This window comes from Enterobacter cloacae complex sp. ECL411 (assembly GCF_021869665.1).
Lineage (GTDB): Bacteria > Pseudomonadota > Gammaproteobacteria > Enterobacterales > Enterobacteriaceae > Enterobacter > Enterobacter intestinihominis.
Genome location: NZ_CP091486.1, coordinates 4,584,885 through 4,642,555, shown reverse-complemented (window position 1 = coordinate 4,642,555; position 57,671 = coordinate 4,584,885). Strand labels below are relative to the sequence as shown.

Sequence of the window (57,671 nt, the reverse complement as noted above, 5' to 3'; positions counted from 1 at the left end):
GTGATGACGATGGACGACAGGTTAAAGCGCGTCACCAGAATGCCGTTGAACAGCCCGCACAGTAGCCCGACGCCTAATCCGACGCAGACCAGCAGCGGCGTATCGACGCCCGCTGCCGCGCAAAAGCCCATCACCGTGGAGCTTAGCGCGATGGTGGAGGCTACCGACAGGTCAATTTCCCTGGCGATAATCAGCATCGCCATCGGCAACACGATGATCGCTTTTTCGGTGAAGTTGAACGTCGCGTCGGAGAGGTTCCAGATATTGAGGAAGTAGGGTGAGGCGAGCGCGTTCACCACAAACACCGCCAGCGTCACCGCCAGCAGGAACCCCTCCCAGCACAGCAGACGCTGGAAGATGCCCGGCGCAGAAGTGGGTTTGATTGCTTCAGATGTCATCATTTTGCTCATGATTTCACCGCCAGTTTCTGACGTGCCAGCGCCGCATCGCGCAGTATCAATCGGCCTTTACGTTTATTGCCGCGCTCGTTCAGCAGCACCGCTATCACAATTACCGTGCCGGAAATCGCCATCTGCCAGAACGGGGAGACGCCGATCACCGGCAGGGCGTTGTTAATCACCCCGAGGAACAGTGCGCCAAACAGACAGCCGAGCACGCGCCCGGTGCCGCCCATGGTGCTGATCCCCCCAATCACACAGGCTGCCACCACCTGCAATTCAAAACCGTTAGCGACGTCAACATACGCAACGGCAAAGCGCGATATCCACAGGTAGCCGCAGAACCCGGCCAGCAGACCGGAAAGGCAGAAACTAATGAACTGCATTTTTCCGGCGTTGATCCCGGTGTAGTACGCTGCCGTGGCATTACCGCCTGCGGTGTAGAGCGCTCGTCCGGTGCGGCTGTAGCGCAGGAAGTAGCCCACCAGCAGCAGCGCGGCGATGGCGCACCAGCTCAGCACCGGCAAGCCCAGCACTGACGCACGTGGCAGGCCGAGGAAATCTGTACCCATCTGGTTTGAGTTCACCCAGCCGCCGCCGGAGAGCAAAAAGATCATTCCGCGGTAGATGCTCATGGTGCCGAGCGTTACCACAATCGCCGGAATGCCCAGCTTCCACACCAGCAGGCCGTTTATCGCGCCCATCAGCAGCCCAAGCACGCTGGCAAGGATCAGCAGCGCCCAGACGGGCACGTCCGGATAATGGAAATTAATCAGGGCGACAATCATCCCGGTCAGGGCCAGATTGGCCGCCATCGACAGGTCGATGCCTTTCGTGAGAAGCACCATCATCTGCCCGAGCGCGAGGACGATCAGAATGGCGGTGTCGTTAAACATCTCCACCAGGTTGCCCGGCGCGATAAACGATGGCACGCGGCTGCCAATGGCGACGATCATCAGGATAATCACCGCGCCCAGCAGGGCTTCGCGGTGTTTTAAGAGTGAGCTAAGCATTATGCCGCCTCCTGTTTTGCACCGCTGGCGGCGCTGACGATGGTTTCCGCCGTCGCGTCTCCCGCCTGGTACTCGGCCACCATCAGCCCCTCGTGCATGACGATAATGCGATCCGCCATGCCCATCACTTCCGGCAGTTCGGACGAGACCATAATTACCGCCAGCCCCTGACTGACCAGCTCGGACATAAACTGATGCACGGCTGCTTTTGAGCCGATATCGATGCCTTTTGTCGGCTCATCGAGGATAATCACGTCAGGGTGCGTCGCCAGCCATTTGCCGATCACAACCTTTTGCTGGTTGCCGCCAGAGAGGGTCTCCACCGCCTGCTTCCAGCTGAAGGCTTTCACTTGCAGGCGTTTGGCGTACTCGTCCGCCAGCTTCCATTCACGGTCGTCATGCAGCACACCGTTCGGATTGAGCTTGCTGAGCTGAGGCAGGCTGATGTTCTGGGCAATCGGCAGGGCGATAATCGCCCCCTGTTTCTGTCTTTCTTCCGGCACGCAGACGATACCGGCTTTGATCGCATCCGCAGGCTGGCAGAAGCGCCGGGGCTGTCCGTTGAGGATAATTTCCCCGGACGATGGCCGCGTGACGCCGGAAAGCGCCTGCATCAGCTCGGTACGCCCGGCCCCCACCAGCCCGTAAAAGCCGAGGATTTCCCCTTTACGCAGGGAGAACGAGATATGCGCAAACTCGGTCGGATGGCAGAGGTTTTTCACCTCCAGCACCGTCTCGCCTTTTTCGCAGTCTATTTTAGGGAAAGTTTGGGTAATGGCGCGCCCGACCATCATCGACACCATGCGCTCCTCGGTGATCTCATTTATTGCACCTGCGCCGACGAACGCGCCGTCGCGCAAAATAGTGTAGTGATCGGCCAGCTCAAAAATCTCGTCGAACTTGTGGGAAATAAACAGGATGGCTTTGCCCTCCTGCTTTAAGCGCTCCACAATCTGGTAAAACTCGAGGATTTCATGCTGCGACAGCGCCGCCGTCGGTTCATCGAGGATCACCACCTGCGCCTCAAACGACAGCGCGCGGGCAATCGCCACCATGTGACGCTGGGCGATGCTCAGGGTTTTCAGCGTCGCGCGCGGGTCGATTTGCACTTCCAGCCGCGTGAGGATCGCCTGCGCCCGGCGGTGCATTTCCGGCCAGTCGAGCTTTTTCAGGAAGCCTTTGTGAAGGTACTGACCGACAAAAATATTCTCGGTGACCGAGAGTTCATCAAACAGCACGGTTTCCTGGTGAATGGCGGTGATGCCCATTTTATGCGCCGACTCCGGCGTCGGGAGATGAACGGGGATCGCTTTATAGAGAATTTCGCCCTCGTCGGGCTGGTAAATGCCGGTCATCACTTTGACCAGCGTCGACTTGCCCGCGCCGTTTTCGCCGATAAGCGCCGTCACTTTGCCGGGCCACAGCGCAAGCTGCACGTTCTCAAGGGCACGCACGCCGGGGAACACCTTGGTGATGCCAGAAAGCTGTAGCAATGGGGTCATGATAGTTCTCCTGGACAGAGGAATTTGTAGGGCGGGTAAGCGGCAGCGCCACCCGCCTTTTGCCGGATGGCGCTACGCTTATCCGGCCTACAAATTGCATCAAAAGATTTTCGAGAACTTATCAATATTGCTGGCATCGTAGACGAACGGCTCGGCCATCGCGCCGTTGCCGTCAGCATCCAGCTTCACTTTGCCCAGTCTGCCCATGCTGGCCTCACCTTTCGTGGCCGTGCCTTTCACCAGGTCATCCGCCAGGTAGGTTGCCGCATAGCCGAGGTCGATCGGGTTCCAGATGGCAAAGCTCTTGCTCGCGCCGGACTTCACCGCGCCCGCCATCTCGGACGGCAGGCCTAAACCGGTGACGTACACTTTGCCAATCTTGCCCTGGTCCTTCACCGCCTGCGCAGCGGCCACGATGCCCACGGACGATGGCGAAACAATCACTTTCAGTTCGGGGTAGGTTTTCAGCAAGCCGACCGCTTCGCGGTAGCTTTTGTCAGAGAGATCGTCTCCGTAGGCCACGGTCACCAGATTGACGGACGGGTACTTCGGCAGCACCTTTTTCATCTCCGCAATCCAGGTATTCTGGTTGGTGGAGGTTGGCGTGGCACTCAGCACCGCCACGTCGCCTTTCTCGACATTCAGCGCTTTCAGCGCGTCGGCGGCGAGCTTCACGTTGGTTTCGCCAATCAGGGCATTATTGGACGGGTTGAGGTGGATCTGGCGTCCGGCTTTCGCCACCCCGGAGTCCCACGACACAACCTTAATGCCGCGCTGCATCGCTTTTTTCAGCACCGGCACGACGGCGTCCGGATCGTTCGCGGAAATCGCGATCGCATCCACGCCCTGGGCGATCAACCCGTTCAGCACCTCGATCTGCGCTTCCGCCGTGGTGGTGGTCGGGCCGGTATAAATCACTTTCACATCGCCTAACTCTTTGGCCGCCTCCTGCGCGCCGACGTTCGCTGCCTCGAAGAATCCATTTCCTAAGGACTTCGCCACCAGGGCGATTTTCACTTCTGCTAAAGCGGAACCGGACAACGCCAGAGCGGCAACGGTGAGGATCAAGCTTGCTTTTATTTTCATTGCTTTTACTCCACTGACTTGAGTTAGTTGTAGGGATTGCAGGTGGTTTTCGCCCCGTCTCAATGAGCGGGGCGCGATGTTGTTATTGGTACAGATCTAACGCCGACTGCATGGGGGTGACGCCAAAGCGTTTGCCCAGGGCGATCAGCTCTTCCCGGGTGATGGTCTGCTTCATGCCGCCCATGGAATAGACCTTCACCAGCACTTCCGCGGATTTCTCGGCGGTGTCGATCAGGCCGAAGGTTTCATCCAGCGTCGGGCCGCTGCCGAAGACGCCGTGGAACGGCCACAGCACCAGTGAGTGCTTCTGCATGTCCGTTGCGGTTGCCTGACCGATTTCGTCGGTGCCCGGCACCATCCACGGCAGAATGCCGACACCGTCCGGGAACACCACCAGACACTCGGTGCTGCCTTCCCACAGTTTGCGGGTGAAGAAATCAGAATTATTTTCCAGCACGTAGGTCAGGGCGATCAGGTTGGTGGCGTGGCAGTGCATGATCACGCGGTCTTTGCCATTGGTCGCCTTGATGCGTTCGCAGTGGGAGAGGAAGTGCGCCGGCAGTTCAGAGGTCGGCACCGCGTCGTCCGTCAGTCCCCAGAGAATGTGGTAGCCCGCGCCGTCGCTGTCCACCTTCACCACGCCAAGGTTGGCCTGCGGGTCGAGCTGGACGTTGCGGAAGAACTTCCCGGAACCGGTGACGATAAACGGCGTGTTGGCGAGCAGCGGCATCGGCTGGCTCAGGGCGATATAGCGCGGCTTCTGGTGGAAATCGGCGGCAAATGGCTCGATATCCGCGTCGTCCAGGCGTAGCGTCAGGTTGCCGCCGTTGCGCTCATCCCAGCCTTTGAGCCAGGCGTCAGAGGTGGCTTTGATCATGCCCTGGACGAACCAGGAAGTGGTGATGGTCTGCATAGTTTTCATTTCCAGTTATCGCGGTGAGGTTGAACCCCTCACCCTAACCCTCTCCCCAAAGGGGAGAGGGGATGGTTTGCTCCCTCTCCCCTTTGGGGAGAGGGCAGGGGTGAGGGGGCTGTTACCCGCGCTGACTCAACACGTCTTCCTCATATGCCCGCACGTTGTCCAGCCACTGACTGCCCGCAGGCGCATCGTGACGCTGGCAGTACATCTCCCACACCGCCTGCCACGGCAGGGATTTCTGCTCTTCCAGCAGCGCCAGGCGCGCGGTGTAGTCGCCGTTTTCTTCCAGCTGTTTCAGGGCGGCGACAGGCTCCAGCAGCGCGCGCAGCAGGGCTTTCTTCATGTTGCGGGTGCCGATAACCCACGCCGCGATGCGGTTGATGGAGGCGTCGAAGAAGTCGAGGCCAATGTGTACGCGGTCAAAGAGGTCGTGTCGGATGATTTCGCTGGCAATGGCCTGGGTTTCGTCATCCAGCAGCACCACGTGGTCGCTGTCCCAGCGCACCGGGCGGCTGACGTGCAGCAGCAGACGCGGCACGTAGAGCATGGCGGCGGAGATTTTGTCGGAGATCACCTCGGTTGGGTGGAAATGGCCGGCATCCAGGCACAGCGCGGTCTGGCGGCTGGTGGCGTAACCCATGTAGAACTCGTTTGAGCCCACGGTGTAGCTCTCTGCGCCAATGCCGAACAGCTTGCTCTCGACGGCGTCGATGTGGTGCGCCGGGTCCAGTTTTTCGCTGATAGCTTCATCCAGCGCGGCCAGCAGACGCTGACGCGGGGCCAGTCGGTCTACGGTGATGTCCTTCATGCCGTCCGGGATCCAGATATTCATTACCGATGGCGTGCCAAGCTGCTCGCCGAAATACGCCGAGACGCGGCGGCTGGCTTTGACATGGTCGATCCAGAACTGGCGGATTTCGTCGTTGGCGTGCGCAAGGGTAAACCCGTCCGCGCTCAGCGGGTGCGAGAAGCAGGACGGGTTAAAATCCAGACCCAGCCGGTTGGCCTTCGCCCACTCCACCCAGTTCTTAAAGTGTTCCGGTTTGATTTCGTTACGCGCGACCGGCTCGTCGGATTCGAGATAAATGGCGTGCAGGTTCAGGCGCTTTGGCCCGGGGATCAGGCTCAGCGCCAGCTCCAGATCCGCACGCAGTTCGGTGGCGTTGCGCGCTTTGCCCGGATAGTTACCCGTGGCCTGAATACCCCCCGTCAGGGAACCGCCCGGGTTCTCGAAACCGGCGACGTCATCACCCTGCCAGCAGTGCATGGAGACGGGCAGACGGTCGAGCTGGCGCAGCGCCTCTTCGACATCCACGCCGACGGCGGCGAAACGCTGTTTAGCCAGATCCCAGGCTTGTTCAAGTTGAGTGGTCATGCGCAAAGCTCCTTAGTCAGTCGTTTTTGCTGAAACTGCGCCCGGTAGCGGGCAATTTCATGGCAGGGATGGGGGGTGAAGGTGGTCAGGCTGTTATTCGCCGTCACCACCGAACGGAAATCGTCGACGTTTGAAAGTTCGTCCAGGGTCATCAGCTGAATGCCGATATTGCCGAGCGTGGAGGCTTCAATCGGACCTGCCACCACGGTAATGCCGCAGGCATCCGCGCAGAGCTGGTTCAGCAGCTGGTTCTGGCAGCCGCCGCCCACGATATGCAGCTGTGTGAACGGTTTGCCGCGAAGGTCAGCCAGCTCGCTCAGGATGTCGGCATACAGCAGGGCGAGGCTGTCAAAAATGCAGCGTGCCAGCTCGGCGGGGCGGGAAGGTACCGGCTGCCCCGCTTCAAAACAGGCGGCCTGGATTTCGGCGCTCATGTGCACCGGGTTGATAAAGCGATCGTCGTTCGGGTTGATCAGGAAGGTGCAGGCCTTCAGCGTTTCGGTTTCCGCGATAAGCGCGGGCAGGTCGGTGATGGCCTGCTCTTTCAGCACCCGCTGGAGCAGCCACAGCCCCATGATGTTCTTCAGCACCCGGTAGCGGCCTTCGGCACCGCCTTCGTTGGTGATGTTCGCCGCCATCGCGGCATCGCTGGTGTACGGGGTTTTGCTCTCGAAGCCCATCAGCGACCAGGTGCCGGAAGAGAGATAGGCCGCATCTTTGTCGGCGAGCGGCGAGGCAATGACCGCGCTCGCGGTGTCGTGACTGGCGACGGCGACAACAGGGATTTCATTCCCCTGCGGGCAAAGCCAGTGACCGATCACATTGCCCGGATGGGTTGGCGCGCCGAACCAGGACGGCGAGGCGCCCGTCCAGGCCAGCAGATGTTCATCCCAGTTATCGGTGTTGATGTTGACCAGCTGCGTGGTGGTGGCGTTGGTGTATTCCCAGTTCATATTGCCGGTCAGACGGTAGCTTAAGTAGTCCGGGATCAGCAGCGCATGCGCCACCTTTTCGACCAGCTCAGGCTGTTGCTCAACCAGCGCACGTAGCTGATAAAGCGTGTTAAACGGCAGGAACTGGATGCCACTGCGACCATAGATGTTCTCCTTGCCAAGCTGCGCGATGGCGTGCGCCATCAGCCCATCGGTGCGGCTGTCGCGGTAGGAGACCGGCAGGCCGACGCGTTCGCCGTGACTGTCCAGCAGCACGTAATCCACACCCCAGGTATCAATGCCGATACTGTCGATGCGAATACCGTCTTCGCAGACGTTGTGAAGTCCGGTGCGAATCTCTGCTTCCAGGGCGTCGATATCCCAGGTAACAAAACCGTCCTGTTTTTGCAGGCAATTGGCGAAACGGTGCATTTCGCGAAGCGTAAGGGTGTGCAGGTCGCAGTCCCAGGTGGCGAGCATTACACGGCCGCTGGATGCGCCTAAATCGACAGCCACACAATGGCGAAAAGTCATGGTCGGGTCCTTTCTTAAGTCATTACCGAGGAGTGTAAGAAAGGGAAGAAATAGCCACCTTCTCGCCACTGACAGCCCAAATCTCGCGCTGGCAAGAAAGCAAAGATGAACGTGAGGGAGTTCACAGTTTCCAGTAATCGCGGGGTTTGCAGGCAGTGTGACGCTGACCGCATTTCCCGATCTTTCCGCCTGTTTCTTGAAAAACCGGCAGCTTTTGCGCGGTTTGCTGTCAAAAATTTAAGGTGAGCGGGGAAGGCCTTAATTACTATTTTGAGAACTTTTCTCATTGGTAGAGGCCGTTATGACCGTACTGCACAGCGTCGATTTTTTTCCTTCGGGGGCTTCGCCGGTTGCGATTGAGCCACGGCTGCCTCAGGCTGCGTTCCCGGAACATCATCATGATTTTCATGAAATTGTGATTGTTGAGCACGGAACGGGCATCCACGTGTTTAATGGTCAGCCGTATACCATCAGCGGCGGTACGGTGTGCTTCGTGCGCGATCACGACAGGCACCTGTATGAACATACCGATAACCTGTGCCTGACCAATGTGCTCTATCGTTCTCCGGATGCGTTTCAGTTTCTCTCCGGGCTGAATCAGCTGTTGCCGCAGGAGAAGGACGGCCATTATCCGTCGCACTGGCGGGTGAATCAGTCCACGTTGCAGCAGGTGCGTCAGCTGGTGAGCCAGATGGAGCAGAGCGAGGATGGACAGGAGACGCACGCCATTGCTACCCGCGAGCTGCTGTTTATGCAGCTGCTGGTGCTGCTGCGGCGCAGCAGCCTGGTGGAAGGGCTGGAAAATAACGACGCGCGCCTGAATCAGCTGATGGCCTGGCTGGAAGATCATTTTGCCGAAGATGTCTGCTGGGAAACGCTGGCGGATGACTTTTCGCTCTCGCTGCGCACGCTGCATCGTCAGCTCAAGCAGCATACCGGGCTGACGCCGCAGCGCTACCTCAACCGTCTGCGCCTGATCAAAGCGCGTCACCTTTTAAGGCACACGGATGAAAGCGTCACCGATATCGCCTATCGCTGCGGTTTCGGCGACAGTAACCACTTTTCGACGCTGTTTCGCCGGGAGTTTAGCTGGTCGCCGCGCGATATCCGTCAGGGGAAAGACGCGTTGCTTCAGTAACGCGAGGGCAGTCACCGTTTTTTTACCGCAGAAAGGCTAATAATGTCCGGTTATTCGCCGTCGAGGTTGTGGTGTGGCTGCTCAGTTAATTCTTCGTAAAGATGATTTTTTTGCCTCCGCGAGTCAGGCCGTCGCGGTGGCGGATCGCTATCCGCAAAACGTCTTTGCCGAGCATACCCACGAGTTCTGCGAGCTGGTGCTGGTGTGGCGGGGCAACGGCCTGCACGTCCTCAACGACCGTCCCTACCGCATCACGCGCGGAGACCTGTTCTACATCCGCGCCGAAGATAAACACTCTTACGCCTCGGTTAACGATCTGGTGTTGCAGAACGTCATCTACTGCCCTGACAGGCTTAAACTGAATGTCGACTGGTCGGGCAATATCCCCGGTTTACATGATGCCAGAGGCGAACCGCACTGGCGCTTAAGCAGCAACGGCATGGCTCAGGTGCGCCAGACGATTTCCCAGCTGGAGCAGGAGAGCCAGAAGAGCGATCCGGTGGCAAACCAGATGTCGGAGCTGCTTTTTGCCCAGCTGGTGATGACCCTGAAGCGCCATCGTTACGCTACGGATAATCCCTCTGCCACCACGCAGGAAGCGTTGCTGGATAAACTCATCACCCGGCTTGCGGGCAGCCTGAATAAAAGCTTTGTGCTGGAAAAATTCTGCGAGCAGGAGCAGTGCAGCGAGCGCGCGCTGCGCCAGCAGTTCCGCACCCAGACGGGGATGACGGTAAACCACTATCTGCGCCAGCTGCGCATCTGCCACGCTCAGTATCTGTTACAGCATACGGAGCTGATGGTGAGTGAAGTGGCGATGCGCTGCGGCTTTGAGGACAGTAACTACTTTTCGGTGGTGTTTAACCGTGAGGTGGGGATGACGCCGGTTCAGTGGCGTCATCGCAGTCGAAAGGCAGCGTAATCAGTTCGCCATGCCGAGGCCGACGATATTGGCCGCAATAATAATCACCACGCAGCCCAGGCTCAGCACGCCAACCGGACGACGCCCGGCGTTGTTCCACTCCTTCAGTACCAGCCCAACCAGCCCGCCGCACAGCACGTAGAAGCTCATGTGCAGCATCCAGCTCATGTAGTCATACTGCGCCGGAATACTGGCGTGACCCCAGGCGTAGAAGAAGAATTGCAGATACCACATCAAACCGCCGAGGGCGGAAAGCAGGACGTTGGTGACGATCAGCGGTTTTGCCAGCGAGAAGTCGGCTTTTACCGACAGATTCTTCACTTTTGCCAGACGAATGAAGCAAAAGCCGAGGTTTACCAGCGCGCCGCCGCCCATGATCACCACGTAGCTTGGCAGGGCAACGTACAGCGGGTCGACGCCCAGCGCCGCAGCGGCGTCGTGCATCGGTTTGGCGGCGTTCATCGCGAACGACATGCCCGCCGAGAAGACGCCGCACATCACCGCCAGTAGCAGCCCTTTCTTCAGGTTGAACTCTTCGGCTTTGATGCCCATCTTGCGTTCTTTCAACTGGCCCGCGCGGGTGACAATTCCCACGCCGATCACCGCTACCAGCACGCCCAGCAGCGTCATTCGCCCACCCTGGGTGTTGATCAGCACATCGAAGTTGCCGTTGAGGATTGGCGTCATCAGGGTGCCAACAATCAGCGTAATGCCGATCGCGATGCCAATCCCCATCGACATGCCGAGGTAGCGCATGGTGAGGCCGTAGTTGATATTACCGATGCCCCACATCGCGCCGAACAGGAATACCGGCAGCAGGGTGGAGGCGTTGAAGGAGGAGAAGTAGCCCCAGAAATCGGGCAGCAGCATGGCGCTGATTGTCCATGGCAAAATCAGCCAGGACACGGTGCCGCCAACGGACCACATGGTTTCCCATGACCAGCCTTTCACCTTTTTAAACGGGGCATAGAAACAGGCTGCACTGGCCGCGCCTATCAAATGCCAGAAAATACCCATCGTAATCGCATGATTCATTTTTACATCCTCATCGTTTTTATAGCCGGAGGCTTCCCGCCGACTTGATGAGTGTAAAAATTAGGCGGTTTGGGAACCTTCAGAAGGTTGCCGCACTTTTGTTTTGAATGGCAATCAGCACGTTAACCGCGTGAGCAGACTCACAATTCCTTCATTTCTCAAAAACCGAATAACCTTATAAAAACTACGGCATTGATAATCATTTTCAATATCATTTAATTAACTATAATGAACCAACTGCTTACGCGGCATTAACAGCTGTGCCGCCCGACAATAATGGAGAGGATTATGAGTTATACACTGCCATCCCTGCCGTATGCCTACGACGCACTGGAACCGCATTTCGACAAGCAGACGATGGAAATCCATCACACTAAACATCACCAGACCTACGTGAATAACGCGAATGCTGCGCTGGAAAGCCTGCCAGAGTTCGCTAATCTGCCTGTTGAAGAGCTGATCACCAAACTGGACCAGCTGCCAGCAGACAAGAAAACCGTGCTGCGCAACAACGCGGGCGGTCACGCTAACCACAGCCTGTTCTGGAAAGGCCTGAAAACCGGCACCACCCTTCAGGGCGACCTGAAAGCGGCTATCGAGCGTGACTTCGGTTCCGTTGACAACTTCAAAGCGGAATTCGAAAAAGCCGCTGCAACCCGTTTCGGCTCTGGCTGGGCGTGGCTGGTCCTGAAAGGTGACAAACTGGCGGTCGTTTCAACCGCAAACCAGGACTCCCCGCTGATGGGTGAAGCTATCTCTGGCGCATCCGGCTTCCCAATTCTGGGTCTGGACGTGTGGGAACACGCTTACTACCTGAAGTTCCAGAACCGTCGCCCTGACTACATCAAAGCCTTCTGGGATGTAGTGAACTGGGACGAAGCAGCAGCGCGTTTCGCCGCTAAAAAATAAGGTTGCATTGACGCCTGTGAGAAGCGAGTCTGATGACTCGCTTTTTTTGTATCTGAAGGAGTGGAGATGCATTACCCGGTGAATGTGTTTACAGGCAAGGTAAGGGAGTACGAAGGCAGTCGCCCTAGCGCTATCGCCAAAGTGCAGGTCGACGGTGAGCTGACGCTTACCGAGCTTGGTCTGGCGGGCGACCAGCAGGCCGAAAAGAAAATCCACGGCGGGCCCGATCGCGCGCTGTGCCACTATCCGCGCGAGCACTATCAGCACTGGAAAACCGAATTTCCTGAACAGGCGGACCTTTTCGTCGCCCCCGCGTTTGGCGAAAATCTCTCAACGGAAGGGCTGACGGAGAAGAACGTCTTTATTGGCGATATTTATCGCTGGGGCGATGCTCTGATTCAGGTCACCCAGCCGCGCTCGCCGTGCTTCAAACTTAACTACCATTTTGGCATTCAGGATATGTCGGCCCAGCTGCAAAACGCGGGTAAAACCGGCTGGCTGTATCGCGTTGTGCAGGCGGGACAGGTTTCGGCGGATGCGCCGATTGAGCTGGCTTCGCGCCTGAGTGAGGTGTCGGTATTCGAGGCCTGTGCCATTGCCTGGCATATGCCCTTCGACGATGAACAGTTTCACCGCCTGCTGTCAGCGGCAGGATTATCCACCAGCTGGACCAGAACGATGCAGAAGCGGCGGATAAGCGGCAAGATCGAGAGCAGTTCGCGGAGATTATGGGGGAAATAATTGCCCCTCACCCCGGCCCTCTCCCCAAAGGGGCGAGGGTGAAAAGACCGCACCGAGCCGTCCCCTCTCCCCTATGGGGAGAGGGTTAGGGTGAGGGGATTACGAACGCTTATACAGCGGCAGCCACAGCGTTAACCGCAGACCGCCCAGCGGGCTGTCATCGGCTTTCACCCAGCCACGGTGCTGCTGCATGGCTGTTTCAACAATCGCCAGACCCAGCCCCGTACCGCCAGATTCACGGTCGCGCGCCTCGTCGGTACGGTAGAACGGACGGAAAATCTGCTCGCGATCTTCCGGGCTGACGCCTGGACCGTCGTCGTCCACGATGATAGTGATCCCGTCTTTATCCACCGAAAACGCCACTTCAATCTTCGTGTGCGAGTAGCGCAGGGCGTTACGCACGATATTCTCCAGCGCGCTTTCCAGCGTGTTGGGGTTACCGTACAGCGGCCACGGGCCCGGCGGGAAATTGACGGTGAAGGATTTGCCCATCTGTTCCGCTTCGAAGGCCGCGTTGTCCAGCACCTCATGCCAGAGGTGATTGGCTTTCACCGTTTCGCTCACCAGCGCGTTTTTCTGCTGATTACGCGACATCACCAGCAGATCGTTGATCATGCTGTCCAGGCGATGCGCTTCCGTCTCAATACGCTCCAGCTCTTTGCTCTCACCGCTGCGACGGCGCAGCAGGGCGGTACCCAGCTGTAAACGCGTGAGCGGCGTCCGCAGCTCGTGGGAGATATCCGACAGCAGACGTTGCTGGGCCGTCATCATTCGATCAAGCGCGCTCACCATCTGGTTAAAACTGGTTCCGGCGGCCAGGAACTCCTGCGGCCCGGATTCCAGCTCCGGATGCTGCCTCAGGTTGCCCTGCGCCACTTCGTCCGCCGCATTTTTCAGCTTACGCGCCGGTTTCGCCAGGCTCCACGCCAGCCATAACAGCAGCGGGGAACTGACCAGCATCGTGACAATCAACAGCAAAAGCGGACGGTCAAACAGCAGGTTGATAAAGTCGGACTGTGAACTGCTCGCAGGGCGAATCAGATAGAGCTGGTAATTGTCTTCCCCATCCCGCACCGAGAAAGGACCGACCATCTCTACCCGACCATATTTCTTTTTCTGTGGGTGATCGGCATTATCCGCCTGGCCAATAAAGTTGCGGATAATCTGCATTTCATTGCGATCGGCCCCAATCACGCGGCCTTCACTGGTGACCAGTAAAAGACGTTGTCCGGGGGGCGCCCACTTGTCGATAGCGCGAAACAACCTGCGCCACCACATTAAATCGTTCGGCGGATCGTTTGCCAGCTCCGCTTCCACGTGCTGCTCGATCATCACGCCCTGACGTTGCTCGCTGTCGAGTAGCTCCGTCATCTGGCGTGAGTCGAGTTTTGGCAACATCAAAACGAGCATTAAAACCAGTGCCAGCGTCAGCCAGAAGATGGCGAAGATGCGGGCGGTTAAGCTGCCTATCATGAAGCGGAAACCATCAGATAACCGCGACCACGCAGGGTTTTAAACCAGGGGTGACCGTCTTTACGCTCCGGCAGCTTACGGCGCAGGTTAGAGATGTGCATGTCGATGGCGCGGTCAAACGGGGTGAGGCGTTTGCCGAGCACTTCCTGGCTTAAGTGTTCACGCGACACCACCTGGCCGAGATGCTGCGCCAGCAGATACAGCAGGGTGAACTCGGTGCCGGTTAGCTCCAGCGTTTCACCGTCGAAGCTCGCTTCCTGGCGGCCCGGGTTCAGGCTCAGGGAGTCCACTTCCAGCGTAGGTGAGCTGTTGTCGGTATTCTGCTGCTGCTCGCTCCAGTGAGAGCGGCGCAGGATCGCGCGAATACGGGCCACCAGTTCACGGTCGTTGAACGGCTTAGGTAAATAGTCATCCGCACCCAGCTCAAGGCCGAGTACGCGGTCAAGCTCGCTGCCGCGTGCGGTCAGCATAATGACGGGGGTCTGGTGTGTCTGGCGAAGCTCTTTCAACGTATCAATACCGTTTTTCTTCGGCATCATGACGTCGAGCAAAAGTAAATCGATGCTGTCGTCAAGGAGACTCAGCGCCTGTTCCCCATCATGGGCAACCAGGACGTTGAAACCTTCCATGTCGAGCAACTCCTTTAAAAGAGATGTGAGCTCTCGGTCATCATCAACTAACAGGATTTTATTCATTGTTTAAATACCTCCGAGGCAGAAATTACGACATCAAGGCTATCTAATCCATGACTTTACGTTGTTTTACACCCCCTGACGCATGTTTGCAGCCTGAATCGTAGACTGTCTCTCGTTGAATCGCGACACGAAAGATTTTGGGAGCAAGTGATGCGCAAAGTTACCGCTGCCGTCATGGCCTCAACGCTGGCCTTCTGTGCGTTTAGCCAGGCTGCTGTAGCTATCAACAGCGATAACGGTTCCTCAGCAGAGGGCGCAACGCAGCACAGCAGCCAAAGCCATATGTTTGACGGCATAAGTTTAACCGAACATCAGCGTCAACAGATGCGAGATCTGATGCAGAGGGCACGACACGACCAGCCCCCTGTTAATGTTAGCGAAATGGAGACAATGCATCGCCTTGTCACCGCAGAAAATTTTGACGAAAGCGCTGTACGCGCTCAGGCAGAAAAAATGGCGCAGGAACAGGTTGCCCGCCAGGTAGAAATGGCGAAGGTTCGCAACCAGATGTTCCACCTGCTAACGCCCGAGCAGCAAGCGGTTTTGAATACCAAACATCAGCAACGTATGAACCAGTTGCGTGAGGTTGCACGGATGCAGCGAAGCTCAGATATGACGCTTTTCAGTAGCAATAGCAGTACCCGTAGTAACCAGTAAACCCTGTTTTCCTTGCCATAGACACCATCCCTGTCTTCCCCCACATGATGTGGGGGTTTTTTTTGCCCATCGTTCAGTGTTGTTAACGCTTTATTCATCCTTTCACTCCACCGCCATCCGTTATACTAGCGCCATGGCATGACAGGAGTGTTTATGAATCAATCCTATGGACGGCTGGTAAGCCGGGCCGCAATAGCCGCGACGGTGACGGCGTCGTGTTTGCTGATCATTAAAATTTTCGCGTGGTGGTACACCGGGTCGGTTAGTATTCTGGCGGCGCTGGTGGATTCACTTGTGGATATTGCCGCCTCGCTGACCAACCTGCTGGTGGTGCGCTATTCGCTGCAACCGGCGGATGAAGAGCATACGTTTGGCCACGGCAAAGCGGAATCGCTGGCCGCGCTGGCACAAAGTATGTTTATTTCTGGCTCCGCGCTTTTCCTGTTTTTGACCGGCATTCAGCATCTTATTTCGCCTTCTCCGATGAACGATCCGGGCGTTGGTGTGGTCGTAACCGTAGTTGCACTTATAAGCACACTTGTTCTTGTAACGTTCCAGCGCTGGGTTGTACGCAAAACACAAAGCCAGGCTGTACGGGCCGATATGCTTCATTATCAGTCTGATGTTATGATGAATGGGGCTATTCTTATTGCGCTCGGTCTGGCCTGGTATGGCTGGCATCGTGCCGATGCGTTGTTTGCGTTAGGGATAGGGATCTATATTTTATACAGCGCGTTGCGGATGGGGTATGACGCGGTACAGTCGCTTCTTGACCGTGCGCTTCCGGATGCAGAACGTGATGAAATTTATGCCATCGTGACCCACTGGCCTGGCGTCAGTGGTGCTCACGATCTTCGTACGCGGCAGTCAGGGCCGACCCGCTTTATTCAGATTCATTTGGAAATGGAAGACAACCTGCCACTGTTTCAGGCGCATATGGTCGCTGAACAGGTGGAGCAGGCGATTTTGCAGCGTTTCCCTGGGTCAGACGTCATTATTCACCAGGATCCGTGCTCTGTCGTCCCCAGGGCGTTTTGAGCTTTCGTAATTCGTTGTAAAAAAGTGAGCCAGACCAGCATTTTGTGGATAAATTACCACCATATGGCCTGACCTGAATCAATTCAGCTGGAAGGGATTGATATACTATTTGCAGTATTCGACGGTTGAACAGTTTCTTCCGGCAGCAGATTTCAATTTTGCATTCCTAAGTTCAGAGGTAGTCATGATTAAGAAAATCGGTGTGTTGACAAGCGGCGGTGATGCGCCGGGCATGAACGCGGCAATCCGTGGGGTTGTCCGTGCAGCGCTGACGGAAGGTCTGGAAGTTTTTGGTATCTATGACGGTTACCTGGGTCTGTATGAAGACCGCATGGTTCAGCTCGACCGCTACAGCGTGTCTGACATGATCAACCGTGGCGGTACTTTCCTCGGTTCCGCGCGCTTCCCGGAATTCCGTGACGAACACATCCGTGAAGTGGCTATCGAAAACATGAAAAAACGGGGTCTGGATGCGCTGGTGGTTATCGGCGGCGACGGCTCGTACATGGGTGCAAAACGTCTGACTGAAATGGGCTTCCCGTGCATCGGCCTGCCTGGCACTATCGACAACGACATCAAAGGCACTGATTACACCATCGGTTACTTCACCGCGCTGGGTACCGTTGTGGAAGCGATTGACCGCCTGCGTGACACCTCTTCCTCTCACCAGCGTATTTCCATTGTTGAAGTGATGGGCCGTTACTGCGGTGACCTGACCCTGGCAGCGGCCATTGCCGGTGGCTGTGAGTTCGTGGTAGTTCCGGAAGTAGAGTTCAGCCGTGAAGATCTGGTCGCAGAGATCAAAGCCGGCATCGCGAAAGGTAAGAAACACGCCATCGTTGCTATCACCGAGCACATCTGTGACGTTGACGAGCTGGCGAAGTACATCGAAACCGAAACCAAACGCGAAACCCGCGCGACCGTTCTGGGTCACATTCAGCGTGGCGGTTCCCCAGGCCCGTACGACCGTATCCTGGCGTCCCGCATGGGTGCGTACGCGATCGAGCTGCTGCTACAGGGCCACGGCGGCCGCTGCGTCGGTATTCAGAACGAGAAACTGGTTCACCATGACATCATCGACGCCATTGAAAACATGAAGCGTCCGTTCAAAGGTGACTGGCTGGACTGCGCGAAAAAACTGTACTGATCGGCTCTGTTGCCCGGTGGCGCTGCGCTTACCGGGCCTACAAAAGCACGGATCGTAGGCCGGGTAAGGCGTAGCCGCCACCCGGCTTTTTTGTGCCCATCCTTTTTTTATTTCTCCACGTTATAGCCAATCTTTTTTTATTCTTTAATCATCGGTTAGCTTTCTGGCACGCTGCATTCATCAAAACACTACACAAGAGAGCCGGGCGATGAATAAATGGGGCGTGGGGTTAACATTATTGCTGGCATCGACCAGCGTTCTGGCAAAGGACATTCAGTTACTGAACGTGTCGTACGATCCGACGCGTGAACTGTACGACCAGTACAACAAAGCTTTTGCGGCGCACTGGAAACAGGAAACCGGCGATAACGTGGTGGTTCGCCAGTCTCACGGCGGTTCAGGTAAGCAGGCGACATCGGTGATCAACGGCATTGAAGCCGATGTGGTTACCCTGGCGCTGGCTTATGACGTAGACGCGATCGCGGAGCGTGGCCGTATCGACAAAAACTGGATCAAGCGCCTGCCGGACAACTCTGCGCCATACACCTCGACCATTGTCTTCCTGGTGCGCAAAGGCAACCCGAAACAGATTAAAGACTGGAACGACCTGATTAAGCCGGGCGTGTCTGTCATCACGCCGAACCCGAAAAGCTCCGGCGGCGCACGCTGGAACTACCTGGCGGCCTGGGGCTACGCCCTGCACCACAACAACGGTGACCAGGCTAAAGCGCAGGAATTCGTGAAAGCGCTGTTTAAAAATGTCGAAGTGCTGGACTCCGGCGCGCGCGGCGCAACTAACACCTTCGTCGAGCGCGGCATCGGCGACGTGCTGATTGCCTGGGAAAACGAAGCCCTGCTGGCGACCAACGAGCTGGGTAAAGACAAATTCGAGATCGTGACCCCGAGCGAATCCATCCTGGCTGAGCCGACCGTCTCCGTCGTCGATAAGGTTGTTGATAAGAAGGGCACCAAAGCGGTGGCGGAAGCCTACCTGAAGTACCTCTACTCACCGGAAGGGCAGGAAATTGCGGCGAAAAACTTCTACCGCCCGCGCGATGAGGCCGTCGCGAAGAAATACGAAAACGCCTTCCCGAAACTGAAGCTGTTCACTATCGATGATGTTTTTGGCGGCTGGACCAAAGCGCAAAAAGAGCACTTCTCTAACGGCGGCACCTTCGACCAGATCAGCAAGCGCTAAGCGTTTTACAAAGAACGACACGGTAACCCGGTGTGAGAAATCCACCGGGTTTTTTATTTGGTCATCATTTTGCGTTACTCTTTTGCCTCTATTGAAAACAGGGAACGCGTTGTGAAAAAAATTATCTTACTGATTCTGATCGTTATCGCCCTTGCCGCAGGCGGCGTGTACTGGATGAAAGCGGGTAATCCGAATGCGTTGCGTCATATCGTTCTCGACCAGTGTGTGCCCAACCAGCTGCATAACCGTAACCCGGCACCGTGTGCGCAGGTGAAGCCAGATGCGGGCTACGTGGTGTTCAAGGACCGCAACGGACCGCTGCAATACCTCCTGATGCCCACGTACCGTATCAACGGCACCGAAAGCCCGCTGCTGACTGAGCCTCAGACACCGAATTTCTTCTGGCTGGCATGGCAGTCTCGTCATTTTATGAGCATGAAACGGGGAGCCGACGTGACTGACAGCGCTGTTTCTCTGACCATCAACTCCCCGACCGGACGCACGCAGAACCATTTTCATATCCACATCTCCTGCCTGCGCCCGGACGTGCGCGAGAAGCTGAACGCGGCGCAGGGGCAAATCAGCACCCAGTGGCTACCGCTTCCGGGCGGGCTGGAAGGGCATGAGTACCTTGCCCGTCGGGTGACGGAGAACGAACTGGTGCAGCGCAGCCCGTTTATGATGCTGGCGGAAGAACTGCCGGAAGCGCGCGACCATATGGGACGCTTCGCGCTGGCGATGGCGCAGCAGTCGGACGGCTCGTTTGTACTGCTGGCGACAGAGCGTAACCTGCTTACCTTTAACCGCGCGTCGGCTGAGGAATTGCAGGATCATCAATGCGATATCCTGAAGTGACCCCACCATAAATAGCGTTTACTCGCCCTGCCTGTCGCCGTAGACTTGCTGAAAAATTCTACAGGAGACAGGTATGTCGCTCTGGTTAACGCATCCTCTGCTGCTTCCCTCGCTGATCGTCGGCGTCACCATCGTGCTGTGGGCGACGTCGCTGTTGCCGGAATTTATCACCGCGCTGCTGTTCTTTACGGCGGCGATGACCGCCAGAATCGCCCCGCCGGAAGTGATCTTTGGCGGCTTCGCCTCGTCTGCCTTCTGGCTGGTGTTCAGCGGCTTTGTGCTGGGCGTGGCGATTCGGAAAACCGGCCTGGCGGACAGGGCCGCCCGGGCGCTGTCGGCAAAGCTTACCGACTCCTGGGTGCTGATGGTGGCAAGCGTTGTGCTGCTGAGCTATGCCCTGGCATTCGTGATGCCGTCGAACATGGGACGTATTGCGCTGCTGATGCCGATTGTCGCCGCGATGGCGAAGCGGGCCGGCATTCCTGATGGCTCGCGGGCCTGGTTTGGCCTGGCGCTGGCGGTCGGGTTTGGCACCTTCCAGCTCTCGGCCACTATTTTGCCCGCTAACGTGCCAAACCTGGTGATGAGCGGCGCGGCGGAGGGCTCATACGGCATCCACCTCAACTATGTCCCGTATCTGCTGCTGCACACGCCGGTGCTGGGTATTCTCAAAGGCCTGATTCTGATTGGCCTGATCTGCTGGCTGTTCCCCGGTAGCCCGAAACCAGCGAAGGATCTGACGCCGTCTGAACCGATGGGGCGTGACGAAAAACGACTCGCCTGGCTGCTGGCGGTGGTGTTGACGATGTGGGTAACGGAGAGCTGGCACGGCGTGGGCCCAGCGTGGACAGGGCTGGCGGCCTCGGTCATCGTCCTGCTCCCGCGCATTGGTTTTATCACCGGTGAGGAGTTCTCGGCGGGGGTGAATATGCGCACCTGTATTTACGTCGCGGGTATACTCGGGCTGGCCATTACGGTGACGCAGACCGGTATCGGTGCGGCCGTAGGCGAGGCGTTGCTCCATATCATGCCGCTGGATGCAGACCGCCCGTTTACCAGCTTCCTGGCGCTGACGGGGATCACCACGGCGCTCAACTTCATTATGACCGCCAACGGCGTTCCGGCGCTGTACACCACGCTGGCGCAGAGCTTCTCCGACGCGACCGGCTTCCCGCTTCTGTCGGTGATCATGATTCAGGTGCTGGGGTATTCCACGCCGCTGCTGCCGTATCAGGCGTCGCCGATTGTGGTGGCGATGGGCTTAGGGAAAGTGCCTGCGAAGGCGGGGATGCTGCTCTGCCTGGCGCTGGCGATTGCGACGTATCTGGTGCTGCTGCCGCTGGATTATTTGTGGTTTAGCGTATTAGGACGTTTGTAGTGGTTTTGTAGGGCGGGTTAGCGAAGCGCCACCCGCCCCAAAGGCAATTACGCCTGCTTAGCCGCTTCTGCCGCTTTAACGATCACCGCGAAAGCGTCTGCTTTCAGGGATGCGCCGCCAACCAGCGCGCCATCGATGTCTGGCTGGGTGAACAGCTCAGCTGCGTTTGATGCGTTAACGGAACCGCCGTACTGGATGATGACCTGCTCAGCCACTTTCGCGTCTGCTTTTGCAATGTGGTCACGGATGAACTTGTGCACCGCCTGTGCCTGCGCTGGAGTTGCAGATTTGCCGGTACCGATCGCCCAGACTGGCTCGTAAGCGATAACCGCGCCTTCGAACGCTGCCGCGCCCTGGGTTTTCAGCACAGCGTCGATCTGACGTGCGCACACTTCTTCGGTTTTACCCGCTTCGTTTTCTGCTTCGGTTTCACCGATGCACAGAACCGGGATCAGACCCTGCTCTTTCAGCACAGCGAATTTCTTCGCGATGAACTCGTCAGATTCTTTGTGGTAGGTGCGACGCTCAGAGTGGCCGATGATGATGTATTTCGCGCCGATGTCTTTCAGCATTTCAGCGGAGGTTTCACCGGTAAACGCGCCAGACAGGTTAACGTCAACGTTCTGCGCGCCCAGAATGATGTGGCTGCCGTCAGCGGCACGTTTAGCCAGATCCAGGTACATATCCGGCGGAGCGATAGCAACCGCGCAGCCGGTCACGCCAGCCAGCTCTTTACGCAGGTTAGCAACCAGTTCGTTTACCATGTGGCGGCTGCCGTTCAGTTTCCAGTTACCCATCACTAAAGGATGTCGCATTTCAATTCTCCACGCTCAATAAGCGAATTAAGGAATATGGCCACCCTTAAGGGCAGCATGGTCTGTGAATCAGTATAGAGATTTTCCCTCGAAAGGCTTTGCTTTTTGTCATTAATTCGCCCCCTCGAGTGCGTCTGATAGGGCCAGCTTAATCGGTTCAACCGCGAAGGTCAGCCCCTTTTCGCCGTTATCTGCGACGACATAGCGAACGGCACCTTCCGTATCCGCGTAATAGCGTTTGTTTTTCCCGGCGGTAAGCAGTTTTTGCAGCTTTTGCTGGCTTTGCGCTTTCGTGAAGGTGGGGGTAAAGGCGCGCAGAATAGCGCTCATATACTCCAGCGCTTTCGCTTTCGCCGCTTTCTGCTCTGGGCCCTGAATCGGCAGCCAGGTGATCTGCATGCTTTTGATTTTTAACGTTCCGCGCTCAAGGGCAGTGGAAGCATATAGATTCTCGTTAATTTTGCTGGCAGCGCGGGTCAGGGTTGGCGTATCGCGGGCACCGTCAATCGCACGGAACTCTCCCAGCGCAAGCGAGGGGTTTTCTTTATTGAAGGCTTCGCGGAACTGGCTGATAGATTGATCGAAAGAGGGGGCGCCCGCCAGAAGGTAGGGGGCGGTGACCGGGGAAGCCGGTTCCGCGGCGTGCTGAGAAAAACTGGCGCTCAGCATCGCTAAACACAAATAAAGAGAGTGTGCCGAACTTTTCATCAACATTACCCCTGGCCGTTATTGCCCATGATTAAAACGATATCTGGTCGGCTTGTCAAAAGGTCACAACTCCAGGGTAAAATGCGGGCTAAACAATAATAAGGAACCTTACATGACCATACAGCAGTGGTTGTTTTCATTCAAAGGGCGTATTGGACGCCGTGACTTCTGGATCTGGATGGCAGCGTGGGTTGTCGCCATGCTGCTTCTGTTTTTTGTTGCCTATAACGCCTGGCTGAGCACGCAAACTGCGGCTTTTGCGCTGGTCTGTTTACTGTGGCCAACCGCCGCCGTGGTGGTGAAACGTCTGCACGATCGCGGTCGCTCCGGCGCTTGGGCTTTTCTGATTATTCTGGCGTGGATGCTGGTGGCGGGGAACTGGTCAATGCTGCCCTCCATCCTCCCGTGGGTGGTGGGCAGACTGCTGCCGACGGTTATCTTTGTGATGATGGTTGTCGAACTGGGTGCGTTTATTGGCACCCAGAGCGAGAACAAATACGGAAAAGATACCCTTGAGGTGAAGTACCGCTGATCACCAGTAGTGTTCGGCGGTCATATGGCCCGGTCGGCGGCGAAGGTGTTTCGTCATCTGCCGGGTATCCTTCAGCAGTTGCTGCGTATCGCGCACCATCTGCGGGTTACCGCACAGCATCACGTGGCTGGTTTCGGTATTCATCGGTAAACCCACCGCCTCTTCCAGCGCGCCGCTTTCAATCAACGCCGGAACGCGGCCGGTTAACGAGCCAGCTGCGATTTCGCGGCTGACCACCGTCTGAATTTTTAACTTCCCGCCATATCGCTGTTCCAGCGCCTGCATCTGCGGCAAATAGCTCAGGTCTGCGGCGTAGCGCGCGGCGTGAACCAGCACGATATTCTTAAAGCGCTCCAGATCTTTGCCGTACTCCAGGATAGAGAGATACGGGCCGATGGCCGTGCCGGTCGCCAGCATCCAGAGCGTGTCACAGTCGGGGATTTCATCCAGCACGAAGAACCCCGCCGCGTCGGAGACAATCTGCACCTCATCGCCCGGTTTCAGCGCGGCGAGGCGCGGGCTGAGCTTACCGTCCGGGACGGTGACCAGATAGAACTCGAGATCCGGGTTATCAGGCGCGTTAACGTAAGAGTAGGCGCGCTGTACGCGTTCACCGTCGATATCCAGCCCGAGCTTGGCAAACTGCCCGGCGGTAAACGGATGAACGGGAGCGTGCAGCGTGAGGCTAAATAGCGCATCGGTCCAGAACTGTACCTTTGTGACTTTACCTGTTACCCAGTCCGCCATGATCTTCTCCTGTGCTGTTTCTCTCTTCTATCTTCCGTACTTGTGGGAAACATTTCCAGCCCATTCGGGCCGGAAAGCTCTATCGATCAAACGGTTTTACAGAATGTGCGTCTGTACGTCCGGGTCTTTGCGGTCGAGATAATGAATGGACTGAATGCGGCGAATGGTGCGGGATTTGCCGCGGATCAGCAGGGTTTCAGTGGTGGCCATGTTTCCCTTGCGGGTGATGCCATCCAGCAGATCGCCTTTGGTGATGCCGGTTGCGGAGAAGACCACGTTATCGCTGCGAGCCATCTCGTTCAGCGCGAGCACTTTATTGGCCTCGATGCCCATCGCCGCACAGCGCGCCAGTTCGTCTTCACCAATGCGAAGGTTCTCGACGCTGTCGCCTTTGACCTCATGGCGTGGCAGCAGACGCGCCTGCATATCGCCGTCCAGCGCGCGGATCACTGCCGCAGAGACCACACCTTCCGGCGCGCCGCCGATGCCGTAAAGCACGTCGACCTCGCTGTCCGGCATGCAGGTCAGAATAGAGGCGGCAACGTCGCCATCAGGAATGGCAAATACGCGCACGCCGAGTGCTTGCAGATAAGCGATGGTGGCGTCGTGGCGCGGTTTCGCCAGGATGGTCACGGTGAGTTCGTTGAGCGGTTTACCCAGCGCCGCTGCGATATTGCGCAGGTTGGCATCCAGCGGCAGGCTAAGGTCGATAGCGCCTTTAGCACCAGGACCGACAATCAGTTTTTCCATGTACATATCTGGCGCGTTGAGGAAGCAGCCCTTATCGCCCACCGCCAGCACCGCCAGCGCGTTGGCCTGGCCCATCGCCGTCATGCGCGTGCCTTCGATCGGGTCGACCGCGATATCCACCGCATCGCCTTTGCCCGTCCCGACTTTTTCACCGATGTAGAGCATCGGGGCTTCGTCGATTTCGCCTTCGCCAATGACGATAGTGCCATCGATATTGACCTGATTAAGCACAATGCGCATGGCGTGGACGGCTGCGCCGTCTGCGGTATTTTTGTCGCCACGGCCCAGCCACTTGTAGCCTGCGAGGGCGGCAGCTTCGGTGACGCGGGAAAACTCGATAGCAAGTTCACGTTTCATGAGGTACTCGTACAATCAAAAGGAATTGCACGAAGTTTATCACAGAGTGGGGAGGGGGAGGGGTGGTGCGGTCTGAGCCCCTCACCCCGGCCCTCTCCCCAAAGGGGAGAGGGTGTTTTAAGTCCCCTCGCCCCTTTGGGGAGAGGGTTAGGGTGAGGGGTGAGTATGTCTTACTCGTCGTGCTCTTCCCATGCCAGGGCACGTTTCACCGCTTTCTTCCAGCCGCTGTAGCGGTAGTTGCGCTCGGTGGTTTCGATGCCTGGACGGAATTCGCGTTCGATCACCGCTTTTTCCTGAAGCTCGTCAAGGTTTTGCCAGAAGCCAACCGCCAGACCTGCCAGATACGCCGCGCCCAGCGCCGTTACTTCTCGCACCTCAGGACGTTCAACGCGGGTACCCAGAATGTCGGACTGGAACTGCATCAGGAAGTTGTTGGCTACCGCACCGCCGTCCACGCGCAGGGCGTGCAGACGAATGCCGGAGTCCGCCTGCATCGCTTCCAGCACGTCGCGCGTCTGGTAGGCGATGGATTCCAGGGTCGCACGAATAATGTGGTTAGAGTTCACACCGCGCGTCAGGCCGAAAATCGCGCCGCGGGCGTACGGATCCCAGTACGGTGCGCCCAGACCGGTAAACGCTGGCACCACGTATACGCCGTTGGTGTCTTTCACTTTGGTCGCGAAGTATTCGGAGTCAAACGCATCGCTGATCAGCTTCATCTCGTCGCGCAGCCACTGAATGGAGGCACCCGCCATGAATACCGCCCCTTCCAGGGCATAGTTCACTTCACCGCGTGGGCCGCAGGCGATGGTGGTCAGCAGACCGTTTTCTGATTTCACCGCTTTCTCGCCGGTGTTCATGAGCATAAAGCAGCCGGTGCCGTAAGTGTTCTTCGCCATCCCTTCCTTGACGCACAGCTGGCCGAACAGCGCCGCCTGCTGGTCACCGGCAATACCGGCGATAGGAATACGGGTGCCGCCTTTACCGCCGATGTTGGTCTGGCCGTATACTTCTGAAGATTTGCGCACGTCTGGCAGCATCGCACGCGGAATGTCCAGCGCGTCCAGCATCTTGTCATCCCACTCCAGAGTGTTGATGTTGAACAGCATGGTGCGCGAGGCGTTGGTGTAGTCGGTGACGTGAACGCGTCCCTGAGTCATCTTCCAGATAAGCCAGGTATCGACGGTGCCAAACAGCAGCTCGCCGCGTCGTGCACGCTCGCGTGAACCTTCCACGTGGTCGAGGATCCACTTCACTTTGGTGCCGGAGAAATACGGGTCAATGACCAGACCGGTTGTACTGCGCACGTACTCTTCCATTCCGTCGCGCTTCAGTTTTTCGCAGATCTCTGAGGTGCGGCGGCACTGCCAGACAATGGCGTTGTAGATGGGCTTACCGGTTTCGCGCTCCCAGACAACGGTGGTTTCACGCTGGTTGGTGATACCGATAGCGGCAATCTCGTCAGAACTGATGTCGGCTTTCGCCAGCACTTCCACCAGCGTGGAGCTTTGTGACGCCCAGATCTCCATCGGGTCGTGTTCAACCCAGCCTGGACGCGGATAGATTTGCTCAAATTCGCGTTGAGACACGCTGACAATGTTCGCGTCATGATCCATTACGACAGCGCGGGAGCTGGTAGTGCCCTGGTCGAGCGCAACGATATATTTTTTTTCGGTCATGGTATGTGTCCCGTAGTCAGATTACAGCGAAGCTTTTTGTTGTGTGGTGGAAGTCGACTCTTTTTCCTCTTCCACACAGGTGTCGCACGGTAAGTGGCGACCAATTAATTTGCGATAGCCGAATGCGCCCAGCGCCGCCCCTACGATTGGCCCGAACAGCGGAACCAGGAAGTAAGGAATGTCTTTGCCGCCGGTAAAGGCGACATCGCCCCATCCTGCAAAGAAGGCGAAGGTTTTTGGACCCAGGTCACGCGCCGGATTCATCGCAAAGCCGGTCAGCGGACCCATTGATGCGCCAATTACCGCAATCAGAAGGCCAATCAAAAGTGGTGCCAGCGGGCCGCGCGGAATGCCGTTTCCGTCGTCGCCCAGCGCCATAATGACGCCCATCAGAATAGCGGTAATCACCATTTCAACTGCGAACGCCTGCACAAAATTAATATGCGGATTCGGATACGTTGAGAAAATGCCTGCCAGATCCAGACTTTCGACACTGCCACGCACCATATGATGCGTCTGTTCGAAGTCGGTGAAAAGATTGTAATAAAGCCCGTAAACTAACGCCGCTGCGCAAAAGGCGCCGGCAAATTGTGAAATGATGAAAGGGACAACTTTGCGTCCGTCAAAGCACGCGAATAGCCACAACGCGATGGTCACCGCTGGGTTAAGATGTGCGCCGGAAACCCCTGCGGTCAGGTAGATGGCCATCGCCACGCCCAAACCCCAGATAATACTGATTTCCCACTGACCAAAACTGGCACCTGCCACTTTCAGTGCAGCGACACAGCCTACTCCGAAGAATATCAACAACCCGGTACCCAGGAACTCGGCAATGCACTGGCCTTTTAAGGTTGATGTCTGACTCATAATCGGAATCCTGCAAAAGAGTAATGTTTATTGTTTGCGTGACCGCCCGTGACAGCCACGATGCCCTGTAGACATAGTGTTAATTTATCGTTGACGAGCACAAACGAGAAATATCGAAATCAAAATGTGTGGTCTGTGTCAATAAAATGAGCGTTTTCGCGCCATAAAGCGCGTTTTTGCATCAACGGTATAATGTGAGCTGAATCATTTCATTAACTAAAGAGTTAACAATTTAGGGGTATATACCGCGAACGCACCAGGACCAGACCTAAAAGTGTTGCAAACCGCGATCTGCGCGGTGTGTCGCTGGACACAGAGCGCCGCGCTCCATACAATCGACGGTATATGTCGTGCGCGTTTACGTTAAAGCGTCGCCTTGCAATTCAGGAGAGGTAGCATCATGTCTTTAGAAGTGTTTGAGAAACTGGAATCGAAAGTACAGCAGGCGATCGACACCATCACCCTGCTGCAGATGGAAATTGAAGAGCTGAAAGAGAAAAACAACTCCCTGTCCCAGGAAGTTCAGAATGCTCAGCACAGCCGTGAAGAACTGGAGCGCGAAAACAACCAGCTGCGCGAACAGCAGAACGGCTGGCAGGATCGCCTGCAGGCACTGCTGGGACGTATGGAAGAAGTCTGATTTCCTTTGGGAATGAATTGAGTAGGCCGGGTAAGGCGAAGCCGCCACCCGGCTTTTTTATGGTTATTGCTCACGGATTTCAACCATAAAAAAGGCCGCCAGAGGCGGCCTTAACGCTACTTGTCCTGCGCTGTCATAGCATAAGCAACAAACCCACTCGGTTCATCACTCTTTACCACGAGTACGCTGGCGACAATGAACGCGATACATAATTAGCGTTTCATTATGCGGTCCCTGCTGCTTACCGCTCCACCGTTCACCACCGGTGATAAGTCGGTGGATACAAGCCCGGTTAAAGGTTGCTTTACGGTTGTGAATACACCTTTCCCTGGACCGGCGCCCATTTGCGAGATGGCGGAAAGGGACACAGCATGATAGTTAGCAACAGCAGCGGAGTTAAGGTTTTTATAAATAATTAGGAATTTATAAAGGGTCGATGGGGTTACCTGAGGTTTGAACCAGGGTAAGATAAAAATCCTGGTTAAAGGTTGCTAGACTTCCCAACGGACCGCGAATCCCGAGGGACAAAAAAACCGCCACATTGCTGTTGGCGGTTTTTTTATGCATCTCGCTTACCGATTAACTACTCAATATCCAGCGCATCCTCAGAAAGGATAATGCCGGTATTGTCAGCATAAAGGTGGTCGCCCGAGAAGAAGGTCACGCCGCCGAAGTTAACGCGCACGTCGCTTTCGCCGATGCCGTCGCCCGCTGCGCCTACCGGTATGGCCGCGATGGCCTGAATCCCGATATCCATGTCTTCGAGATCGTCCACCTGACGCACGGAACCGTACACCACAATGCCTTCCCACTCGTTCTGGACGGCAATTCCCGCCAGTTCAGCATCAATCAATGCACGGCGCACGGAACCGCCGCCGTCGACCACCAGAACGCGGCCACGGCCGTTCTCTTCGAGCAGATCGTACAGCAACCCGTTGTCCTCGAAACATTTCACCGTGATGATTTGTCCGCCAAACGACGACCGTCCACCAAAGTTGGAGAACAGGGGTTCAACGACGTTGACATCTTCCTGGTAGATGTCACAAAGCTCGGAGGTATCGTATTTCATAGGTTTAACGCTCTGTTGCTGCGAATGTGTTCAGTATATCGTGCGAAATGCCTTGTTGGCAAAATCATCAATTGTTAATTGATATTTGTCAGCTAACTCAGCGTCTGGCTTAAGACAATCCCGATGACGAACAGCAGGTTAGTCAGCAACGCGCCTTTTACCGTGCGCTCCAGCATCGGCGGCATGGCAGCCGGGCTGAGTTCACGCATGACATAGCGGGCCTGCTTAACCAGCAGCGGTGCGGCGAGCACAAACAGCCAGCCCCACAGGCTGTGCAGAGAGATCAGATTGAACAGTGCCAGGCAGACCAGCGCGCCGATGAGCAGGCAGGCGTGATAGCGGCGGGCATTCACCGGGCCCAGACGCACGGCCAGCGTGTTCTTACCGTTCTCACGGTCGCTGTCGATGTCGCGCAGGTTATTGATATTCAGCACCGCCGTCGCCAGCAGACCGCAGGCGGTCGCGGGCAGGAACAGGGCGGGGATCACCGTATGCGCCTGCAAGTACCAGCTTCCCATGACGCTCAGCCAGCCGAAGAACACCAGTACGGAGATGTCGCCCAGACCAATATACCCGTAAGGACGCGTCCCGACGGTATAGGTAATTGCTGCAATAATGGCGAGCAAGCCCAGCACCAGGAAGCCAATGAAATCGCTGGTGGTTTTCGAGGCGACCGTCACCAGCGCCAGGCCGGACAGGCAAATCAACACCACGGTGATAATCAGTGCCCGCTTCATCTGTGCCTGGGTAATTACCCCTTTTTGCATCCCGCGCAGCGGCCCGATACGATCAGGTTTATCGCTGCCTTTTACCGCATCGCCGTAATCATTGGCGAGATTAGAGAGGATTTGCAGTAGCCCGGCGGTGACAAGCGCCAGACCAGCCACCAGGGGATCGAAATGCCCCTGCCACCAGGCAAGTGCGGTACCGACGATAATGGCGGCAAAAGCCAGAGGAAGCGTTTTTGGACGCAGACTTTCGAGCCACGCCTGCGTACGGCTGATATCAGTCATAGTTATTTAGCCAATAAAAATGGGGGCCATAGCCCCCATCAACAGTGATGAAAATGCATTGAACGCGATTATAGAATAAAACGGCTCAGATCTTCATCTGCCACTAACGCATCCAGGTGTTTGCCCACATACTCTGCGTCAATGGTAATTGTTTGACCGTTAAGGTCGCTCGCATCGTAAGAGATATCTTCCACCAGGCGTTCCAGCACGGTGTGCAGACGACGCGCACCGATGTTTTCGGTGGTTTCGTTGACCTGCCATGCGGCCTGAGCGATGCGTTTGATCCCATCGTCGGTGAACTCGATATTCACGCCTTCGGTCGCCATCAACGCTTTGTACTGTACGGTCACAGAAGCGTTTGGCTCAGTCAGGATACGTTCGAAATCTTCAGTGGTCAGCGCCTGCAGCTCAACGCGGATTGGCAGACGACCCTGCAGTTCCGGAATGAGATCGGATGGGCTGGCAACCTGAAACGCACCTGACGCGATAAACAGAATGTGGTCAGTTTTCACCATGCCGTGCTTGGTAGAGACGGTGCAACCTTCCACCAGCGGCAGCAGGTCGCGCTGAACGCCTTCGCGGGAAACATCCGGGCCGGAGCTGTTGCCGCCGCGCTTACAGATTTTGTCGATTTCGTCGATAAACACGATACCGTGCTGCTCAACCGCGTCGATAGCGTCCTGTTTCAGCTCTTCCGGGTTAACCAGCTTCGCGGCTTCTTCTTCAATCAGCAGCTTCATCGCGTCTTTGATTTTCAGCTTACGCGCTTTCTGCTTCTGCCCGCCCAGGTTCTGGAACATGGACTGCAACTGGCTGGTCATCTCTTCCATGCCCGGAGGGGCCATGATTTCAACGCCCATTGGCGCGGCAGCGAGATCGATCTCAATCTCTTTGTCGTCCAGCTCGCCTTCACGCAGTTTTTTGCGGAATGCCTGACGCGCAGCAGAAGGTTCAGGCTGCTGTTCAGCCTGTCCCCAGTTATTTTTTGCCGGTGGGATCAGCACGTCGAGAATACGCTCTTCGGCCATCTCTTCGGCGCGATAGCGGTTTTTCTCAATCGCCTGGACACGCACCATCTTAATCGCTGAATCGGTCAGATCGCGGATGATGGAGTCCACTTCTTTACCCACATAGCCCACTTCGGTGAACTTGGTGGCTTCAACTTTGATGAACGGCGCGTTAGCCAGTTTGGCCAGACGACGAGCGATTTCGGTTTTACCCACCCCGGTCGGGCCGATCATCAGAATATTTTTTGGTGTCACTTCGTGGCGGAGCTCTTCGTCGAGCTGCATGCGACGCCAGCGGTTACGTAGTGCGATAGCCACGGAGCGCTTGGCGTTGTCCTGGCCGATAATGTGTTTGTTCAGTTCGCTGACAATTTCGCGTGGGGTCATTTCAGACATGGGCGATCCTTACGCTTTGGAGGTCAATTCTTCGATGGTGTGATTGTGGTTGGTATAGATGCAGATATCACCTGCAATATCCAACGCTTTCACCGCGATATCGCGCGCGTTCATGTCGGTATTTTCCAACAGCGCACGGGCTGCGGCCTGGGCGTACGGGCCGCCAGAGCCGATGGCAATCAGGTCGTTTTCAGGCTGAACCACGTCGCCGTTACCGGTGATGATCAGCGAGGCGTTTTCGTCAGCCACGGCCAGCAGCGCTTCGAGCTTGCGCAGCATGCGGTCGGTACGCCAGTCTTTTGCCAGCTCAACGGCGGCTTTCACCAGATGACCCTGATGCATTTCCAGTTTGCGTTCAAACAGTTCAAACAGCGTGAAGGCATCAGCCGTGCCGCCTGCGAAACCGGCGATCACTTTGTCGTTATAAAGACGACGTACTTTCTTCACGTTGCCTTTCATGACGGTATTACCCAGCGTGGCCTGGCCATCACCGGCAATTACCACCTGGCCGTTACGGCGTACACTTACTATTGTTGTCACGAGCAGACCCCCTGGTTACAGATTCGGGAAACAGAAGCCCTGAGCCTGTGCTCAGGGCTGAATTAAATGATAGATGGGGGGGATTTTGGGGGTTTCAACCCCCGGAGGCGAGTCGAATGCAGTTTGTGTGGCCAGCCACTTTCAAACGGGAAATGGTGCCGTCTGCGTTTTCTTTGCCTTTGACCGGTCCAATCACCACGCGATTCCAGCCGTTATTGGTGGTAATGCGTGAGTCAAATCCTTCAAATGCCAGCTGAGCACGCACCGTTTCTGCCTGCTCAGCGCCTTTAAACGAACCGCACTGAACCATCCAGCGGCGTTCATCTTTTTTCTCAGCCGTCTGCTTTGGTGCCTCGGTCTCTTTAGTGACCGGCGCAGCCTGCTGCGTTTTTGGCTGTTGCGCAGTGGTATGTGCAGGCGTCTGCAACAGATCCTGATACGGCTGTGCTGTTTGCTTCTGCGGCTGGGCTTTCGGCTGCTGCTGAACAGGCTGCGTTTGTACGGTACGCGTCTGCTGCTGCGGTTGTGTACGCGGCTGTTGTACCGGCTGCGTCTGCGTCCACTGCTGCTGTTGCGTTTGCTGCTGTGCCTGACGCTGGCGCTGCAACGTTTGCTGACGCTGCGCCGGGGTTTGTTCGTTCCACGGTACTTCGTTCAACTGCGTAGGCTGCTGGCGCATGTCCGCCTGCATCTGAGCGAGCAACTGGCGCTGTTCGTCCGTCAGCTGATCGGCATTCTTCACTTCACCCCCGGCAGAAGGCTCGGTAGGCGCACGTACGCCAGGCTGGCGGCTTTCCAGCTCTTTAATGTAGCGCCAGCGCTCTTCAGGCTTCGGAGGAAGGCCGTTGCCGACGACCTTGTTACCCTGAAGGGCTTCAGACTCTTCTTTTTTATGATGCGTAATGAAGTAGAGGCCGCCAATAAAGGCCACCAGCACAGCCGCAGCAATGGCGACCATGGCTGGGGAGACAGCAGACAGGCTACGTTGCTTGCTTTTTGAACTACTCTTTTTGCGTCGCGAAGGTGCCGGCTGGCCGCGACGTACATAATCTCGTTGTGCCACTATCGTTTCGCTGTATTTATTCGTTCGTCAGCCCGCCATGTTACTTAAGCGACGGGGCTTTGACCAGATAAGGGTGTCGAAAGGTATTTACTTTAAGTTAATGCCTGGGTAGAGCCGCGCACAATCAGCTCACAATCCAGTAGTCGTGACCCACTGCTAACTGTTTGACCGTGCAGCTGATCCAGCAAAAGCAGCATCGCTTCCCGGCCAATGTCATACCGCGGCTGCGAAACAGTCGAAAGCGGCGGATCGCAAAACTCCGAAAGCGAAATATTATCAAAACCGATTATCGACAGGTCCTTTGGCACGCGCAGGCCGTGACGTTTGGCGTAGGATAACGCCCCCAGCGCCATCACGTCGCTGTGGCAGAAGACCGCGGTAGGCGGTTCTGGCAAGGCAAGCAATTTTTCCAGCGCCTGCCCGCCCGCTTCAAAGGTGAAATCACCGCGCGCAATGTAGTGCGGATCGACAACAGCCCCGGTACGGCGAAGCGCCTGAACGTAGCCCTGCAACCGGTAATGACACAGCGGCATCTCTTCTGGTCCGGCAATACAACCGATACGCTTATGCCCCAGCTCCTGAAGATAGTTCACGGCGTTGAACGCGGCGGTGAGGTTATCGATATGAACGGTCGGCAGCTCCAGCTCCGGCGCGAATTCGTTCGCCATGACCATTGGCGGTAAATTGCGCTGTTCTTCAATGCTGGCATCAAACGGCAGGCGTGAGCCAAGCAGCAGCATGCCATCAATCTGCTTGGTGATGATCAGGTCGATGAACGTTTTTTCCTGCTGGTTCTGGTGGGCACAATCACCAATCAGCACCAGATAGCCCTGGGCGGCGGCCGTGACCTCAATGCCGCGGATGATTTCGCTGAAGAAGGGATCGCAGATGTCCGGCACGATCACCAGGATGGTGCGGGATTCGTTGCGTTTAACGTTGCGCCCCATGGCTTGCGGGAAATAACCGACCTCAAGCGCCGCCTTTTCAACCCGGTTTCGGGTCGCCTGGGAGACTTTGTCAGGGTTCATCAATGCGCGGGACACGGTTGCTGTTGAGACTTGTGCTTTCTCGGCAACGTCTTTCATGGTCGCCGAGGCAACCTCTTTCCTGGACTTCAACGTCTTCTCCTCGCCTGAACACCGAACTGCGGACCGCACCATTTTTACAGATAGTTAATGGAATCGGTTACAGAATTTTCATAAAAAGTGTGAGGCGCATTAAATTTTTCGATCCGTCTTCAGCCTTCAATCGGATCGACGTCCAGAACCCACTTCACTTTTCGCGCTTCCGGCAGGGTATTAATCAGCGCCAGCGTGCCGCTGACGATCTGCTGTAAACGGATACGCGAAGGGTGCTGAAGTAAGAGTTGCCAGCGGAAACGGCCGCCGCGTTTCGGGGCGAGCGCGGGTACCGGGCCTAAAATCCACAGCTGATTATCCACCAGTGGGCTGGCCTGCAGGAGATTTCTCAGCTGTTGCAGGAATAGCGGCGCCTGCTGGTTGTTATGATCTTCCGCACGGATGATGACGTGGCTGGTCCACGGAGGAAGCTGCATCGTCTGACGTTCGGCCAGCGCCTGGTCGGCGAAGGCGTCATAGCCTTTGTGCAGCAGCGTTTGCAGCAGCGGGTGCTCAGGATGGTGCGTTTGCAGCACTACTTCGCCCTGCTTACCCGCTCGACCGGCGCGACCAGCAACCTGGGTATAAAGCTGTGCGAAACGCTCGGCGGAGCGAAAATCCGCGGAGAACAGCGCGCCGTCGACGTCCAGCAGGGCGACCAGCGTCACGTCCGGGAAGTGATGCCCTTTCGCCAGCATTTGAGTGCCAATCAGGATGCGCGCGCCGCCGCGATGCACTTCCGCCAGCTGCTGCTCCAGTGCCCCTTTGCGGCTGGTGGTATCCCTGTCGATACGCGAAATGGGCACATCAGGGAAGAACGGCACCAGCGCCTGTTCGAGCTGCTCCGTCCCCAGACCCACCGGCACGATGTGCGTTGAGCCGCAGGACGGGCACTGACGGGGTACCGGACGCTGGCTGTCGCAGTGGTGGCAGCGTAAATGGCGCTGAGCCTGGTGGAAGGTGTAGTAGTGATCGCAGCGCGGGCACTCGGCAATCCAGCCGCAGTCGTGGCACAGCAACGCAGGCGCGAAGCCGCGGCGGTTCAGGAACAGGATTACCTGGTTGCCCGCCTGCAAATGTTGGCGCATGCGGTTAATCAGCGCAGGCGCTAACCCGGCCTGCACCTGCTGGCCTTTCAGATCCAGCACATGCTGAATGGCCGGACGGGCATTTCCCGCGCGGCGCGTCAGGCGCAGCATGTGGTATTTACGCTGGCGAACGTTGTGCAGCGTTTCAAGCGCGGGGGTGGCGGACCCCAGAATAATGGGGATTTGCTCGCTGTGGGCGCGGTACACGGCTAAGTCGCGGGCGTGATAGCGCCAGCCTTCCTGCTGTTTATAGGAGCTGTCATGCTCTTCATCGATCACGATAACGCCGAGATTTTTAAACGGCGTAAAGAGTGAGGAACGGGTGCCAATCACAATCGCCGCTTCGCCGTTTTTCGCTTTCAGCCAGGCGCTGAGGCGCTCGCTGTCGTTCAGGCCGGAGTGCAGAACCTCAACGGGCGCATTAAAGCGTTCGCGGAAACGGGCGATGGTTTGCGGCGTCAGGCCGATTTCCGGCACCATTACCAGCGCCTGTTTACCCTGCGCGAGCACATTTTCCAGTACGCTCAGATACACTTCGGTTTTACCGGAGCCGGTGACGCCCGCCAGCAGCCAGGCGGAGAAACGATCGGCGGCGCTGTGAATCGCGCCCACGGCGGTGGCCTGCTCGGTATTCAGACGCAGGCGATCGCCCGAGACGGAAAAGCCGTCGCGCCAGTCGTGAAGGGTAGGTGCTTCGCTGGCCAGCTCGCTCAGCCCTTTCTTCCTTAATGCCTGCAACGCGGTTTCGCTCACCTCGAGCTCGTCGACCTGATGGCGCCAGATTTTCCCCTGGCGTAGCGCGGCCAACGCCTGCTGTTGTTTTTGCGAGCGCTTCAGGCTGTTAATGTCGACCGCCTGACCCTGCTCGGTGGCAAACCAGTACCACATTGGCGCATGGCTGGCGCGCTTACCCTGACGCAGCATAATCGGCAGGGCGTGGAACAATACGTCGCCAATAGGATGGTGATAATAATCTGCCGCCCACAGCAGCAGTCGCCAGGTGCTGTGAGAGTAAACAGGTTCATCATCCAGCACTTCAACGATCGATTTCAGTTCGGTAAGTGGCAGCTCGCTTTTATCGCTGACGGAGACGACGATCCCCACGCGCTGCTGTTTACCGAACGGCACGGTCACGCGACAGCCCGCTTTGGCGCTCATGCTGTCGGGCAGCAGGTAGTCAAAGGTGCGGGGAAGCGGAACGGGCAGGGCAACGTGAGCGACGGGCATCGAATCTTCCTGACTTGAAAAGTGGCGCGTTAGTATACACATTAGTGAAAGCGGCGTGCGGATCAGTTTGCATACGTTGGTTAAATTCTGTATGATTCGCCGCCTTTGGTGTACTTTACGCCAAAGAACTTACATTCAACATCGCGTGGTGTCTGGCGTTAGGGCTGGAAGAGCGACGCGGCCTTAACTGAGGTTCTCCCATGAAAAAAGATATTCACCCGAAATACGAAATGATTACTGCAAACTGCTCTTGCGGTAACTCTATCCAGATCCGCTCTACCGTGGGTCACGATCTGAACCTGGACGTGTGCGGCAAATGCCACCCGTTCTACACTGGTAAGCAGCGTGATGTTGCAACCGGTGGCCGTGTTGACCGCTTCAACAAGCGTTTCAGCATCCCGGGCGCTAAATAAGTTTCCCGAAAAAAAGGCACCGCAAGGTGCCTTTTTTGTATCCGCTTATCAGTATTCCCACGTATCCGGGTCGATACCCAGTTCACGCATGATCACCTTCGCCTCTTCTGGAATTTCGTCACTGCGCTCTTTGCGCAGATCGTCATCGTTCGGCAACGGTTGGCCGGTAAACGCATGCAGGAACGCTTCGCACAGCAGTTCGCTATTGGTGGCGTGACGCAGGTTGTTCACCTGACGACGCGTACGTTCATCGGTGAGGATCTTCAACACCTTCAGAGGAATGGACACCGTGATTTTCTTGACTTGCTCACTCTTCTTACCGTGCTCAGCGTATGGGCTGATATATTCGCCGCTCCATTCAGCCATGAGATACCTTTAATCCTCTCAGTCATTAATCTAAAGGTGCAAAACCGGTAACCATCAGTTTTGAACCGTAATCTTTCGTAGTTTACCGTAGAGACGATACCGAGGCACGGATATTGCCGCTGTAGCGTGTCCTAAAGCATATAATTTTAACGGCTATTTGCGCATTGCTCAATCTATACGCAAAGAAGTTTAGATGTCCAGATGTATTGACGTCCATACTTTCAATGTTTACTCTGGTGCCTGACTTTTCACCTCATTCGCCAGGAAGCCTCACCATGACGCGTAAACAGGCCACCATCGCAGTGCGTAGCGGATTGAATGATGACGAGCAGTACGGCTGCGTTGTCCCGCCAATTCATCTCTCCAGCACCTATAATTTCACCGGATTTAATGAACCTCGCGCGCATGACTACTCGCGTCGCGGCAATCCTACGCGTGACGTTACCCAGCGCGCGCTGGCGGAACTGGAAGGCGGCGCAGGGGCGGTATTAACCAATACCGGCATGTCTGCCATTCACCTGGTAACCACGGTGTTCCTGAAACCTGGCGATCTGCTGGTGGCGCCGCACGACTGCTACGGCGGCAGCTATCGTCTGTTTGATAGCCTGGCGAAACGTGGCTGCTACCGCGTGTTGTTTGTCGATCAAAACGACGAACAGGCGCTGAAACAGGCGTTAGCCGAACAGCCGAAGCTGGTTCTGGTGGAAAGTCCAAGCAATCCATTGTTGCGCGTAGTCGATATTGCGAAAATTTGTCAGCTCGCAAGGGATGCGGGAGCGATAAGTGTAGTGGATAATACGTTCCTCAGTCCGGCCCTTCAGAACCCACTGGCACTGGGTGCCGATCTGGTGTTGCATTCATGCACGAAATATCTGAACGGCCATTCTGACGTGGTAGCGGGTGTGGTGATTGCCAAAGATCCTGATGTTGTCACTGAACTGGCATGGTGGGCCAATAACATTGGCGTCACCGCGGGCGCGTTCGACAGCTATTTGCTGCTGCGCGGTATCCGCACCCTGTCACCGCGTATGGACGTGGCGCAGCGTAATGCCCAGGCGATCGTGGATTTCCTGAAAACCCAGCCGCTGGTGAAGAAGCTTTATCACCCGTCGCTGCCGGAAAACCAGGGGCACGAGATTGCCGCGCGCCAACAGAAAGGATTTGGCGCGATGTTAAGTTTTGAACTGGACGGTGACGAGCAAACGCTGCGTCGCTTCCTGAGCGGGTTGTCATTGTTTACGCTGGCGGAATCCTTAGGGGGAGTAGAAAGCTTGATCTCCCACGCCGCAACCATGACGCACGCAGGTATGGCACCCGAAGCACGTGCCGCCGCCGGGATTTCCGAGACGCTGCTGCGTATCTCGACCGGTATTGAAGATTCTGAAGATTTAATTGCCGATCTGGAAAATGGCTTCCGGGTCGCAGCCAAGGGGTAATCATGAGTGTGATAGCGCAGGCAGGGGCGAAGGGTCGTCAGCTGCACAAGTTTGGTGGTAGTAGTCTTGCTGATGTGAAATGTTATCTGCGTGTCGCAGGGATCATGACCGAGTATTCACAGCCGGGGGACATGATGGTTGTCTCTGCGGCGGGCAGCACCACCAACCAGCTGATTAGCTGGCTGAAACTGAGCCAGACCGATCGCCTCTCTGCGCATCAGGTGCAACAGTCCTTACGTCGTTACCAGAGTGAACTGATTGCCGGTTTGCTGCCTGCGGACGTGGCGGACGGGCTGATAAGCGCCTTTACTCACGACCTTGAGCGTCTGGCAGCTCTGCTGGACAGCGGCATTACCGATGCGGTGTATGCGGAAGTGGTTGGCCATGGTGAAGTGTGGTCTGCGCGCCTGATGGCCGCCGTGCTGCAACATCTTGGCGTGGAAGCCGCCTGGCTCGACGCGCGTGATTTCCTGCGTGCCGAACGCGCCGCACAGCCGCAGGTAGACGAAGGGTTGTCCTACCCGCTGCTGCAACAGCTGCTGGTGCAACATCCGGGTAAACGTATTGTAGTGACCGGCTTTATCAGTCGCAGCAACGCAGGTGAAACCGTACTGCTGGGCCGTAACGGCTCTGACTACTCGGCAACGCAGATTGGCGCCCTGGCGGGCGTGTCCCGCGTCACCATCTGGAGCGACGTGGCCGGTGTCTACAGCGCGGACCCGCGCAAAGTAAAAGATGCCTGCCTGCTGCCGCTGCTGCGTCTCGACGAAGCGAGCGAGCTGGCGCGTCTGGCGGCACCAGTGCTGCACGCGCGCACGCTACAGCCGGTTTCCGGCAGCGACATCGACCTGCAACTACGCTGTAGCTACACGCCGGATCAGGGTTCCACTCGCATCGAGCGCGTGCTGGCATCCGGTACGGGCGCGCGCATTGTCACCAGCCACGATGACATCTGCCTGATTGAGTTCCAGGTACCTGCGGGCCAGGATTTCAAACTGGCGCACAAAGATATCGACACCATCCTGAAACGTGCCCAGGTGCGTCCGCTGGCCGTTGGCGTGCATAACGATCGCCAGCTGTTGCAGTTCTGCTATACCGCTGAAGTGGTGGACAGCGCCCTGAAGATTCTGGATGAAGCGGGACTGCCGGGCGAGCTTCGCCTGCGTCAGGGACTGGCGCTGGTGGCAATGGTGGGCGCGGGCGTCACCCGTAACCCGCTGCACTGCCACCGCTTCTGGCAGCAGCTGAAAGGGCAGCCGGTGGAGTTCACCTGGCAGTCGGAAGAGGGCATCAGCCTGGTTGCCGTTCTGCGCAAGGGGCCAACCGAAAGCCTGATTCAGGGCCTGCACACCTCCCTGTTCCGTGCGGAAAAACGCATCGGCCTGGTACTGTTCGGGAAAGGGAACATCGGTTCCCGCTGGCTGGAGCTGTTCGCCCGCGAGCAGGTCACGCTTTCGGCGCGTACCGGATTTGAGTTTATTCTGGCAGGCGTGGTGGACAGCCGCCGCAGCCTGTTGAACTACGAAGGGCTGGACGCCAGTCGGGCGCTGGCCTTCTTTAACGATGAAGCGGTTGAGCAGGACGAAGAGTCGCTGTTCCTGTGGATGCGCGCGCACCCGTACGACGATCTGGTGGTGCTGGACGTTACCGCCAGCGAGCAACTGGCCGATCAGTATCTGGATTTTGCCAGCCACGGGTTCCACGTCATCAGCGCCAACAAGCTGGCAGGCGCGAGCAGCACTGATAAATATCGCCAGATCCACGACGCTTTCGAAAAAACGGGTCGTCACTGGCTGTATAACGCCACCGTTGGCGCAGGTCTGCCGGTTAACCATACCGTGCGCGATCTGATTGATAGCGGCGACAGCATTCTGGCGCTGAGCGGGATCTTCTCCGGCACGCTCTCCTGGCTGTTCCTGCAATTTGACGGTACCGTGCCGTTCACCGACCTGGTGGATCAGGCGTGGCAGCAGGGCTTAACCGAGCCGGATCCGCGCGTCGACCTTGCCGGTAAAGACGTGATGCGCAAGCTGGTGATCCTGGCGCGTGAAGCGGGCTACGACATTGAGCCTGGCCAGGTTCGCGTTGAGTCTCTGGTGCCTGCGGGCTGCGAGGAAGGATCTGTCGATCACTTCTTTGAGAACGGCGACGAGCTGAACGAGCAGATGGTGCAACGTCTGGAAGCGGCAAACGAGATGGGCCTGGTGCTGCGTTACGTGGCGCGCTTCGAGGCGAACGGTAAAGCGCGCGTGGGCGTGGAGGCGGTACGTCCTGAACATCCGCTGGCGGCGCTCCTGCCGTGCGACAACGTCTTCGCCATCGAAAGCCGCTGGTATCGCGATAACCCGCTGGTGATCCGTGGCCCGGGCGCGGGACGTGATGTCACCGCCGGAGCCATTCAGTCTGATATTAATCGTCTGGCTAAGCTGCTGTAACGTCTGCATTTCCCTCTCCCTGTGGGAGAGGGGCAGGGTGAGGGTATCAGACCGCACTCACCCCCATCATGAACGCCCTTCATCTTCCCTGAACAAACCTCACCGTTAATGTTGATTATTTCTGTTGACGTCATCCCGCTTTTCCGTCATTTTTACATCTGGACGTCTAAACGTATAGAAGTTCACAACACAACAAACAATGACACGCGAAAGATAGAGGTAAGGTATGAGCTTTTTTCACGCCAACCAGCGGGAAGCCCTGAATCAGAGCCTGGCCGAAGTAAACGGCCAGATTAACGTCTCTTTTGAATTTTTCCCGCCGCGCACCAGTGAAATGGAGCAAACCCTGTGGAGCTCTATCGATCGCCTGAGCAGCCTGAAGCCGAAGTTCGTCTCCGTAACCTACGGCGCCAACTCCGGTGAGCGTGACCGCACGCACAGCATCATTAAGGGCATTAAAGACAGAACCGGTCTGGAAGCGGCACCGCACCTCACCTGTATCGACGCCACCCCTGATGAACTGCGCGCGATTGCTCAGGACTACTGGAACAACGGCATTCGTCATATCGTTGCCCTGCGCGGCGACCTGCCGCCGGGGAGCGGTAAGCCGGACATGTACGCCACCGATCTGGTTGCCCTGCTGAAAGACGTTGCTGACTTTGATATTTCCGTTGCCGCTTACCCGGAAGTTCACCCGGAAGCGAAAAGCGCCCAGGCGGATCTGCTTAACCTGAAGCGTAAGGTGGACGCAGGTGCCAATCGCGCCATTACTCAGTTCTTCTTTGATGTGGAAAGCTATTTACGCTTTCGCGACCGCTGCGTCTCGGCGGGTATTGATGTCGAAATCATCCCTGGCATTCTGCCGGTCTCGAACTTCAAACAGGCGAAGAAATTCGCGGATATGACCAACGTGCGCATTCCGCTGTGGATGTCCAAAATGTACGAAGGTTTGGACGATGACCCGGAAACACGCAAGCTGGTGGGGGCCAATATCGCGATGGATATGGTGAAGATTTTAAGCCGTGAAGGGGTGAAGGATTTCCACTTCTATACGCTTAACCGCGCGGAGATGAGTTACGCCATTTGCCATACGCTGGGTGTCCGCCCGGCGTTATAAAGTAAAAATCCCTCATAAAGTGAGGGTTTTTTACTCGAACAGAAAGTTAAAAGGTATTAGCTATCGAATCTGTGGATTAATTCAACTATCTCTTATCGCTAGTGGTGTATATCGTAACGGTAACACTGTAAAGGGAGCATAGCGATGAGCATGTCAGACGAGACCAATAACGCGGCATCCGCCGGCAAATGTCCGTTCCACCAGGGCGGCGTCGATCACAGCGCGGGTGCAGGTACCGGCAGCAAAGAGTGGTGGCCTAAACAACTCCGCATCGATTTACTTAATCAACACTCCAGCCGTTCAAACCCTCTGGGTGAAGACTTCGACTACCGTAAAGAATTCAGTAAGCTCGACTATTCCGCCCTTAAGGGCGATCTCAAAGCACTGTTAACCGACTCACAACCGTGGTGGCCTGCCGACTGGGGCAGCTATGCGGGCCTGTTTATCCGTATGGCCTGGCACGGTGCGGGTACCTATCGCTCCGTTGATGGTCGCGGCGGTGCCGGTCGCGGTCAGCAGCGTTTTGCGCCGCTGAACTCCTGGCCTGACAACGTCAGCCTGGATAAGGCTCGCCGTCTGCTGTGGCCAATTAAGCAAAAATACGGACAAAAAATCTCCTGGGCCGACCTGTTTATCCTCGCGGGTAACGTGGCGCTGGAGAACTCCGGCTTCCGCACCTTTGGTTTCGGTGCCGGGCGTGAAGACGTCTGGGAACCGGATCTGGACGTGAACTGGGGCGATGAAAAAGCCTGGCTGACTCACCGTGACCCGGAAGCGCTGGCGAAGCGCCCGCTGGCCGCCACAGAAATGGGCCTGATTTACGTTAACCCGGAAGGGCCAAACGCCAGTGGTGAACCGCTGTCTGCGGCGGCGGCGATCCGCGCTACCTTTGGCAACATGGGCATGAATGACGAAGAGACCGTTGCGCTTATTGCAGGCGGCCATACGCTCGGTAAAACGCACGGTGCAGGCGAAGCCACGCACGTGGGCACTGACCCTGAAGCGTCGCCTATTGAAGCGCAGGGCCTGGGCTGGGCCAGCACGCACGGCACCGGTATTGGCGCTGACGCCATCACCTCCGGGCTGGAAGTTATCTGGTCTCAAACCCCAACCCAGTGGAGCAACTATTTCTTCGAGAACCTGTTCAAATACGAATGGGTGCAGACGCGTAGCCCGGCGGGCGCAATTCAGTTTGAAGCCGTGGATGCGCCGGAAATTATGCCTGACCCGTTCGACCCGTCGAAAAAACGCAAGCCAACCATGCTGGTCACCGACCTGACGCTGCGTTTTGATCCGGAATTCGAGAAAATTTCCCGTCGTTTCCTGAACGATCCGCAGGCCTTCAACGAAGCCTTTGCGCGCGCGTGGTTCAAGCTGACCCACCGCGATATGGGGCCAAAAGCGCGGTACATCGGCCCGGAAGTACCGAAAGAAGATCTGATTTGGCAGGATCCGCTGCCTCAGCCGGTGTTCCATCCGACGCAGGAAGATATTGAAAGCCTGAAAGCGGAAATCGCGGCCTCTGGTCTCTCCGTGAGCGAGCTGGTTTCCGTGGCCTGGGCGTCGGCATCGACCTTCCGCGGCGGCGACAAGCGTGGCGGCGCGAACGGCGCGCGTCTGGCGCTGGCACCTCAGCGCGACTGGGACGTTAACGCCGCGGCGGTGCGGGCATTACCGGCTCTGGAAGCGATCCAGCGCACCACCAACAAAGCGTCACTGGCCGATATCATTGTGCTGGCGGGTGTCGTGGGCGTTGAGCAGGCGGCGAAAGCGGCAGGCGTTTACGTCAACGTACCGTTCACTCCAGGTCGTGTGGATGCGCGTCAGGATCAGACGGATATCGAGATGTTTAACCTGCTCGAACCGATTGCCGACGGTTTCCGTAACTATCGCGCGCAGGTGGATGTGTCCACCACGGAGTCGCTGCTGATCGACAAAGCCCAGCAGTTGACCCTGACCGCGCCGGAACTGACGGTGTTGATCGGCGGTTTGCGCGTACTGGGTGCAAACTTCGATGGCAGCAAGAATGGCGTGTTTACTAACCGCGAGGGCGTGCTGAGCAACGACTTCTTCGTCAATCTGCTGGATATGAACACCCAGTGGAAAGCGACCGACGACTCAAACGAGCTGTTTGCCGGTAGCGATCGCGCCAGCGGGGAAGTGAAATATACCGCCACCCGCGCCGATCTGGTCTTCGGTTCCAACGCTGTCCTCCGCGCGCTGGCCGAAGTTTACGCCAGCAGCGATGCACAAGAGAAGTTCGTCCGCGACTTCGTTGCCGCATGGGCGCGAGTGATGGATTTGGATCGGTTTGACGTGAAGTAACCCTTGTGCCGGGTGGCGGCTACGCCTTACCCGGCCTACAAATTAAAGTGCCATGTAGGCCGGGTAAGCGCAGCGCCACCCGGCTTTTTTCGTTACTCCCACTCCTGCAAGAATCGCTGTCCATACTGGTCCGCCACCAGCAGCGCCGCATAGACCTGATCCGGCGTTACGCCGCCAGGCATGTTGTGAATGGTTTCCCCTTCGGCACAGGACGCCTCCGCGATCAGCCGCATTTTGGCCGGAATATCCTCTTTGATATTCAGCTGCGCCAGCGTGATCGGCAGCCCAACACTGTGGCAAAGCGCCGCAACGGTCTCGATTTCTTCTACCGGCGCGTTCTCCAGTACCAGTTGCGTCAGCGTACCAAATGCCACTTTTTCACCGTGGTAGAAATGGTGCGCATCCGGCACCGCCGTCATGCCGTTGTGAATGGCGTGTGCCGCCGCCAGCCCGCCGCTTTCAAAGCCCACGCCGCTGAGATAGGTGTTGGCTTCGATAATGCGTTCCAGAGCAGGCGTCACCACGTGTTGTTCCGCCGCCAGCATCGCTTTCTCGCCCTCTTCAACCAGCGTGTTGTAGCACAGCTCAGCCAGCGCTAACGCTGCCTGCGTGCACTTGCCACCCGCCATGGTCGTGGCGCCGCTGCGCGAACAGGCGCGCGCTTCAAACCAGGTTGCCAGGGCATCGCCAATCCCGGCGGCCAGCAGGCGCGCAGGTGCGCTTGCCACCACCCTGGTATCGACAATCACCATGTTCGGGTTGTGCGGCAGCATCAGGTAGCGATCGAACTCGCCGCTGTCGGTATAAATCACGGAAAGGGCACTGCACGGCGCATCGGTGGAGGCAATGGTCGGGGCAATAGCCACCGGCACGTCCATAAAGTGCGCCAGCGCTTTGGCGGTATCCAGCGTTTTTCCGCCCCCGATACCCAGCACCGCCAGGCAGTCGGTACTGTCGGCCAGTTTTTTCAGGCGATCGATTTCATTTTGCGAACATTCGCCGCCAAACGGTGCAATTTCGGCATGGAGTCCGGCTTTTTTAAAACTCTGACGCAGGGTTTCTTCGGCAAAACCCAGCACAAATTTATCGCCTACCACCAGCCAGCGAGCCGCCAGCGGCTTCAGGTAGTCGCCGAGACGAGTGAGAACATCAGCGCCCTGGATGTACTTCCCCGGCGATTGAATGATACGGTCCATAACATTTCTCCCTTAGAGGTTGAGGTTACCAAACGCGTTTTTCCAGTCCTGCTCGAACTTCTCTATGGCTGACTCTACCGCTGGCGTGCCGAGCATTTGTTGCGCTACGTCTAAGGGAAGCGTGATTGCCTCACATCCTGCCAACAGGCAATCCAGCGCCTGGCGCGGCGTTTTAAAGCTGGCAGCCAGCACCATGCTCTCTGGCGCATGCTGTTCCAGCAGGGATTGCAGTTCCTGTACCGTGCGAATGCCGTCACCGCCCTGCGCATCGACGCGGTTTACATACGGTGCGACATATTTCGCTCCTGCCAGCGCGGCCAGTAACCCCTGAGCGGCGCTGTAAACGGCGGTTCCCAGCGTGGTAATTCCCTCTTTCTTCAGCGTTTTAATCGCGATGAGCCCCTGTGCAGTGACGGGAATTTTTACCACGATGTCCGGCAGGGCATTGTTCAGCCGTTTTGCTTCCGCCACCATTCCTTCGGCGTCGCGGCTCATGGTTTGGGCAAACAGCCTGCCCTCCGGGCCGATAGCCTGCTGCAGGCGCGGCAACACCTCCCAGACAGATTCGCCGCTGGCGGCTACGATGCTTGGGTTGGTGGTCACGCCCGCAATGGGAAAAATGCGCGCCAGGCGTTCAACTTCTGCCACGTTGGCGGTATCCAGGTACAGTTCCATTATTTTTCCTTAAGTCAGAAAGGTTGAATAAAGGATACGGCGCACCCAGTCGCGGCGAATACAGGTCAATTTTGCCAAATACTGGATAAATGTAATGTCCCTGGCGAAGTGAGAGAGCGATCACAATGCTACTTTTTGGCGATCAGCTGGCTGTGATACTGGCGTCGATATTCGGAAGGGGAACGTTCAGTGTGCTTGCGAAAGAGACGGCAAAAGTAGTTACTGTCCGTAAATCCGCAGCTTGCAGCGATATCTTTGATTTTAAACTCGTAGCCTTTAAGAAGCTGACGCGCGTGCTCGAGGCGTGTTTGCGTAAGATATTCGTTGAACCCCACGCTGCCTGTTTTTTGAAAAAGATGAGAAAGGTAGTTCGGTGAAATATAAAACGCCTGCGCCACCGATTCACGGGTCAGTGCAGAGGCGTGATGTTCTTCGATGTAGTGACGAATCGCTTCAAATAATGCACGGCTGCGGCTGGCGGTATGGATATCGCTGCCCAGCAGATCGCGACAGTGGCTGAGCAAACTTAATACCACCAGTCTGGCCGTTTCCCGATCGTCTGGCTGCATTTGCAATTCAGCGAGCGTCTGCAAAAGGAATGCGCCCACTCGCGGCCCGCGTCTGGCAACCTGTTGCTGTTGCAAAAGCGTGTTGTCGCGCTCGAGCTGAAGAGTCAGTTGTTGCTTGCCGAAGCTGATGTTGAGCGAAAAGGCGGGTTGAAGCGGAATATTACCGGATGAAAAAAATAACGCTTCGCAGGCCGTATCAAAGCTAAGCACGAGGCAAGGTGACGTTCGGGGGAGCGGTTTAGCCGAAGGGGGGAAATGCACCTGACGCAGCGGCAAGGTGCCGTTGATCAGGTCATTCAGGATGTGGGGGATATCGTGGTGCATGGTGTGGATACCAGGGTATTGCCCGGCGACGCTGGCGCTTGCCGGGCCTACGAAAAGCCTATTGTAGGCCGGGTAAGCGTAAGCGCCACCCGGCAAAACCGATCAACCGGTGTTACGCATCCCCGCCGCAACGCCCGCAATCGTCACCATCAGCGCCTGTTCAACGCGCGGATCCGGCTCTTTACCTTCCTCTTCCGCCAGACGCGAACGGTGCAGCAATTCAGCCTGTAAAACGTTCAGCGGGTCGGTGTAGATGTTACGCAGTTGGATAGACTCGGCGATCCACGGCAGGTCTTCCATCAGGTGGGAGTCGTTAGCGATATCCAGCACCACTTTGATGTCGCCTTCCAGCAGCTCGCGTAGCTCTTTACCCAGCGCCCACAGCTCGGGTTTCACCAGACGCTGATCGTAGTATTCCGCCAGCCACAGGTCGGCTTTCGAGAAGACCATCTCCAGCATGCCCAGACGGGTAGAGAAGAATGGCCAGTCGCGGCACATGGTTTCCAGTTCGCTCTGCTTACCGTCTTCCACCACTTTTTGCAGCGCCGCACCGGCACCCAGCCAGGCTGGCAGCATCAGACGGTTTTGCGTCCAGGCAAAGATCCACGGAATGGCGCGCAGGGATTCAACGCCGCCAGTAGGACGACGCTTGGCCGGGCGCGAGCCGAGCGGCAGTTTACCCAGCTCCTGCTCAGGCGTGGCTGAGCGGAAGTAAGGCACAAAGTCTTTGTTTTCACGCACGTAGCCGCGATACAGATCGCAGGAGATGTCAGACAGCTCGTCCATAATCCGGCACCAGGATTCTTTTGGCTCCGGCGGCGGCAGCAGGTTGGCTTCCAGGATCGCACTGGTATAGAGCGACAGGCTGCTGATGGTCACTTCCGGCAGGCCGTACTTGAAGCGGATCATCTCGCCCTGCTCGGTCACGCGCAGTCCGCCTTTCAGGCTTCCTGGTGGTTGGGAGAGCAGCGCCGCGTGTGCAGGCGCACCGCCACGACCAATTGAGCCGCCGCGTCCGTGGAACAGGGTCAGTTCAATACCGGCTTTTTCGCAGGTTTTAATTAGCGCATCCTGCGCCTGATACTGCGCCCAGGAGGCTGCCATCACGCCCGCATCTTTCGCGGAGTCGGAATAGCCAATCATCACCATCTGCTTGCCCTGAATAAAGCCGCGATACCAGTCGATGTTCAGCAACTGGGTCATCACGTCGTTGGCGTTGTTCAGGTCGTCGAGAGTCTCAAACAGCGGTGCTACCGGCAGAGCGTAGTCGATGCCCGCTTCTTTCAGCAGAAGGTGAACGCCCAGCACGTCGGACGGGGTCTTCGCCATGGAGATCACATAGGCGGCCACCGATCCTTTCGGCGCATCCACGATCGCTTTACAGGTGTTGAGCACTTCGCGGGTGTCATTGCTTGGCTCCCAATTGCGCGGCAGCAGCGGGCGCTTGGAGTTCAGCTCGCGGATCAGGAACGCCTGTTTGTCGGCTTCGGACCAGCTTTCATAGTCGCCAATGCCGAGATAACGGGTCAGCTCGCCCAGCGCTTCGGTATGACGGGTGCTTTCCTGACGGACGTCGATACGCACCAGCGGCACGCCGAAACACTTCACGCGGCGCAGGGTGTCGAGCAGTTCGCCATTGGCAATGATGCCCATCCCGCAGGCCTGAAGCGATTTATAACAGGCGTACAGCGGTTCCCAGAGCTGTTCGTTCTGGCTCAGCAGACCTTCCGGCTTCGGCAGGCGCTGGCCTTTCAGGCGCGCTTCCAGCCAGGCCTGCGTGGCCATTAGCTGACCGCGCAGTTTTTTCATCAGGAAACGGTACGGCTCACTGGCACCTTCTTCACCGGCCAGCGCGCGCAGTTCCGGCGTCGCTTCTACCATCGACAGCTCGGAGATCAGCACCTGAATATCTTTCAGGAACAGGTCGGTTGCTTTCCAGCGGCTCAACAACAGGACGTGACGGGTGATTTCCGCCGTCACGTTCGGGTTGCCGTCGCGGTCGCCGCCCATCCAGGAAGTGAAGCGAACCGGCACAAAGTCGACCGGCAGGCGATAGCCCAGATTTTCTTCCAGCTGTTCGTTAAGCTCGCGCAGGTAGTTTGGCACCCCTTCCCACAGGCTGTTTTCCACCACCGCAAAGCCCCATTTGGCTTCGTCGACCGGGCTTGGGCGATGCTTACGAATTTCATCGGTGTGCCAGGACTGAGCAATCAGCTGGCGCAGGCGGCGCATAAGCTGGTTACGTTCGTAGTCGGCAATGTCTTTGTTATCCAACTGCTTCAGACAGTTGTTCACTTCCACCATTTTGTGGATCAGCGTACGACGTGTGATTTCGGTTGGGTGTGCGGTCAGCACCAGCTCCAGCGAAAGGGATTCCACCGCTTTTTTGATGGTCGCTTCGTTGAGGTTGGGCTGGTCTTTGAGTTTACGAAGGGTGCGGGCAATGACTTCCGGGTTGCTGGCCGCTTCGCCTTTTGGCGAAATGCTGTGGTATTGCTCAGCGGTGTTTGCCAGGTTCAGAAACTGGCTGAAGGCGCGGGCAACGGGCAGTAGCTCATCATTAGAGAGGTTCTGCAAGGTGGTGAGCAGCTCCTGACGATTGGCCTCGTTACCGGCGCGGGAAGATTTGGACAGCTTGCGGATGGTTTCAACACGGTCGAGGATGTTCTCCCCCAACGCATCTTTGATGGTATCTCCAAGCACTTTGCCGAGCATACTGACATTACTACGCAACGCGGAATATTGTTCGTTCATAAAAACCCAGTCACCCCATCATTTTTGTTTATGCCCAGGCGAAAATTTTCTGGACATTATTTTGTCATCTCCCTTTATAAAGCCACGTAAAACCCCCGTCGTCAATTGCTGCGAAAACGGTTCAGCAGATGAATAAATGCGGGCAATTTACGAAATTTAATTCGTATTGCGTCAGATAAGAGATGCTTATGGGAATGTGACGGAGATCGCGGGATTTACTCCCCTCACCCTAACCCTCTCCCCAAAGGGGAGAGGGAACTTGAACACCCTCTCCCCTTTGGGGAGAGGGCAGGGTGAGGGGCCGTTTTAATGCCAGCAGAAGTGATGCACAACCTGGGTAATGAGTTCGCGGGTGGGCTTGATGAAGCGGGTTTCGAGATATTCGTCCGGCTGGTGGGCCTGGTTGATGGAGCCAGGGCCCAGAACCAGCGTCGGGCACAGGGTCTGAATAAACGGCGCTTCGGTACAGTAGTTCACCACGTCGGTTTTCTCCCCGAGCAGTTTTTCCACCACCTGAACCAGCTGGTGGTCAGGCGGGCATTCGTAGCCTGGAATCGGCGGATGCAGTTCGGAGACCGTCAGACGTCCCGGCCAGCGCTCGCTGACCGGTGCCAGCGCTTCGTTCAGTAAGCCATCCAGATCGCTCAGCGTCATGCCCGGCAGAGGACGGATATCCATATGCAGTTCGCAGCAGGCGCAGATACGGTTGGACGCATCACCGCCGTGCAGGCTGCCGAGGTTCAGCGTCGGATACGGCACGGTGAACGCCTCGTAGTGATAGCGCTCTTTCAGATCGTCGCGCAGGGTCATGATGCGGCCAATCGCGTCATGCATCAGCTCAATGGCGTTCACGCCGCGCGCCGGATCGCTGGAGTGACCAGACTGGCCCAGCACGCGCACTGCGGTAGAAATATGGCCTTTGTGCGCCCGAATCGGTTGCAGAGAGGTAGGTTCACCGATGATCGCGCAGTCCGGGCGAATCGATGTGTTTTCAGAGAAATACCGTGCGCCCGCCATGCTGGTCTCTTCATCGGCGGTCGCCAGAATGTAGAGCGGCTTTTTCAGCGTTGTCACGTCCACGTCACGCAGCGCGTCGAGGATAAAAGCAAAGAAGCCTTTCATGTCCGCCGTGCCGAGACCGTAGAGCTTGTTGTCGTGCTCTGTCAGGGTGAACGGATCGCGGGTCCAGCGGCCATCGTCAAACGGCACGGTGTCAGTGTGACCAGCCAGCAGCAGGCCGCCTGCGCCATGTCCGGTGCTGGCGAGCAGGTTAAATTTGTGACGTGTTCCGGGGACGGGCTGAACCTCAACGTTAAACCCAAGATCGCTAAACCAACCCGCCAGCAGATTGATTAAAGACTCATTGCTTTGATCCAGCGCTTCTTCCGTTGCGCTGATGGACGGTGTGGCAATCAGGGCGCGGTAAATCTCGATAAATGGCGGTAAGTTCATTTTCATTGTTGACACACCTTAGGTCGTGATAGTATCAATATTCATGCAATAAATGTGAATAAAAATACATTAACGTTGAGCATAAAGGAACCCGATGTTGAATACGCTGATTGTAGGCGCTAGCGGTTATGCGGGCGCAGAGCTTGTAAGCTACGTGAATCGCCACCCACATATGACCATAACCGCTTTGACCGTGTCAGCGCAAAGCAATGATGCCGGAAAGTTAATTTCCGATTTGCATCCACAACTTAAGGGCGTGGTTGATTTGCCTTTGCAGGCCATGTCTGACATCAGCGAGTTTACCGACGGCGTTGACGTGGTGTTTTTAGCCACCGCACACGAGGTCAGTCACGACCTGGCGCCGCAGTTTCTGGCAGCCGGTTGCGTGGTCTTCGATCTCTCCGGCGCGTTTCGCGTTAACGACAGCGCGTTCTACGAAAAATATTACGGTTTCACCCATCAGCACCCGGATCTGCTCGAAAAAGCGGTGTACGGCCTGGCGGAGTGGAGCGCAGATAAACTGAAAGAAGCGAATCTGATTGCCGTGCCTGGCTGTTACCCGACGGCGGCGCAGCTCTCCCTTAAGCCGCTGATCGACGCGGGTCTGCTGGATCTTGACCAGTGGCCGGTGATCAACGCCACCAGCGGCGTGAGCGGCGCCGGGCGCAAGGCCGCGATCTCCAACAGCTTCTGCGAAGTGAGCCTTCAGCCGTATGGCGTGTTTAATCACCGTCATCACCCTGAAATCACCACCCATCTGGGCGCGGAGGTGATCTTCACCCCGCACCTCGGTAGCTTCCCGCGCGGGATCCTCGAAACCATTACCTGCCGCCTGAAGCCGGGTGTGACCAAAGACCAGGTGAGCGAAGTCTTCACGCAGGCGTATGCGAATAAACCACTGGTGCGTCTGTATGACAAAGGCGTACCAGCGCTGAAAAACGTGGTCGGCCTGCCGTTCTGCGACATCGGCTTTGCCGTGCAGGGCGAGCACCTGATTGTGGTCGCCGCGGAAGATAACTTACTCAAAGGCGCTGCCGCACAGGCAATGCAGTGTGCAAATATTCGTTTCGGCTTCCCTGAAACGCAGGCTCTTATTTAAGGTGTGATGATGAATCCATTAATTATCAAACTCGGTGGTGTACTGCTGGACAGCGAAGAAGCGCTGGAGCGCCTGTTTACCGCGCTGGTGAACTATCGTGAATCACATCAACGTCCGCTGGTGATTGTCCACGGCGGCGGCTGTGTGGTGGACGAGCTGATGAAAGGGCTCAACCTGCCGGTGATTAAGAAAAATGGCCTGCGCGTCACGCCTGCCGACCAGATTGACATTATTACTGGTGCGCTGGCGGGGACGGCGAACAAAACGCTGCTGGCGTGGGCGAAGAAGCACCACATCGCGTCCGTTGGCCTCTGTCTTGGCGATGGCGATAGCGTGAAAGTGACCCAGCTCGACGAAGCGCTTGGCCATGTTGGACTGGCGCAGCCAGGTTCGCCTAAGCTGATTAACACCCTGCTGGAAGGTGGTTTTCTGCCGGTGGTGAGCTCAATCGGCGTGACCGAAGAGGGCGAGCTGATGAACGTCAATGCGGACCAGGCGGCGACGGCGCTGGCGGCCACGCTGGGCGCAGACCTGATCCTGCTCTCCGACGTGAGCGGCATTCTGGACGGCAAAGGCCAGCGCATTGCGGAAATGACCGCCGCAAAAGCCGAACAGCTGATCGATCAGGGCATTATCACCGACGGCATGATCGTTAAGGTGAACGCGGCGCTGGATGCCGCGCGCACGCTGGGTCGTCCGGTGGATATCGCCTCCTGGCGTCACGCGGAGCAACTCCCGGCGCTGTTTAACGGTACGCCGATTGGTACGCGTATTCTGGCTTAAGATTCTGTGCCGGATGGCGCTTCACTTATCCGGCCTACGTGAATTTTGTAGGCCCGGTAAGCGCAGCGCCACCGGGCAAAAATATCATCATTAAGGAAATTCGTTATGGCACTTTGGGGTGGGCGTTTTACACAGGCAGCGGATCAGCGGTTCAAACAGTTCAACGACTCTTTGCGCTTCGACTACCGCCTGGCCGAACAGGATATTGTCGGCTCTGTGGCCTGGTCCAAAGCGCTGGTGACCGTGGGCGTGCTGACCGCAGAGGAACAGCAGCAGCTGGAAGAGGCGCTGAATAATCTGCTGGAAGAGGTGCGTCTGGATCCGCAGCAAATCCTCCAGAGCGATGCCGAAGATATTCACAGTTGGGTGGAAGGCAAACTGATCGACAAAGTCGGCCAGCTGGGTAAAAAGCTCCATACCGGGCGTAGCCGTAATGACCAGGTGGCGACCGACCTGAAGCTGTGGTGTAAAGAGACCGTCGGCGAACTGCTGGCGGCGAATCGTCAGCTGCAGAGCGCGCTGGTGGACACTGCGCAGAACAATCAGGATGCGGTGATGCCGGGTTATACCCACCTGCAACGCGCACAGCCGGTGACCTTTGCGCACTGGTGTCTGGCCTACGTTGAGATGCTGGCGCGTGATGAGAGCCGTTTACAGGATACCTTAACGCGTCTGGACGTCAGCCCGCTGGGCAGCGGCGCGCTGGCCGGTACGGCTTATGAAATCGACCGTGAGCAGCTGGCAGGCTGGCTGGGCTTTGCTTCCGCCACCCGCAACAGCCTGGACAGCGTCTCTGACCGTGACCACGTGCTGGAGCTGCTGTCGAATGCCTCTATCGGGATGGTGCACCTGTCGCGCTTTGCCGAAGACCTGATCTTCTTTAACTCTGGCGAAGCCGGGTTTGTGGAGCTGTCCGACCGCGTGACGTCCGGCTCCTCCCTGATGCCGCAAAAGAAAAACCCGGATGCGCTGGAGCTGATCCGCGGCAAATGTGGCCGCGTGCAGGGCGCGCTGACCGGCATGATGATGACCCTGAAAGGGCTGCCGCTGGCATACAACAAAGACATGCAGGAAGACAAAGAGGGGCTGTTCGACGCGCTCGACACCTGGCTGGACTGTCTGCATATGGGCGCGCTGGTGCTGGACGGCATTCAGGTGAAACGTCCGCGCTGCCAGGAAGCGGCGCAGCAGGGCTATGCTAACTCAACTGAGCTGGCGGACTACCTGGTGGCGAAAGGTGTACCGTTCCGCGAGGCGCACCATATTGTGGGTGAAGCGGTAGTGGAAGCGATTCGTCAGGGTAAAGCCCTTGAAGAGCTGGCGCTTGCCGACCTGCAAAAATTCAGTGCGGTTATTGGGGAGGATGTCTACCCGATTCTGGCCCTGCAATCCTGCCTGGATAAGCGTGCGGCGAAAGGTGGAGTCTCGCCGAAGCAGGTGGCGCAGGCGATTACGGACGCGAAAAACCGGTTGGTTTGATTTGTGCGGGCTGGTGCCCTCACCCCGGCCCTCTTCCACAGGGAGAGGGAGAAAAACGGAGCCTGGCTTAGTGCCGGGCTTTTTTATACGCAAAAAAAAGCGGACCACGGGGTCCGCAAAAGTTCACGTTGGCTTTAGTTTTTCGAGTTTTGAGAGAAACTCGCTGACGGTGCGGGGTCGTTTTGGGTCAAACACGTGCCGCCTCGTCTATGTGATGTATTATTCAACAGAATGCTTGATAGGGATAATCGTTCGTTGCTATGCTATCTATCGCCATGAACTATCGTGGCGACGGAGGATGAATAATGAATATTCGTGATCTTGAATACCTGGTAGCGTTAGCTGAGCATCGCCATTTTCGCCGCGCGGCAGACTCCTGCCATGTCAGCCAGCCAACGCTGAGCGGTCAGATCCGCAAGCTGGAAGATGAGCTGGGCGTGATGCTGCTGGAGCGCACCAGTCGTAAGGTACTGTTCACGCAGGCAGGTTTGCTGCTGGTGGATCAGGCGCGCACCGTACTGCGCGAGGTCAAAGTGCTCAAGGAAATGGCAAGCCAGCAGGGGGAGGCGATGTCCGGCCCGCTGCATATTGGCCTGATCCCAACCGTTGGCCCGTATCTGTTGCCGCAAATCATTCCGCTGCTGCACCAGACGTTCCCGAAACTCGAAATGTACCTACATGAAGCGCAAACCCATCAGCTGCTGGCGCAGTTAGACAGCGGCAAGCTCGACTGCGCGATCCTGGCGCTGGTCAAAGAGAGTGAAGCGTTTATTGAAGTACCGCTGTTCGATGAGCCGATGATGCTGGCGATCTATGAAGATCACCCGTGGGCGAACCGCGATCGCGTGCCGATGGCCGATCTGGCCGGAGAAAAGCTGCTGATGCTGGAAGACGGCCACTGTCTGCGCGATCAGGCGATGGGCTTCTGCTTCGAAGCGGGTGCAGATGAAGATACCCATTTCCGCGCAACCAGCCTGGAAACGCTGCGTAACATGGTCGCGGCGGGAAGTGGCATTACGCTGCTGCCTGCGCTGGCCGTGCCGCGCGAGCGTAAGCGTGATGGCGTGGTCTATCTGCCGTGTATTAAGCCAGAGCCGCGTCGCACGATCGGCCTGGTTTATCGTCCGGGTTCACCGCTGCGCAGCCGCTATGAGCAGCTGGCAGAGGCCATCCGTGGTGCAATGGATGGCCATTTCGACAACGCGTTAAAACAGGCGGTTTAAGCCGTTCAGCGCAGCTACCCGATAGGCTTCCGCCATGGTCGGGTAGTTAAAGGTGGTGTTAACGAAGTACTCGATGGTGTTGCCACCACCTTTTTGCTCCATGATCGCCTGGCCGATATGAATGATTTCCGCGGCACGTTCACCAAAGCAGTGAATACCGAGGATCTCTTTCGTCTCGCGATGGAACAGGATCTTCAGCGTACCCACGCTCATCCCCACAATTTGTGCGCGCGCCAGGTGTTTAAACTGGGCACGACCCACCTCGTAAGGCACCTTCATGGCCGTCAACTGCTGCTCGGTTTTGCCGACAGAACTGATTTCCGGGATGGTGTAGATGCCCGTCGGGATGTCCTCGATCAGATGCGCCGTCGCTTCACCTTTCACCAGCGCCTGTGCGGCGATGCGGCCCTGATCGTAAGCAGCGGAGGCCAGACTTGGGTAACCAATAACGTCGCCCACCGCGTAAACGTGCGGCAGCGCAGTCTGGTACATGCTGTTGACCTTGAGCTGACCGCGGCTGTCGGTTTCAAGCCCGATATTCTCCAGCTGCAATGAATCCGTGTTGCCGGTACGGCCGTTGGCGTACAGCAGGCAGTCCGCCTTCAGCTTCTTACCAGATTTCAGGTGCATGATCACACCGTCGTCGCAGCCTTCGATTTTCTCGTACTCTTCGTTGTGGCGAATCACCACGCCACTGTTCCAGAAGTGGTAGGAGAGGGAATCTGACATCTCCTGATCGAGGAACGCCAGCAGCCGGTCGCGGGTGTTGATCAAATCAACTTTGACCTCCATTCCCCGGAAAATCGACGCATATTCACAGCCAATCACGCCCGCGCCATAGATGATCACATGGCGTGGCTCGTGGTGCAGGCTGAGGATGGAGTCGCTGTCGTAAATACGTGGATGAGAGAAGTCCACGTCTGCCGGATGATATGGGCGCGATCCGCAGGCAATCACAAATTTTTCAGCGGTGAGCGTCTCAACCGAACCGTCGTGGCACTCCAGCGCCAGGGTGTGTTCATCCACAAAATGCGCGTTACCCTGCAGAATTTCACAGTGGTTGCGCTCATAGAAACCCTGACGCATGCGCGTCTGCTGGTTAATGACCGTGTCTGCGTGATTCAGGATATCGGCAAAGGAAGAACGAAGAAGTCGGGAGTGGTCGCTGTAAAGAGGGTTCTGGTTAAATTCGATAATGCGGCTAACGGCGTGGCGGAGGGCTTTCGAAGGGATGGTGCCCCAGTGGGTGCAACCGCCGCCGACATTATGGTAGCGCTCAATAACCGCTACTCTGGCTCCCTGTTTTACCAGACCCATAGCAGCACCTTCGCCGCCGGGGCCGGAACCAATAACTATTGCGTCGTAATCGTAGGAATGTGGCATGGCAAGGCTTACCTGTTCTTATACATAAAAGCAACAGAATCATAACATCATTGCCTGGGTAACCCAATTATCGTTGTGCTT

At 56.9% G+C, this 57,671-nt stretch carries 51 protein-coding genes (1 of these 51 only partly in view); 21 read left to right on the top strand and 30 right to left on the bottom strand.

Going from position 1 to position 57,671, the window contains the following annotated elements; translation table 11 throughout:
- The 7 genes from L3069_RS22225 to rhaB all read right to left on the bottom strand — a co-directional run.
- On the bottom strand, positions 1-410 hold the start of the coding sequence (locus L3069_RS22225; protein ID WP_038416935.1) for an ABC transporter permease. Its footprint begins 592 nt before the window's first position; the window shows 410 of its 1,002 coding nt (coding positions 1-410); its start codon is at positions 408-410; its stop codon lies off the left edge, out of view.
- Positions 407-1,411, bottom strand: coding sequence for an ABC transporter permease (locus L3069_RS22220; protein WP_023305096.1), 1,005 nt, complete (start codon positions 1,409-1,411; stop codon positions 407-409). Before L3069_RS22220 ends, L3069_RS22225 begins: the two co-directional genes overlap by 4 nt.
- Complete coding sequence (locus L3069_RS22215) at positions 1,411-2,913, bottom strand: sugar ABC transporter ATP-binding protein (protein WP_038416934.1); 1,503 nt, start codon at positions 2,911-2,913, stop codon at positions 1,411-1,413. The genes L3069_RS22220 and L3069_RS22215 overlap by 1 nt, the downstream gene beginning before the upstream one ends.
- Before the next feature lie 99 nt (positions 2,914-3,012).
- Positions 3,013-3,999, bottom strand: coding sequence for a rhamnose ABC transporter substrate-binding protein (gene rhaS, locus L3069_RS22210; RefSeq protein ID WP_023298909.1), 987 nt, complete (start codon positions 3,997-3,999; stop codon positions 3,013-3,015).
- An 82-nt stretch (positions 4,000-4,081) separates the two neighbouring features.
- Entirely contained in the window at positions 4,082-4,912 is an 831-nt protein-coding gene (gene rhaD, locus L3069_RS22205; RefSeq protein ID WP_022649818.1) for a rhamnulose-1-phosphate aldolase, read from the bottom strand.
- 121 nt (positions 4,913-5,033) lie between these two features.
- Complete coding sequence (gene rhaA / locus L3069_RS22200) at positions 5,034-6,293, bottom strand: L-rhamnose isomerase (RefSeq protein WP_022649817.1); 1,260 nt, start codon at positions 6,291-6,293, stop codon at positions 5,034-5,036.
- A complete protein-coding gene (gene rhaB, locus L3069_RS22195; protein WP_023298908.1) occupies positions 6,290-7,759 on the bottom strand; it encodes a rhamnulokinase in 1,470 nt (489 codons plus the stop codon). The genes rhaA and rhaB overlap by 4 nt, the downstream gene beginning before the upstream one ends.
- Positions 7,760-8,060: 301 nt before the next feature.
- On the opposite strand from rhaB, the gene rhaS (L3069_RS22190) reads away from it, so the two are divergent.
- Positions 8,061-8,897, top strand: coding sequence for an HTH-type transcriptional activator RhaS (gene rhaS / locus L3069_RS22190; RefSeq protein ID WP_006808693.1), 837 nt, complete (start codon positions 8,061-8,063; stop codon positions 8,895-8,897).
- 73 nt (positions 8,898-8,970) lie between these two features.
- Positions 8,971-9,819, top strand: a complete 849-nt coding sequence (rhaR, locus tag L3069_RS22185; RefSeq protein ID WP_032676783.1) for an HTH-type transcriptional activator RhaR — start codon at positions 8,971-8,973, stop codon at positions 9,817-9,819.
- Here rhaR and rhaT read toward each other — a convergent pair whose 3' ends face one another.
- Positions 9,820-10,854, bottom strand: a complete 1,035-nt coding sequence (rhaT, locus tag L3069_RS22180; RefSeq protein WP_022649813.1) for an L-rhamnose/proton symporter RhaT — start codon at positions 10,852-10,854, stop codon at positions 9,820-9,822.
- 288 nt (positions 10,855-11,142) lie between these two features.
- Here rhaT and sodA point away from each other — a divergent pair, with 288 nt between their 5' ends.
- Together sodA and yiiM are read left to right on the top strand one after the other, a co-directional pair.
- Entirely contained in the window at positions 11,143-11,763 is a 621-nt protein-coding gene (gene sodA / locus L3069_RS22175; protein WP_003861999.1) for a superoxide dismutase [Mn], read from the top strand.
- 66 nt (positions 11,764-11,829) lie between these two features.
- Positions 11,830-12,504: a 6-hydroxyaminopurine reductase gene (gene yiiM, locus L3069_RS22170; RefSeq protein ID WP_038416933.1), complete on the top strand. Its 675-nt coding sequence runs from the start codon at positions 11,830-11,832 to the stop codon at positions 12,502-12,504.
- Between the two features lie 99 nt (positions 12,505-12,603).
- Here the strand turns inward: yiiM and cpxA are convergent, their stop codons facing one another.
- Positions 12,604-13,977 carry an envelope stress sensor histidine kinase CpxA gene (cpxA, locus tag L3069_RS22165; protein ID WP_022649811.1) on the bottom strand — a complete coding sequence of 458 codons (1,374 nt, stop codon included), beginning with the start codon at positions 13,975-13,977 and terminating at the stop codon, positions 12,604-12,606.
- Positions 13,974-14,672 (bottom strand): envelope stress response regulator transcription factor CpxR, encoded by a 699-nt coding sequence (gene cpxR, locus L3069_RS22160; RefSeq protein ID WP_003862004.1) that lies wholly within the window; start codon positions 14,670-14,672, stop codon positions 13,974-13,976. Before cpxR ends, cpxA begins: the two co-directional genes overlap by 4 nt.
- 150 nt (positions 14,673-14,822) lie before the next feature.
- On the opposite strand from cpxR, the gene cpxP reads away from it, so the two are divergent.
- The 6 genes from cpxP to L3069_RS22130 all read left to right on the top strand — a co-directional run bounded on the left by cpxP (position 14,823) and on the right by L3069_RS22130 (position 20,945).
- Entirely contained in the window at positions 14,823-15,329 is a 507-nt protein-coding gene (gene cpxP, locus L3069_RS22155; protein WP_023305089.1) for a cell-envelope stress modulator CpxP, read from the top strand.
- A gap of 153 nt (positions 15,330-15,482) precedes the next feature.
- Positions 15,483-16,367 carry a CDF family cation-efflux transporter FieF gene (gene fieF, locus L3069_RS22150; protein ID WP_038416932.1) on the top strand — a complete coding sequence of 295 codons (885 nt, stop codon included), beginning with the start codon at positions 15,483-15,485 and terminating at the stop codon, positions 16,365-16,367.
- Positions 16,368-16,551: 184 nt separating this feature from the next.
- Positions 16,552-17,514, top strand: a complete 963-nt coding sequence (gene pfkA / locus L3069_RS22145; RefSeq protein WP_003862009.1) for a 6-phosphofructokinase — start codon at positions 16,552-16,554, stop codon at positions 17,512-17,514.
- Positions 17,515-17,722: 208 nt separating this feature from the next.
- A complete protein-coding gene (locus tag L3069_RS22140; RefSeq protein ID WP_023298902.1) occupies positions 17,723-18,712 on the top strand; it encodes a sulfate ABC transporter substrate-binding protein in 990 nt (329 codons plus the stop codon).
- Between the two features lie 111 nt (positions 18,713-18,823).
- Positions 18,824-19,567, top strand: coding sequence for a CDP-diacylglycerol diphosphatase (locus L3069_RS22135; protein ID WP_038417088.1), 744 nt, complete (start codon positions 18,824-18,826; stop codon positions 19,565-19,567).
- A gap of 73 nt (positions 19,568-19,640) precedes the next feature.
- Positions 19,641-20,945 carry an SLC13 family permease gene (locus tag L3069_RS22130; protein WP_038416931.1) on the top strand — a complete coding sequence of 435 codons (1,305 nt, stop codon included), beginning with the start codon at positions 19,641-19,643 and terminating at the stop codon, positions 20,943-20,945.
- Positions 20,946-20,992: 47 nt separating this feature from the next.
- Here L3069_RS22130 and tpiA read toward each other — a convergent pair whose 3' ends face one another.
- Entirely contained in the window at positions 20,993-21,760 is a 768-nt protein-coding gene (gene tpiA, locus L3069_RS22125; RefSeq protein WP_003862019.1) for a triose-phosphate isomerase, read from the bottom strand.
- Between the two features lie 111 nt (positions 21,761-21,871).
- Complete coding sequence (locus L3069_RS22120) at positions 21,872-22,468, bottom strand: DUF1454 family protein (RefSeq protein ID WP_038416930.1); 597 nt, start codon at positions 22,466-22,468, stop codon at positions 21,872-21,874.
- Positions 22,469-22,580: 112 nt separating this feature from the next.
- On the opposite strand from L3069_RS22120, the gene L3069_RS22115 reads away from it, so the two are divergent.
- A complete protein-coding gene (locus L3069_RS22115) occupies positions 22,581-23,000 on the top strand; it encodes a DUF805 domain-containing protein (RefSeq protein WP_022649804.1) in 420 nt (139 codons plus the stop codon).
- Here L3069_RS22115 and fpr read toward each other — a convergent pair whose 3' ends face one another.
- From fpr to L3069_RS22095, 4 genes are all read right to left on the bottom strand, one after another.
- A complete protein-coding gene (gene fpr, locus L3069_RS22110) occupies positions 23,001-23,747 on the bottom strand; it encodes a ferredoxin--NADP(+) reductase (protein ID WP_038416929.1) in 747 nt (248 codons plus the stop codon).
- 96 nt (positions 23,748-23,843) lie between these two features.
- Entirely contained in the window at positions 23,844-24,854 is a 1,011-nt protein-coding gene (gene glpX / locus L3069_RS22105) for a class II fructose-bisphosphatase (RefSeq protein ID WP_038416928.1), read from the bottom strand.
- Between the two features lie 170 nt (positions 24,855-25,024).
- Entirely contained in the window at positions 25,025-26,533 is a 1,509-nt protein-coding gene (gene glpK, locus L3069_RS22100) for a glycerol kinase GlpK (protein WP_022649801.1), read from the bottom strand.
- A 21-nt stretch (positions 26,534-26,554) separates the two neighbouring features.
- A complete protein-coding gene (locus tag L3069_RS22095; RefSeq protein ID WP_022649800.1) occupies positions 26,555-27,400 on the bottom strand; it encodes an MIP/aquaporin family protein in 846 nt (281 codons plus the stop codon).
- A 400-nt stretch (positions 27,401-27,800) separates the two neighbouring features.
- Between L3069_RS22095 and zapB the strand changes: the two genes are divergently transcribed.
- Complete coding sequence (gene zapB, locus L3069_RS22090; RefSeq protein WP_022649799.1) at positions 27,801-28,040, top strand: septal ring assembly protein ZapB; 240 nt, start codon at positions 27,801-27,803, stop codon at positions 28,038-28,040.
- A gap of 583 nt (positions 28,041-28,623) precedes the next feature.
- Here the strand turns inward: zapB and rraA are convergent.
- The 7 genes from rraA to priA form a co-directional block, all read right to left on the bottom strand.
- Entirely contained in the window at positions 28,624-29,109 is a 486-nt protein-coding gene (gene rraA / locus L3069_RS22085) for a ribonuclease E activity regulator RraA (protein ID WP_022649798.1), read from the bottom strand.
- A 92-nt stretch (positions 29,110-29,201) separates the two neighbouring features.
- Complete coding sequence (menA, locus tag L3069_RS22080) at positions 29,202-30,128, bottom strand: 1,4-dihydroxy-2-naphthoate polyprenyltransferase (protein WP_088581795.1); 927 nt, start codon at positions 30,126-30,128, stop codon at positions 29,202-29,204.
- Positions 30,129-30,190: 62 nt separating this feature from the next.
- Positions 30,191-31,525: an HslU--HslV peptidase ATPase subunit gene (gene hslU / locus L3069_RS22075; protein ID WP_022649796.1), complete on the bottom strand. Its 1,335-nt coding sequence runs from the start codon at positions 31,523-31,525 to the stop codon at positions 30,191-30,193.
- 9 nt (positions 31,526-31,534) lie between these two features.
- Positions 31,535-32,065: an ATP-dependent protease subunit HslV gene (gene hslV, locus L3069_RS22070; RefSeq protein ID WP_022649795.1), complete on the bottom strand. Its 531-nt coding sequence runs from the start codon at positions 32,063-32,065 to the stop codon at positions 31,535-31,537.
- 94 nt (positions 32,066-32,159) lie between these two features.
- The gene (gene ftsN / locus L3069_RS22065) at positions 32,160-33,128 is read right to left on the bottom strand and encodes a cell division protein FtsN (protein WP_017383099.1); all 969 of its coding nucleotides are present in this window, start codon (positions 33,126-33,128) and stop codon (positions 32,160-32,162) included.
- A gap of 92 nt (positions 33,129-33,220) precedes the next feature.
- Complete coding sequence (gene cytR, locus L3069_RS22060) at positions 33,221-34,246, bottom strand: DNA-binding transcriptional regulator CytR (RefSeq protein ID WP_022649794.1); 1,026 nt, start codon at positions 34,244-34,246, stop codon at positions 33,221-33,223.
- Between the two features lie 119 nt (positions 34,247-34,365).
- On the bottom strand, positions 34,366-36,561 hold the full coding sequence (gene priA, locus L3069_RS22055; RefSeq protein WP_038416927.1) for a primosomal protein N': 2,196 nt from the start codon (positions 36,559-36,561) through the stop codon (positions 34,366-34,368).
- 200 nt (positions 36,562-36,761) lie between these two features.
- On the opposite strand from priA, the gene rpmE reads away from it, so the two are divergent.
- Entirely contained in the window at positions 36,762-36,974 is a 213-nt protein-coding gene (gene rpmE / locus L3069_RS22050; protein ID WP_003862040.1) for a 50S ribosomal protein L31, read from the top strand.
- A 48-nt stretch (positions 36,975-37,022) separates the two neighbouring features.
- Here the strand turns inward: rpmE and metJ are convergent, their stop codons facing one another.
- The gene (metJ, locus tag L3069_RS22045) at positions 37,023-37,340 is read right to left on the bottom strand and encodes a met regulon transcriptional regulator MetJ (RefSeq protein WP_006179183.1); all 318 of its coding nucleotides are present in this window, start codon (positions 37,338-37,340) and stop codon (positions 37,023-37,025) included.
- Positions 37,341-37,615: 275 nt separating this feature from the next.
- Here metJ and metB point away from each other — a divergent pair, with 275 nt between their 5' ends.
- From metB to katG, 4 genes are all read left to right on the top strand, one after another.
- On the top strand, positions 37,616-38,776 hold the full coding sequence (gene metB / locus L3069_RS22040) for a cystathionine gamma-synthase (protein WP_017383102.1): 1,161 nt from the start codon (positions 37,616-37,618) through the stop codon (positions 38,774-38,776).
- 2 nt (positions 38,777-38,778) lie between these two features.
- Complete coding sequence (locus L3069_RS22035; protein ID WP_023298896.1) at positions 38,779-41,211, top strand: bifunctional aspartate kinase/homoserine dehydrogenase II; 2,433 nt, start codon at positions 38,779-38,781, stop codon at positions 41,209-41,211.
- Between the two features lie 226 nt (positions 41,212-41,437).
- A complete protein-coding gene (gene metF / locus L3069_RS22030; RefSeq protein ID WP_022649792.1) occupies positions 41,438-42,328 on the top strand; it encodes a methylenetetrahydrofolate reductase in 891 nt (296 codons plus the stop codon).
- 144 nt (positions 42,329-42,472) lie between these two features.
- The gene (katG, locus tag L3069_RS22025; RefSeq protein ID WP_023298895.1) at positions 42,473-44,653 is read left to right on the top strand and encodes a catalase/peroxidase HPI; all 2,181 of its coding nucleotides are present in this window, start codon (positions 42,473-42,475) and stop codon (positions 44,651-44,653) included.
- 92 nt (positions 44,654-44,745) lie between these two features.
- Here the strand turns inward: katG and L3069_RS22020 are convergent, their stop codons facing one another.
- The 5 genes from L3069_RS22020 to argE form a co-directional block, all read right to left on the bottom strand.
- The gene (locus L3069_RS22020) at positions 44,746-45,849 is read right to left on the bottom strand and encodes a glycerol dehydrogenase (RefSeq protein WP_038416925.1); all 1,104 of its coding nucleotides are present in this window, start codon (positions 45,847-45,849) and stop codon (positions 44,746-44,748) included.
- Between the two features lie 12 nt (positions 45,850-45,861).
- Entirely contained in the window at positions 45,862-46,524 is a 663-nt protein-coding gene (gene fsa / locus L3069_RS22015; RefSeq protein WP_038416924.1) for a fructose-6-phosphate aldolase, read from the bottom strand.
- Positions 46,525-46,652: 128 nt separating this feature from the next.
- Positions 46,653-47,417 (bottom strand): helix-turn-helix transcriptional regulator, encoded by a 765-nt coding sequence (locus L3069_RS22010; protein ID WP_023298892.1) that lies wholly within the window; start codon positions 47,415-47,417, stop codon positions 46,653-46,655.
- A gap of 102 nt (positions 47,418-47,519) precedes the next feature.
- Positions 47,520-50,171, bottom strand: a complete 2,652-nt coding sequence (gene ppc / locus L3069_RS22005; protein ID WP_022649787.1) for a phosphoenolpyruvate carboxylase — start codon at positions 50,169-50,171, stop codon at positions 47,520-47,522.
- A 306-nt stretch (positions 50,172-50,477) separates the two neighbouring features.
- Complete coding sequence (gene argE, locus L3069_RS22000; RefSeq protein ID WP_015569956.1) at positions 50,478-51,629, bottom strand: acetylornithine deacetylase; 1,152 nt, start codon at positions 51,627-51,629, stop codon at positions 50,478-50,480.
- 88 nt (positions 51,630-51,717) lie between these two features.
- Between argE and argC the strand changes: the two genes are divergently transcribed.
- The 4 genes from argC (at position 51,718) to oxyR (ending at position 56,207) form a co-directional block, all read left to right on the top strand.
- Complete coding sequence (argC, locus tag L3069_RS21995; protein ID WP_063135888.1) at positions 51,718-52,722, top strand: N-acetyl-gamma-glutamyl-phosphate reductase; 1,005 nt, start codon at positions 51,718-51,720, stop codon at positions 52,720-52,722.
- A 6-nt stretch (positions 52,723-52,728) separates the two neighbouring features.
- Complete coding sequence (gene argB, locus L3069_RS21990; protein WP_094948456.1) at positions 52,729-53,505, top strand: acetylglutamate kinase; 777 nt, start codon at positions 52,729-52,731, stop codon at positions 53,503-53,505.
- 105 nt (positions 53,506-53,610) lie between these two features.
- Entirely contained in the window at positions 53,611-54,984 is a 1,374-nt protein-coding gene (gene argH / locus L3069_RS21985; protein ID WP_023298888.1) for an argininosuccinate lyase, read from the top strand.
- A gap of 305 nt (positions 54,985-55,289) precedes the next feature.
- Positions 55,290-56,207 (top strand): DNA-binding transcriptional regulator OxyR, encoded by a 918-nt coding sequence (gene oxyR, locus L3069_RS21980; protein ID WP_022649783.1) that lies wholly within the window; start codon positions 55,290-55,292, stop codon positions 56,205-56,207.
- Here oxyR and sthA read toward each other — a convergent pair.
- Complete coding sequence (gene sthA / locus L3069_RS21975; protein ID WP_003862057.1) at positions 56,190-57,590, bottom strand: Si-specific NAD(P)(+) transhydrogenase; 1,401 nt, start codon at positions 57,588-57,590, stop codon at positions 56,190-56,192. The genes oxyR and sthA overlap by 18 nt on opposite strands.
- Positions 57,591-57,671: the final 81 nt, after the last annotated feature.

What these genes read in the sequence shown, in the direction of transcription:
- fsa (WP_038416924.1), bottom strand. Translation starts at nt 46,524, where the DNA reads ATGGAACTGTACCTGGATACCGCCAACGTGGCAGAAGTTGAACGCCTG.
- hslU (WP_022649796.1), bottom strand. Translation starts at nt 31,525, where the DNA reads ATGTCTGAAATGACCCCACGCGAAATTGTCAGCGAACTGAACAAACAC.
- fpr (WP_038416929.1), bottom strand. Translation starts at nt 23,747, where the DNA reads ATGGCGGACTGGGTAACAGGTAAAGTCACAAAGGTACAGTTCTGGACC.
- L3069_RS22115 (WP_022649804.1), top strand. Translation starts at nt 22,581, where the DNA reads ATGACCATACAGCAGTGGTTGTTTTCATTCAAAGGGCGTATTGGACGC.
- fieF (WP_038416932.1), top strand. Translation starts at nt 15,483, where the DNA reads ATGAATCAATCCTATGGACGGCTGGTAAGCCGGGCCGCAATAGCCGCG.
- priA (WP_038416927.1), bottom strand. Translation starts at nt 36,561, where the DNA reads ATGCCCGTCGCTCACGTTGCCCTGCCCGTTCCGCTTCCCCGCACCTTT.
- L3069_RS22020 (WP_038416925.1), bottom strand. Translation starts at nt 45,849, where the DNA reads ATGGACCGTATCATTCAATCGCCGGGGAAGTACATCCAGGGCGCTGAT.
- cpxR (WP_003862004.1), bottom strand. Translation starts at nt 14,672, where the DNA reads ATGAATAAAATCCTGTTAGTTGATGATGACCGAGAGCTCACATCTCTT.
- sthA (WP_003862057.1), bottom strand. Translation starts at nt 57,590, where the DNA reads ATGCCACATTCCTACGATTACGACGCAATAGTTATTGGTTCCGGCCCC.
- rraA (WP_022649798.1), bottom strand. Translation starts at nt 29,109, where the DNA reads ATGAAATACGATACCTCCGAGCTTTGTGACATCTACCAGGAAGATGTC.
- tpiA (WP_003862019.1), bottom strand. Translation starts at nt 21,760, where the DNA reads ATGCGACATCCTTTAGTGATGGGTAACTGGAAACTGAACGGCAGCCGC.
- rpmE (WP_003862040.1), top strand. Translation starts at nt 36,762, where the DNA reads ATGAAAAAAGATATTCACCCGAAATACGAAATGATTACTGCAAACTGC.
- cpxP (WP_023305089.1), top strand. Translation starts at nt 14,823, where the DNA reads ATGCGCAAAGTTACCGCTGCCGTCATGGCCTCAACGCTGGCCTTCTGT.
- metF (WP_022649792.1), top strand. Translation starts at nt 41,438, where the DNA reads ATGAGCTTTTTTCACGCCAACCAGCGGGAAGCCCTGAATCAGAGCCTG.
- argE (WP_015569956.1), bottom strand. Translation starts at nt 51,629, where the DNA reads ATGAAAATGAACTTACCGCCATTTATCGAGATTTACCGCGCCCTGATT.
- L3069_RS22035 (WP_023298896.1), top strand. Translation starts at nt 38,779, where the DNA reads ATGAGTGTGATAGCGCAGGCAGGGGCGAAGGGTCGTCAGCTGCACAAG.
- argB (WP_094948456.1), top strand. Translation starts at nt 52,729, where the DNA reads ATGATGAATCCATTAATTATCAAACTCGGTGGTGTACTGCTGGACAGC.
- pfkA (WP_003862009.1), top strand. Translation starts at nt 16,552, where the DNA reads ATGATTAAGAAAATCGGTGTGTTGACAAGCGGCGGTGATGCGCCGGGC.
- L3069_RS22215 (WP_038416934.1), bottom strand. Translation starts at nt 2,913, where the DNA reads ATGACCCCATTGCTACAGCTTTCTGGCATCACCAAGGTGTTCCCCGGC.
- L3069_RS22130 (WP_038416931.1), top strand. Translation starts at nt 19,641, where the DNA reads ATGTCGCTCTGGTTAACGCATCCTCTGCTGCTTCCCTCGCTGATCGTC.
- rhaA (WP_022649817.1), bottom strand. Translation starts at nt 6,293, where the DNA reads ATGACCACTCAACTTGAACAAGCCTGGGATCTGGCTAAACAGCGTTTC.
- L3069_RS22095 (WP_022649800.1), bottom strand. Translation starts at nt 27,400, where the DNA reads ATGAGTCAGACATCAACCTTAAAAGGCCAGTGCATTGCCGAGTTCCTG.
- argC (WP_063135888.1), top strand. Translation starts at nt 51,718, where the DNA reads ATGTTGAATACGCTGATTGTAGGCGCTAGCGGTTATGCGGGCGCAGAG.
- metB (WP_017383102.1), top strand. Translation starts at nt 37,616, where the DNA reads ATGACGCGTAAACAGGCCACCATCGCAGTGCGTAGCGGATTGAATGAT.
- cpxA (WP_022649811.1), bottom strand. Translation starts at nt 13,977, where the DNA reads ATGATAGGCAGCTTAACCGCCCGCATCTTCGCCATCTTCTGGCTGACG.
- sodA (WP_003861999.1), top strand. Translation starts at nt 11,143, where the DNA reads ATGAGTTATACACTGCCATCCCTGCCGTATGCCTACGACGCACTGGAA.
- argH (WP_023298888.1), top strand. Translation starts at nt 53,611, where the DNA reads ATGGCACTTTGGGGTGGGCGTTTTACACAGGCAGCGGATCAGCGGTTC.
- L3069_RS22120 (WP_038416930.1), bottom strand. Translation starts at nt 22,468, where the DNA reads ATGAAAAGTTCGGCACACTCTCTTTATTTGTGTTTAGCGATGCTGAGC.
- oxyR (WP_022649783.1), top strand. Translation starts at nt 55,290, where the DNA reads ATGAATATTCGTGATCTTGAATACCTGGTAGCGTTAGCTGAGCATCGC.
- katG (WP_023298895.1), top strand. Translation starts at nt 42,473, where the DNA reads ATGAGCATGTCAGACGAGACCAATAACGCGGCATCCGCCGGCAAATGT.
- ppc (WP_022649787.1), bottom strand. Translation starts at nt 50,171, where the DNA reads ATGAACGAACAATATTCCGCGTTGCGTAGTAATGTCAGTATGCTCGGC.
- L3069_RS22140 (WP_023298902.1), top strand. Translation starts at nt 17,723, where the DNA reads ATGAATAAATGGGGCGTGGGGTTAACATTATTGCTGGCATCGACCAGC.
- metJ (WP_006179183.1), bottom strand. Translation starts at nt 37,340, where the DNA reads ATGGCTGAATGGAGCGGCGAATATATCAGCCCATACGCTGAGCACGGT.
- glpX (WP_038416928.1), bottom strand. Translation starts at nt 24,854, where the DNA reads ATGAAACGTGAACTTGCTATCGAGTTTTCCCGCGTCACCGAAGCTGCC.
- rhaS (WP_006808693.1), top strand. Translation starts at nt 8,061, where the DNA reads ATGACCGTACTGCACAGCGTCGATTTTTTTCCTTCGGGGGCTTCGCCG.
- zapB (WP_022649799.1), top strand. Translation starts at nt 27,801, where the DNA reads ATGTCTTTAGAAGTGTTTGAGAAACTGGAATCGAAAGTACAGCAGGCG.
- rhaD (WP_022649818.1), bottom strand. Translation starts at nt 4,912, where the DNA reads ATGCAGACCATCACCACTTCCTGGTTCGTCCAGGGCATGATCAAAGCC.
- rhaB (WP_023298908.1), bottom strand. Translation starts at nt 7,759, where the DNA reads ATGACTTTTCGCCATTGTGTGGCTGTCGATTTAGGCGCATCCAGCGGC.
- L3069_RS22010 (WP_023298892.1), bottom strand. Translation starts at nt 47,417, where the DNA reads ATGCACCACGATATCCCCCACATCCTGAATGACCTGATCAACGGCACC.
- yiiM (WP_038416933.1), top strand. Translation starts at nt 11,830, where the DNA reads ATGCATTACCCGGTGAATGTGTTTACAGGCAAGGTAAGGGAGTACGAA.
- rhaT (WP_022649813.1), bottom strand. Translation starts at nt 10,854, where the DNA reads ATGAATCATGCGATTACGATGGGTATTTTCTGGCATTTGATAGGCGCG.
- L3069_RS22220 (WP_023305096.1), bottom strand. Translation starts at nt 1,411, where the DNA reads ATGCTTAGCTCACTCTTAAAACACCGCGAAGCCCTGCTGGGCGCGGTG.
- rhaS (WP_023298909.1), bottom strand. Translation starts at nt 3,999, where the DNA reads ATGAAAATAAAAGCAAGCTTGATCCTCACCGTTGCCGCTCTGGCGTTG.
- glpK (WP_022649801.1), bottom strand. Translation starts at nt 26,533, where the DNA reads ATGACCGAAAAAAAATATATCGTTGCGCTCGACCAGGGCACTACCAGC.